Annotated in this window: 44 protein-coding genes and 2 pseudogenes (2 of these 46 only partly in view); 17 read left to right on the forward strand and 29 right to left on the reverse strand. The window is 66.1% G+C overall.

Going from position 1 to position 57671, the window contains the following annotated elements:
- The 11 genes from SDENCHOL_RS00535 to SDENCHOL_RS00585 all read right to left on the reverse strand — a co-directional run.
- A protein-coding gene (locus tag SDENCHOL_RS00535) for a TonB-dependent receptor plug domain-containing protein (RefSeq protein ID WP_154715683.1) crosses the window boundary here: on the reverse strand, positions 1–926 show its 5' end (the start). Its footprint begins 1213 nt before the window's first position; the window shows 926 of its 2139 coding nt (coding positions 1–926); it begins with the start codon at positions 924–926; its stop codon lies off the left edge, out of view.
- 9 nt (positions 927–935) lie between these two features.
- Positions 936–1553, reverse strand: coding sequence for a 30S ribosomal protein S4 (gene rpsD / locus SDENCHOL_RS00540; RefSeq protein WP_154715684.1), 618 nt, complete (start codon positions 1551–1553; stop codon positions 936–938).
- A 373-nt stretch (positions 1554–1926) separates the two neighbouring features.
- Positions 1927–5973 (reverse strand): cobaltochelatase subunit CobN, encoded by a 4047-nt coding sequence (gene cobN, locus SDENCHOL_RS00545; RefSeq protein WP_197706797.1) that lies wholly within the window; start codon positions 5971–5973, stop codon positions 1927–1929.
- A 2-nt stretch (positions 5974–5975) separates the two neighbouring features.
- Positions 5976–8411 (reverse strand): TonB-dependent hemoglobin/transferrin/lactoferrin family receptor, encoded by a 2436-nt coding sequence (locus SDENCHOL_RS00550; protein WP_172954954.1) that lies wholly within the window; start codon positions 8409–8411, stop codon positions 5976–5978.
- A 396-nt stretch (positions 8412–8807) separates the two neighbouring features.
- Entirely contained in the window at positions 8808–10184 is a 1377-nt protein-coding gene (locus tag SDENCHOL_RS00555; protein WP_154715686.1) for a DUF2325 domain-containing protein, read from the reverse strand.
- Positions 10181–10690: a hemin uptake protein HemP gene (locus tag SDENCHOL_RS14260; RefSeq protein WP_197706798.1), complete on the reverse strand. Its 510-nt coding sequence runs from the start codon at positions 10688–10690 to the stop codon at positions 10181–10183. Before SDENCHOL_RS14260 ends, SDENCHOL_RS00555 begins: the two co-directional genes overlap by 4 nt.
- Before the next feature lie 415 nt (positions 10691–11105).
- Positions 11106–12278 (reverse strand): heme biosynthesis HemY N-terminal domain-containing protein, encoded by a 1173-nt coding sequence (locus SDENCHOL_RS00565; protein WP_154715687.1) that lies wholly within the window; start codon positions 12276–12278, stop codon positions 11106–11108.
- Positions 12279–12283: 5 nt separating this feature from the next.
- Entirely contained in the window at positions 12284–13405 is a 1122-nt protein-coding gene (locus SDENCHOL_RS00570; protein ID WP_172954955.1) for a uroporphyrinogen-III C-methyltransferase, read from the reverse strand.
- Positions 13406–13425: 20 nt separating this feature from the next.
- Positions 13426–14289 (reverse strand): uroporphyrinogen-III synthase, encoded by an 864-nt coding sequence (locus SDENCHOL_RS00575; protein WP_331844117.1) that lies wholly within the window; start codon positions 14287–14289, stop codon positions 13426–13428.
- Between the two features lie 21 nt (positions 14290–14310).
- Positions 14311–15273 (reverse strand): hydroxymethylbilane synthase, encoded by a 963-nt coding sequence (gene hemC / locus SDENCHOL_RS00580; protein ID WP_231912998.1) that lies wholly within the window; start codon positions 15271–15273, stop codon positions 14311–14313.
- A gap of 146 nt (positions 15274–15419) precedes the next feature.
- Positions 15420–15914 carry a MarR family winged helix-turn-helix transcriptional regulator gene (locus SDENCHOL_RS00585; RefSeq protein WP_172954956.1) on the reverse strand — a complete coding sequence of 165 codons (495 nt, stop codon included), beginning with the start codon at positions 15912–15914 and terminating at the stop codon, positions 15420–15422.
- A gap of 242 nt (positions 15915–16156) precedes the next feature.
- Between SDENCHOL_RS00585 and SDENCHOL_RS00590 the strand changes: the two genes are divergently transcribed.
- Genes SDENCHOL_RS00590 through SDENCHOL_RS00600 form a run of 3 tightly spaced genes read left to right on the forward strand, consistent with a single transcriptional unit; the run spans position 16157 to position 22007 of the window.
- Positions 16157–17731, forward strand: a complete 1575-nt coding sequence (locus tag SDENCHOL_RS00590) for an efflux transporter outer membrane subunit (RefSeq protein ID WP_154715690.1) — start codon at positions 16157–16159, stop codon at positions 17729–17731.
- Positions 17728–18921, forward strand: a complete 1194-nt coding sequence (locus SDENCHOL_RS00595; protein WP_197706799.1) for an efflux RND transporter periplasmic adaptor subunit — start codon at positions 17728–17730, stop codon at positions 18919–18921. The genes SDENCHOL_RS00590 and SDENCHOL_RS00595 overlap by 4 nt, the downstream gene beginning before the upstream one ends.
- Positions 18918–22007, forward strand: coding sequence for an efflux RND transporter permease subunit (locus SDENCHOL_RS00600; protein ID WP_331844118.1), 3090 nt, complete (start codon positions 18918–18920; stop codon positions 22005–22007). Before SDENCHOL_RS00595 ends, SDENCHOL_RS00600 begins: the two co-directional genes overlap by 4 nt.
- A gap of 876 nt (positions 22008–22883) precedes the next feature.
- Here the strand turns inward: SDENCHOL_RS00600 and SDENCHOL_RS00610 are convergent.
- Complete coding sequence (locus tag SDENCHOL_RS00610) at positions 22884–23816, reverse strand: hypothetical protein (protein WP_154715692.1); 933 nt, start codon at positions 23814–23816, stop codon at positions 22884–22886.
- Between the two features lie 31 nt (positions 23817–23847).
- Here SDENCHOL_RS00610 and SDENCHOL_RS00615 point away from each other — a divergent pair, with 31 nt between their 5' ends.
- Positions 23848–24975, forward strand: coding sequence for a glycosyltransferase family 9 protein (locus SDENCHOL_RS00615; RefSeq protein ID WP_154715693.1), 1128 nt, complete (start codon positions 23848–23850; stop codon positions 24973–24975).
- A 1-nt stretch (position 24976) separates the two neighbouring features.
- Here SDENCHOL_RS00615 and SDENCHOL_RS00620 read toward each other — a convergent pair whose 3' ends face one another.
- The 3 genes from SDENCHOL_RS00620 to SDENCHOL_RS00630 are packed head-to-tail and all read right to left on the reverse strand — an operon-like array spanning position 24977 to position 27461.
- On the reverse strand, positions 24977–26152 hold the full coding sequence (locus tag SDENCHOL_RS00620; protein WP_154715694.1) for a THUMP domain-containing class I SAM-dependent RNA methyltransferase: 1176 nt from the start codon (positions 26150–26152) through the stop codon (positions 24977–24979).
- Positions 26149–26568 carry a CopD family protein gene (locus tag SDENCHOL_RS00625; RefSeq protein ID WP_154715695.1) on the reverse strand — a complete coding sequence of 140 codons (420 nt, stop codon included), beginning with the start codon at positions 26566–26568 and terminating at the stop codon, positions 26149–26151. The genes SDENCHOL_RS00620 and SDENCHOL_RS00625 overlap by 4 nt, the downstream gene beginning before the upstream one ends.
- Positions 26556–27461 (reverse strand): NAD(P)H-binding protein, encoded by a 906-nt coding sequence (locus SDENCHOL_RS00630; protein ID WP_154715696.1) that lies wholly within the window; start codon positions 27459–27461, stop codon positions 26556–26558. The genes SDENCHOL_RS00625 and SDENCHOL_RS00630 overlap by 13 nt, the downstream gene beginning before the upstream one ends.
- Before the next feature lie 14 nt (positions 27462–27475).
- Here SDENCHOL_RS00630 and SDENCHOL_RS00635 point away from each other — a divergent pair, with 14 nt between their 5' ends.
- Both SDENCHOL_RS00635 and SDENCHOL_RS00640 read left to right on the forward strand, forming a co-directional pair.
- Positions 27476–28540 carry a CDP-6-deoxy-delta-3,4-glucoseen reductase gene (locus SDENCHOL_RS00635; RefSeq protein WP_154715697.1) on the forward strand — a complete coding sequence of 355 codons (1065 nt, stop codon included), beginning with the start codon at positions 27476–27478 and terminating at the stop codon, positions 28538–28540.
- A 4-nt stretch (positions 28541–28544) separates the two neighbouring features.
- Positions 28545–29186, forward strand: coding sequence for a nuclear transport factor 2 family protein (locus SDENCHOL_RS00640; RefSeq protein ID WP_154715698.1), 642 nt, complete (start codon positions 28545–28547; stop codon positions 29184–29186).
- An 18-nt stretch (positions 29187–29204) separates the two neighbouring features.
- Here SDENCHOL_RS00640 and SDENCHOL_RS00645 read toward each other — a convergent pair whose 3' ends face one another.
- The 6 genes and pseudogenes from SDENCHOL_RS00645 to SDENCHOL_RS14690 form a co-directional block, all read right to left on the reverse strand.
- Positions 29205–30269, reverse strand: coding sequence for an alkene reductase (locus SDENCHOL_RS00645; protein WP_154715699.1), 1065 nt, complete (start codon positions 30267–30269; stop codon positions 29205–29207).
- A 233-nt stretch (positions 30270–30502) separates the two neighbouring features.
- Positions 30503–31318, reverse strand: coding sequence for a crotonase/enoyl-CoA hydratase family protein (locus SDENCHOL_RS00650; protein ID WP_154715700.1), 816 nt, complete (start codon positions 31316–31318; stop codon positions 30503–30505).
- Between the two features lie 90 nt (positions 31319–31408).
- Positions 31409–32113, reverse strand: coding sequence for an MOSC domain-containing protein (locus tag SDENCHOL_RS00655; protein ID WP_067171346.1), 705 nt, complete (start codon positions 32111–32113; stop codon positions 31409–31411).
- 14 nt (positions 32114–32127) lie between these two features.
- Positions 32128–33216 carry an iron-sulfur cluster carrier protein ApbC gene (apbC, locus tag SDENCHOL_RS00660; protein ID WP_067171343.1) on the reverse strand — a complete coding sequence of 363 codons (1089 nt, stop codon included), beginning with the start codon at positions 33214–33216 and terminating at the stop codon, positions 32128–32130.
- Between the two features lie 182 nt (positions 33217–33398).
- A pseudogene (locus SDENCHOL_RS14685) lies at positions 33399–33797 on the reverse strand (methyl-accepting chemotaxis protein); the annotation flags it as partial.
- 204 nt (positions 33798–34001) lie between these two features.
- Positions 34002–34862, reverse strand: a pseudogene (locus tag SDENCHOL_RS14690) (PAS domain-containing protein); the annotation flags it as partial.
- A 106-nt stretch (positions 34863–34968) separates the two neighbouring features.
- On the opposite strand from SDENCHOL_RS14690, the gene metG reads away from it, so the two are divergent.
- From metG to SDENCHOL_RS00685, 4 genes are all read left to right on the forward strand, one after another.
- Complete coding sequence (metG, locus tag SDENCHOL_RS00670; RefSeq protein WP_067171340.1) at positions 34969–37119, forward strand: methionine--tRNA ligase; 2151 nt, start codon at positions 34969–34971, stop codon at positions 37117–37119.
- 78 nt (positions 37120–37197) lie between these two features.
- Positions 37198–37623, forward strand: coding sequence for a ribonucleotide reductase subunit alpha (locus SDENCHOL_RS00675; protein WP_154715701.1), 426 nt, complete (start codon positions 37198–37200; stop codon positions 37621–37623).
- Between the two features lie 10 nt (positions 37624–37633).
- On the forward strand, positions 37634–37951 hold the full coding sequence (locus SDENCHOL_RS00680) for an acylphosphatase (RefSeq protein WP_067171334.1): 318 nt from the start codon (positions 37634–37636) through the stop codon (positions 37949–37951).
- The gene (locus SDENCHOL_RS00685) at positions 37944–40775 is read left to right on the forward strand and encodes a CHASE domain-containing protein (protein WP_067171331.1); all 2832 of its coding nucleotides are present in this window, start codon (positions 37944–37946) and stop codon (positions 40773–40775) included. The genes SDENCHOL_RS00680 and SDENCHOL_RS00685 overlap by 8 nt, the downstream gene beginning before the upstream one ends.
- 97 nt (positions 40776–40872) lie before the next feature.
- Here the strand turns inward: SDENCHOL_RS00685 and SDENCHOL_RS00690 are convergent, their stop codons facing one another.
- Genes SDENCHOL_RS00690 through SDENCHOL_RS00700 form a run of 3 tightly spaced genes read right to left on the reverse strand, consistent with a single transcriptional unit; the run spans position 40873 to position 44943 of the window.
- Positions 40873–41946 (reverse strand): NAD-dependent epimerase/dehydratase family protein, encoded by a 1074-nt coding sequence (locus tag SDENCHOL_RS00690; protein WP_067171327.1) that lies wholly within the window; start codon positions 41944–41946, stop codon positions 40873–40875.
- Positions 41947–41986: 40 nt separating this feature from the next.
- Complete coding sequence (locus SDENCHOL_RS00695; RefSeq protein ID WP_067171324.1) at positions 41987–43480, reverse strand: amidohydrolase family protein; 1494 nt, start codon at positions 43478–43480, stop codon at positions 41987–41989.
- Entirely contained in the window at positions 43474–44943 is a 1470-nt protein-coding gene (locus SDENCHOL_RS00700) for a CoA transferase (RefSeq protein ID WP_067171321.1), read from the reverse strand. Before SDENCHOL_RS00700 ends, SDENCHOL_RS00695 begins: the two co-directional genes overlap by 7 nt.
- Positions 44944–45180: 237 nt before the next feature.
- Between SDENCHOL_RS00700 and SDENCHOL_RS00705 the strand changes: the two genes are divergently transcribed.
- From SDENCHOL_RS00705 to SDENCHOL_RS00715, 3 genes are all read left to right on the forward strand, one after another.
- Positions 45181–45489 (forward strand): hypothetical protein, encoded by a 309-nt coding sequence (locus tag SDENCHOL_RS00705; RefSeq protein WP_197706800.1) that lies wholly within the window; start codon positions 45181–45183, stop codon positions 45487–45489.
- Between the two features lie 97 nt (positions 45490–45586).
- A complete protein-coding gene (locus SDENCHOL_RS00710) occupies positions 45587–47083 on the forward strand; it encodes a class I adenylate-forming enzyme family protein (protein ID WP_067171317.1) in 1497 nt (498 codons plus the stop codon).
- 125 nt (positions 47084–47208) lie between these two features.
- Entirely contained in the window at positions 47209–48429 is a 1221-nt protein-coding gene (locus SDENCHOL_RS00715; protein ID WP_067171314.1) for a DUF1214 domain-containing protein, read from the forward strand.
- Here SDENCHOL_RS00715 and SDENCHOL_RS00720 read toward each other — a convergent pair.
- Positions 48404–49633: a CaiB/BaiF CoA transferase family protein gene (locus SDENCHOL_RS00720; RefSeq protein ID WP_154715702.1), complete on the reverse strand. Its 1230-nt coding sequence runs from the start codon at positions 49631–49633 to the stop codon at positions 48404–48406. The two genes, SDENCHOL_RS00715 and SDENCHOL_RS00720, sit on opposite strands and share 26 nt — an antisense overlap.
- A 262-nt stretch (positions 49634–49895) precedes the next feature.
- Between SDENCHOL_RS00720 and SDENCHOL_RS00725 the strand changes: the two genes are divergently transcribed.
- Both SDENCHOL_RS00725 and SDENCHOL_RS00730 read left to right on the forward strand, forming a co-directional pair.
- Positions 49896–50468, forward strand: a complete 573-nt coding sequence (locus tag SDENCHOL_RS00725; protein WP_067171309.1) for a LemA family protein — start codon at positions 49896–49898, stop codon at positions 50466–50468.
- A gap of 18 nt (positions 50469–50486) precedes the next feature.
- Entirely contained in the window at positions 50487–51389 is a 903-nt protein-coding gene (locus SDENCHOL_RS00730; protein WP_067171306.1) for a hypothetical protein, read from the forward strand.
- Positions 51390–51422: 33 nt separating this feature from the next.
- Here the strand turns inward: SDENCHOL_RS00730 and SDENCHOL_RS00735 are convergent, their stop codons facing one another.
- Entirely contained in the window at positions 51423–52187 is a 765-nt protein-coding gene (locus tag SDENCHOL_RS00735) for an SDR family oxidoreductase (RefSeq protein WP_067171303.1), read from the reverse strand.
- A gap of 196 nt (positions 52188–52383) precedes the next feature.
- Here SDENCHOL_RS00735 and SDENCHOL_RS00740 point away from each other — a divergent pair, with 196 nt between their 5' ends.
- The gene (locus SDENCHOL_RS00740; RefSeq protein ID WP_067171299.1) at positions 52384–52629 is read left to right on the forward strand and encodes a hypothetical protein; all 246 of its coding nucleotides are present in this window, start codon (positions 52384–52386) and stop codon (positions 52627–52629) included.
- Between the two features lie 37 nt (positions 52630–52666).
- The gene (locus SDENCHOL_RS00745; RefSeq protein WP_067171296.1) at positions 52667–53371 is read left to right on the forward strand and encodes a PaaI family thioesterase; all 705 of its coding nucleotides are present in this window, start codon (positions 52667–52669) and stop codon (positions 53369–53371) included.
- A gap of 54 nt (positions 53372–53425) precedes the next feature.
- On the opposite strand, the gene SDENCHOL_RS00750 is transcribed toward SDENCHOL_RS00745, so the two are convergent.
- From SDENCHOL_RS00750 to SDENCHOL_RS00760, 3 genes are all read right to left on the reverse strand, one after another.
- Positions 53426–54583, reverse strand: a complete 1158-nt coding sequence (locus SDENCHOL_RS00750) for a methyl-accepting chemotaxis protein (protein ID WP_067171292.1) — start codon at positions 54581–54583, stop codon at positions 53426–53428.
- Between the two features lie 78 nt (positions 54584–54661).
- Positions 54662–55984 carry a M18 family aminopeptidase gene (locus tag SDENCHOL_RS00755; protein WP_067171288.1) on the reverse strand — a complete coding sequence of 441 codons (1323 nt, stop codon included), beginning with the start codon at positions 55982–55984 and terminating at the stop codon, positions 54662–54664.
- A 115-nt stretch (positions 55985–56099) separates the two neighbouring features.
- Positions 56100–57671, reverse strand: partial view of a heavy metal translocating P-type ATPase gene (locus SDENCHOL_RS00760; protein WP_067171285.1) — the 3' portion only. It continues 636 nt past the right edge of the window; 1572 of the gene's 2208 nt are visible here — the last part of the coding sequence; the start codon falls outside the window, past its right edge — the gene reads right to left on this strand; it ends in the stop codon at positions 56100–56102.

Here is a 57671-nt window from a genome sequence, read left to right on the forward strand (position 1 = left end):
CGCTGCTCGCTTTCGGCACGCAGGCGGCTGATGCGCATGGCGCTGCTTTCGCTGTCGCGCCGTTGCCCGGTGGCATCGTTGTCGATCAACGTGGCGCGCTTGCCATCGTTGCGATAGACGCTGGGCCAGAGTGTGAAGTTGTTCGCGCCGTCCTTCCAGGACAAACGCGGCGAGACGATGAGTTCGTCGATCCGGTAATCGCCGCGTTCCGTCTCGCGCTGCGCCGACGGTGACGTGTCAGTGCGCACGAGCGTCTGTTCCACCGGCATGCCATGGTGGTTGATGGTCAGCGGCAACAGCCAGGTAAAACCATCCGCGCCGCCACTGCGGCTGAAGGTGAACTGGCCGTTGGGCTGGTCGCCGCGCTGGCCGATGGCGGCCTTCAAGGAGCTGGCGGCGTTCGCCAGCGGACGGCGCATCACCAGATTGACCGTGACCGGCGCCGCGCCGCCGAATTCTGCGGAAGCACCGCGCAGGATTTCGATGCGCTCCAGTTCCTCCGTCGGCATGCGACCGATCTGCGTCAGCGCGAAGCGGGCGTTCGCCGTCGGGCGTTCGCCATTGACCAGAAACTGCACCGAGTCGCGCACCATGCCGCGCGAGCGCGCGCTCATGCCGCCATCGCCGCTGTGCTCGCCGGCATCGACGCCGGGCAGCTTGCGGATCACCTCGCCGACCGTCAGGCCGCCGAGGCTTTCGATCTCGGCGCGGTCGAGCACGGTCTTCTGCGAGGCGGCCGCGCGCTGCTCGGCCAGCGCATCGCCCTTCGCCGTGATGGTGACTTCCGGCATCGCCGTCGGCGGCGCCGCCATTGCCGGCAGCGGCGCAACGGCGCCGGCCAGGCAGCCCAGGCAGGCGGTGGCCAGCGCCGGAGCCAAAGGACGCCGCCGCCGGGTGCCGCCAGGCGGTCGAGGGAAACACGTCATGACGAATCCTTACATTCGGGTTGCGTAGTACTCGACGATGCGCTGCAGGTCGAGCGGGAAAGGCGCGGCATCGCCGCCGGGCAGGTGGTTCACCCGCGCCGTCAGGGTGGCGGCATCGAAACCGATCCACTCCGGCCGTTCGAGCGACGGCGCTTCCAGCGTGGCACGGATCATGTCGAGCTTGGCGGCGGCCGTACCCGGCGCGAAGCTGTCGCCGACGCGCAGGCGTATCGAAGGAATCGTCACGCGCCGACCGTTGAGCTGGAAATGTCCATGGGCCACCAGTTGCCGGGCAGCCGGAATGGTCGGCGCGAAGCCGGCGCGGAACACCATGTTGTCGAGACGGCGTTCGAGCAATTGCACCATGTTCTCACCGGTCGCGCCGCGCGCCTTCTTGGCGTCGGCGACGACGCGGCGCAACTGTTTCTCCGTCAGGCCATAGTTGTAGCGCAGCTTCTGCTTTTCCAGCAGCTGCAGACCGAACTCGGACTTCTTCGAGGCAACCTTGCGCGCGCCATGCTGGCCCGGCGGCTGGTTGCGATCCTGCATCGTCTTGCGCGACAAGCCGGGCAGGTCGAGGCCAAGTGCGCGCAGAACCTTGACGCGCGGGCCGGTGTAACGGGACATGGTGTTCTCCTTGTAGCGGTGAGAAATTGATCGAAGAAGCGTGGAAAGCGACAGTCAATGCACGGAACGGCCGGCATCGAGCATCGCGCAGGCCGGCGCGCTGATCGGAAGCGGGGTGGCATTCGACGGTCGTCCAGATCGCCAGCGACTGCTCCAGTGCATTGCGCAGCGGCATCGACAGGCCCGGCTGGCGCGCCGCCTTGCGCAGATGGGAGCGCACCGCGGCGAGCTTGGCGCTGGTCGGGCCGTGGATGCTCGATACCGTCAGCAGCATGACGAGGGCGGCCAGATGGTTTTCGAGCGGCATGTCCTCGATTTCGCAGCGATCGTCCATGGGGTTTTCCTGTCGTCCTGTCATTGTGTGGTCGAAGCCTCAAGAAACCTGCCGGCGGCCCTGCGCATGCTGACGCCAGCCGCCGAAACCGAAGATCAGGCCGAGGCCGAGCAGCACGGCCGCGCCCAGCGGCGGCGGCTGAGGCGTGCTGGTCTGTTTTTCCAGGCGCAGGCCCTGAATGGGCGGTGGCGGCGGCGGAACCGGCGGCGGCTCGGCAGGCGGCGTAGCGGCATTCGCCGCCTGCGCCGGCGCCGCGGCTGCAGCGGGGTTGGCCAGCCCGTAGCCGACATATCGCTCGAAGCGGGCGTTGTCGCTCTTCACGTCATGGCGCGCGGCCAGCTCGCGGTAGCGCTGCTTCAGTTCGGCGACGGTCCTGGCATCCGCCTGCCAGTAACCCTGGCGGGCGGCTTCCAGCATGCGCTCGATGGTCTGCGCCAGGGCGTGGGGGTTGTGGCGCTCGAACCATTGCCGCACGCCGAGGTTGTGCTTGTCGCGCACATAGACGTCGGCGAATTCCTGCCACTGGTCGTCGCGCACGATTTCGCGCGCCACCGCCGTCCAGCCCCAGAAGTTGTTCACGCCGTCGAGCACCTGCAGGGTGCCGGCGTAGCCCTCCTTCATCAGGCCCTTGATGTAGCCGGGATGGAAGTTGCGGGTAGACAGTTCCTTGGCGAGAAACTGCGCCGCACCCTCGGCGCGCGGATTCTGTCCGCGCAGGTTGGAGATGTAGAGTTCCGGCGCCTTGCCGTCGAGCTGCCGCACCGCCAGGGCGATGCCGCCGAGATACTGGAAGGGATCGTCGGTGGTCAGCATGCCGTAGGTGTTCGAGGTGCGCGACAGCACCGCGCCCTCGGTGCCCTTGAGATGTTCGGCATAGAGGTTGTACGCCGGGTTGTACGCCGCGCCGCCCTTGCCGCCGGACAGTGCCCCGCCGGTCTTGCCCCAGTCCGCCTCGTCCGGGCCGTAGGCGAATTGCATGCGGTCGAGGTAAAGCTGGGCGAGCTTGCGGTCGCCCTCGGCCTTGCCTTGCCAGGTGTCGGTGGCGAGCGCGGCATCGTCGAGGCCGGTGCTGTAACGCCCGCTTTCCGACGAGAAGATGCGCGTCTGGCCGGCCTTCTTCGCAACCTCGGGCGCCACACCCTGCTTGATCAGGCGCGCGGCGATGCTGCGCGCGTTGGACGCCAGCGGGTTGTCCGGCTCCTCCGCTTCGCTCACCTCGGCGGCCAGTTGCACGGCGCGGGCGAGCTGCTTCATGGCGTTGGGAAAGTGGTCGCGATACAGGCCGGTGGCCGACAGCACCACGTCGACGCGCGGCCGGCCGAGTTCTGCACGCGGCACCAGTTTCACATTGACCACCCGGCCGCCGCTGTCCCAGACCGGCTCGATGCCCATCAGCCACAGCGCCTGCGCTTCGAGCAGGCCCTGATGGCGCATGGTTTCGACCGACCACAGCGAGAAGGCGAGTTTTTTCGGCAGCGTTCCCTTGAGCCGGCGGTGCTCGGCCAGCAGTTTCTCGGCGGCGTCCTTGCCGGCGGCCCAGGCCTGCGGCGTCGGCACGCGCGATGGATCGAAGCCGTAGAGATTGCGCCCCGTCGGATAAGCGTCGGGATTCTTGATCGGATCGCCGCCGTAGGAGGTCGGCAGATACTTGCCGTCGAGCACCGTCAACAGTCCCGGAATCTCGTTGCCGGCGCCGATGTCGGCATACCATCGGCGCGCCTGTTCGAGCTGCTGCTGCAGGGCCGGCGACAGGCCGTCCAGCGGCTGTTGATCGATGACGTGGCGGCGCAGCAGATGGTAAGGCGCGGAATCGGTGAGTTTGTCGTAATCCGCGATCAGCGCTTCATCCCTGTCCTCGGACTTGACGCCGGCCTGTTCGGCGGCGGCTTCCCAGAACGTCCGGCCGAGCATCAGCATGACCGTGGCGAGGCGATGCTTTTCGTCGGGCGCGCGGCCGAAGGTGTGCAGGCCGAGCGGCTGCGCCGTTTCGGCAAGCTCGTGCAGATGGTTGTGCAGCAGATCGATGAAGGCGGGAAATTCGGCGGCGGCGCGTTCGGCGCTCCAGCCCATGTCGCGCTCGATGCGTTCCTTTTTCACGACGGCCAGCAGATCGGCCTTGAGTTTGTCCTTCACCGCGCCCTCGTCCTGGCCCAGCCAGGCGTGCAGCAGGTCGTGGATGTTCGTCAGCGTCTGGTGCAGGCCGGCGGGGCGGAACGGCGGCGGCTGGTGGCTGACGATGGTCGCGCGGCCGCGCCGTTTGGCCTGCAGCGCCTCGCCGATGTTGTCGGCGATGTAGGGATAGGCCACCGGCAGATCGCCCAGGGCGAGCAGCGGGTAGTCGTACACCGACAGCCCGCGCTCCTTGCCCGGCAGCCATTCCTGCGTGCCGTGGGTGCCGTAATGCACGATGGCGTCGGCGCGGTGCTGCTCGCGCGCCCAGAGATAGACGGCGTAGTAGAAGTGCGAAGGCGGCGCCTTGGTCGAGTGGTAGAGCGTCTTTTCCTTGTCCTCCCACTTCTCGCCGCGCGGCGGCTGCGGCAGGATCGCCAGGTTGCCGATGCGGTAGCGGGGGATGACGAAATAATCCTCGCCGCCGCGGCGGATCGCCATCGCCGATTTCTCGGGCGGGCCGAACTTGGCGGTCATTTCCGCGCCGACGGACGCGGGCAGTCCGGCCAGCCACTGGCGATAGGTCTTCATCGGCAGCAGTTCGGCATTGCCGGTGCGCAGCAGTTCGTCGAGCGCATCGTCGCGGTAGAACGGCCGCAACAGTTGCTGCAGGTTGCCGATCAGCTCCGGCTCGGAAGGCGTCTCGGTAGCGTAGCCGGCGGCCTTCATCGCCGACAGCGTGTTTTCGAGGCTGCGCGGCAGATTCATGAACGAGGCGGAAAGGTTCTTTTCGCCCGACGGGTAGTTCCAGTAAAGAATCGCGATGCGCTTGTCGGCATTCGTCTTGCGCTGCAGGCGCGCGAGGTTCAGCGCCTTGCCCGCCACTGCCGCCGACTGCGCGGCGATGGGCAACTGGGCGTCGTCACTCCGGCGCACCGCCGCCGCCACCTGGATGTCGGTGATGCCGGCATACTCCGACTGCGCCATGAAGAACGGCACATCCATCAGCGGCACGCCCTGCGGGTCGGCGGCCCAGGCCGCCTCGTCGCCCTGGCGATAGACCATCGCCTGGATCACCGGCATGCCGAGCGTCTCGAATTCCTTGCGTCGCCCGTCCGGGTTCAGCATGATCTGCGTGTTGATGATGACATCGGCAAGACGCGCGCCACTGGGGGCGAGTACCTTCGACATGTCGTCGGCGTCCATCAGCGAACCGTAGAAGGCCAGTGCGCGCGCGCCGCCGGCCTCGATGCGCGCGATCAGATCGTCGATGAAGGCCGTCTGCTCATTGGCAATGGCGGCCTGGTACATGGTGATGGCGATCACCGGCGCGTCCTTGCCGCTGCCCTGGCCGCGACGCTCCTGCCACGTCAGATAGGCCCGCGCATCGGCGAACACCAGTTCAGGCGCCTCGGGGTGATACACGGCCGACTTGGGAAAGACGATGGGCTCGGCGATGCCCGTCGGCGGCCGGCCGGCAAAGTGCGCCGCCAGCGTGGCGAAGAAACCTTCGAAATTGCGCCGGCTGCCGTTCAGGTAATAGCTGTGCAACCGCTGGGCCAGCGCGTCGGGCAGACCGCGCCAGCTCGGTTGCGTGTCGTGTATCCATAACGATGGCACGCGCAGGCCGGGCAGCACCGCCGCCAGACGTCCGCGCACCATGTCGCGCAGATGGTCGCGCGGCGCATCGAACACCACCAACTGGTAGCCGGCAAACAACTGCGCATCGCTCTCGCGCGGCAGTTTTTCGACGTAGCGAACTTCGACACCGATGCCCTGCGGCTGGGCGATCTCGGCCAGCAAGCGGAACTTCGCCGGGGCAACCGGCGAAGTGGTGATGAACAGCACCGAAGCATCCTTCGCCAGCGCGGCGCTGCTGAACAGCAGGCCGGCCAGCAGGTTGAACAGGATCAGCGCCGGGACGAAAACCGCCCGCGCCCGTGCCCACGCTTCGGCTCCGCTTGCTTGCAACATCATCGTCAGAAGTCCGCCTGGAAAGCGAGACGGACGTTACGCCCGGGCTGCGAGTAGAAGTCGACACCGGGCGTGCTGGTATGCACGTCCATGTGGCGGATGTCGCTCCATATCCAGTACTTCTTGTCGAAGGCGTTGTTCAGCGCAAGGGTCACGCGCGTATCGCGGCTCGGCTTGACCCAGACGGCCAGATCGATCACGCCGTAGCCGGGTGTGCGGTAGTAGTACTGGCGCTTGCCGGCTTGGGGACCGCTGCGGGGAGTGCTCAGGCCGCTGTCGTCGATACGGGTTTTGTTCACAGCGGCACGCAGGCGGCCTTCCGCACCCCAACCGTTTTCAGCGTAGCCGAGGCCAAAGCTGGCGCGCAGCGGATCGACGCTGTTCAGCGGCTTGCTGCGATCCGTATCGGTGCCGTGCGAGTAGGCGATGGCGCCGTCCGCTTGCCATCCCGGTGCGAAATTCCAGCTGCCGCGGACTTCCGCGCCGTAGATGCGAACCTTGCTGAGGTTCCGGTACTGCAGGGTGCCGCTGGCGAGGCCGGGGATGCAGGCCGGGTCGGTCGGGCAGCTGAGATAACCGGATTCGATGAAGTCCTTGTAGCGGTTGTCGAACACCGAGAACTGGCCGCGCACGGCTTCGCCGCTGGCGCGCAGGCCGAGTTCGACGCCGACGCTGGTTTCCGGCTTCAGATTCGGATTCGGGGTGATGCCGTAGCCGTAGGTGGTATTGCGGAAGGAGCCATTGACTTCGTTGTAGTTCGGCGCGCGGAAGCCGCTGGCGATCTGGCCGTACGTCGACACTGCCGGGGTGAATTTCCACTGCCAGCCGAGCTTCGGCGAAGCACGGCTGTATTTCTGCGTGCTGACCGAGACGTTGAGGGAATTGAGCATGACGGCGGCCAGCGCGTCCACCTCCGGCTTGAGCCGGGTCCAGTCGTAGCGGATGCCCGGGGTCAGCGTCAGGCGATCATTGAAGAGAGCGATTTCATCCTGCACGAAGAGACCGATGGTATCCGTCGTGCCGTTCGGGAAATCGCGCAGCGGATAGACTTCCCCGGCGGAGTTCTTGATGACCGTGCCGGCGGCCGGCGGAACCGCCGGGTTGATGCCAGGAATCGTTGTCGGAGGAATCAGGGGGCCGAGAATGGGGGTCGGACTGTTGGTGAGGGTGATCGTCCCGTCGCGCAACGTTTCCACTTCCTGGCGCCTCAGGTCGGCACCGTAGGTGAGCAGGTGCGAAACGCTGGCGAGATCGAAGGCCGACTCGAATTGCAGATTGAACGCGGTCTGCGTCTGCTCCATCTGGAAGCTCTGCTGCATGTCGCAGTTGGCATTGAGCCAGCCGCGAAGGTCGGTCGGCATGATTGGAAGATATACGGCCTGTGCGTTGCTCTCCGCCGAACAGCCGGAGCCGTTGAACAGGTAGCGGGCCGGGCCGCGCTGCTGGAAGTTCTTGTTTTCGGTTTCCGAGCGTTGGTGCGACAGGCGTGCCGTCATCCGGTCGTAGAAGGCGCTCGCCGGTTTGTGTTCGTATTCGAGGCTGGCGCGCAGACGCGAGGTTTCGTCGTCGCCCAGCATTTTCGTGACCGTGTTGTACTCCCAAGCGTGGCGGCGGATGTCCGAATCGGTCTCCTGGATGCGGCCATCCACGGTCGCCGTCAGGCGGTGGCCGACGGCCGGCTTGAGGATCAGCTTGGCGATGCCGCCGCGGTCGTCGGTGTCAAGCTTGTTGGCTTCGGTGCGATTGGGGCCGAAGCTGCTATCCGTACCCTTGGTTTCGAGTTCCTTGCTGCGGATTTGCGACCAGCCGAGCAGCAGTTCGGTGGTTTCGCCGCGCCAGGCGCCGATCACCGTACCGGTCAGGCCGTCGTTGGCGCCCGTCCAGGTGCCCTTGACTCGCACGCCGGTCTTCTTGTCGCCAGGCGCGATGTCTTCGGGATTCAGCGTCAGGTAGCCGACCACGCCGCCCAGCGCATCCGAGCCGTAGAGGCTGGAGGCCGGGCCGCGCACGATTTCGACCTGGCGCAGGAAGTCCGGCATGACGCCGAGCGGGTTATTGGTGACGTAGTTGGTCGGGCCGCTCTTGTCGTAGTAGTCGTCCATGCGCACGCCGTCGACGGTCTGCACGACGCGGGTGTCTTCGATGCCGCGGATGTTCACCCGCGTCGCGCCGTGCCGGCGCAGGTCGCGGGCCATGACGATGTCCGGGTCGTCGCGGAACAGGTCGACCTCGTCGAGCACCGGACGGCGATCCATGTCCTCGCGCGTGACGGTGGTGACGGTGACAGGCAGGTCGTCGATGGCCGCCTCGCTGCGCGTGGCGGTGACCACCGTCTCCTTGAGTGTGGTGTCGGCGAGCGCGGTCATGGACAGCGGCGCCAGGCTCAGCAGGACGGCGGTATGCATCAGCTTGCGCCGGGATCGGGGTGAAGCGAACTTCATGAGGCAGTCTCCTTGAATAGGTAGCTTGAGTGCTCGTATTCGCTGGCTGGCTGCCTCGGCCCGTGGGCCCGGTTGCTGGCGGTGCGTGGTACGTAGTCTGGTGCCGTGTTTAGAAAAACACGGTTGATTCATTCCCGCGCAAGCGGGGTTCCAGGAGACGGTTAAAACTGCGGATTCTCGCATCCTGGTGAAGCGCCGGGCAAGTCATTCAGGCGCCAGCGGCTTTCGTTGGCGCCTGAATGACGGAATCCGGAATTACTCAGGCTTTTCCCGGCAAGAAGTTGACAAGAAAAGCCTGCGGGGTCGGGGTGATTTCTGGTTTCTGGTTTCTGATTTCTGGTTTCGCGGAGATGAGGGGATTTGCGCTTCGATTGCGCTCGAATGGCCGGTTCCGTTTCAATTGGCGAGCCGCGAAACCAGGCTGGTCCGCTTCGGCGATCCGGCTCCGCCATCGTCGGCAAGCGCGGCGAGGCCGCGGGCGAAGCTGCCGACGCCGGGGGATTTGACGAACACGCAGGGCTTGTCGAGTTTCTTGCAGGCTTCCTTGAGCCGCCAGTAGGCGGCATGCGAGACGCAGCCGGATTGGCAGATCACGGCATCGGCGGTGGCGACGGCGGCGTCGATGCGATGCAGGCTTTCTTCCAGGCCGCCGTCGTGGTGCAGGAAGCGTCCGCCCTGCGCTTCGACCAGGCGGCGGTAACCGTCGACCAGGTTGGCACGGCCGCCGATGCACAGCACGCAGCGGTTGGTGAGGCGCACTTCCGCCGGACAGGCACGCCCGCAGCCGCTGCTGCCCGAGACGCCGGCGCAGCCCCCTGGCCCTTCTTCCTCCATCCCCAGCACCAGTTCGAGCGCGGTTTCGGCGGCGGCGAGGCTGTCGCGCGTCTCGTTGAGTTCCTGCGCCAGGCGCTCGGCGCGGCGGGCGTTGGTGGCGTTGCGTTCCTCGATGGTTTCGACGCGCTGGGCGAGCATCTGCGCGCGATCGTATACCGTCGCGTATTCACGCGCCGCCTGGCGCGCATCGGCCAGTTCGAGTTCGCGCACGCCGAGCAGCGCGGCGCGGCATTCGGCATTCGACAGCTTGCGCCGGGTTTCTTCCAGCAGACGATCCTTTTCGCGCCGGGATTGCGCCGCATCGTTGCGCAGGGCGATGAGTTCGCCGCGCAGGCGGGTGTTTTCCTGCCGCAACGCATCGAGCTGGCGCAGATTCGCGCGGATGCCCGCACCGGCCTGATGCGAGAGCATGTGGATGTCGCCGGAAATTCTTGCGCCGGCCTCCTCACTCGTCGCGCCATGGCTCCAGGCGGCCCACAGCGCGCCGGCCGTTTCGCCCGCGTCGTAGGCGGCGCGCCAGAGCGCGAGGATGGCCTCGTCATCGTGCGCCTTGGCGAAACGCTGGATGTCGGCCGCGTAGCGTTCGTCGAACAGGCGCTGCGCCCGCTCGGAAAGCGCGTTGCGTTCGGCGCAATTGCTGACGACGATGGTGTGCAGTTCGTATTCCGTCATGCCCGCGCTGTCGATACCGGCCTGGCGCGCCAGACGGCGCATGTCGCGCGGCAGAAGACAGGTGCCGATCAGCGGGCAATGCCAGCGTACCGGCAGTTCCCACAGCTTCAGGCGGCGACGCGCGGCGGCGAGGCGCGGGGCCGGAACCTGGGCCGGTGTGGGCAGAGCGACGGGCGCCGACATGGGTGCGGACGCAGGCGCCTGGCCAGTACCCAGCGCGGCGCCGAGTAGACGGCCCAATGTGCGGTTGATGGGCGGGGACTTCATTTGGTCAGGATCAGCTTGTTCTCACGCGTGACACGCAAGGTGTAGCGCTGGCCGGCATGGTCGATGTAAATCAGCTTGCCACAGCCAAACAGGATCTGGCTGTCGATGATGCTGGCTTTTGCGGCAGCGTCATCGCGCGTCGTCGCGGATTGCGGCGAGGTCACGCAGGGCGTCCGGGCCGGACGTATCTTGGAAGTATCCATTTTCGCCACCATCATGCGTCCGCCTCGCAGGCAGGCATGATTCGGGCGGTATCGCGCGATGAAGCCGTGAACCGGCTCCCGGCAACCAGCAATTTGGCAAGCATGATGTCCCCTTGAACTTACGCTGAACATGGATGGCCGACTGGCTGGCTGAATCTCGAAAACCGGGATCTGGCTGGCGTAGCATCTATTTTTGGTTAATTTTGCGGCAGCGTCATCGCGCGTCGTCGCGGATTGCGGCGAGGTCACGCAGGGCGTCCGGGCCGGACGTATCTTGGAAGTATCCATTTTCGCCACCATCATGCGTCCGCCTCGCAGGCAGGCATGATTCGGGCGGTATCGCGCGATGAAGCCGTGAACCGGCTCCCGGCAACCAGCAATTTGGCAAGCATGATGTCCCCTTGAACTTACGCTGAACATGGATGGCCGACTGGCTGGCTGAATCTCGAAAACCGGGATCTGGCTGGCGTAGCATCTATTTTTGGTTAATACTTTAGTTAGTACTTTGGTTAATGCGAATCATTATCATTTAATAGCCGACTGGCTGTCAATACCCAACAGCACCTGATCGGCAAAATGATTTCCGGTTGCAATTTCCGGCTGCAGTCACGCCGCCGCTGCGCGGCAAACCAGGCAGCATCCTGGCTTATCCAACGACCCGTCGATACGGAAGGAAAGCGGCTGCGGCCACCCGCCGCCGGCCATGCAAGGCGCCCGATCAGCCGGCGTTGTTTGCCGCCATGCGGTAATGCTTGTCCGCTGCCTCGTTACGTTCGAGCGCATCGAACAATTGCGCCAGTTCGACGTGCGCGGCGCGGGTCGGCTGCTGCGACAGGGATGCCTCCAGATAACTCTGCGCCTTGCCCCATAGCTGCTGCTGGCGACACAGGCGCCCCAGCACCAGCAGCAGTTGCGCATCGCGCGGATGGCGCTTGAGCCAGTCCTCGGCCTGGGCGATGCGGCCCAGCACATCGCCGCCCTTGCATTCGCCGTATATCACCAGCAGGCTGGAATCCCATTCCTCGTCCAGGGCATCCTCGATGATGCGCTGGGCATGCAGGCAATCGCCGGCCGCGGACAGCAGCTTGGCCGTCTCTCCAGCCAGCCGCGTCGAACGGCGATCCGGAGAGGGCAGACTGCGCCAGTAGTTGAGCAACGCCCCGGCATCCAGCGCCAGGGCGCGCAGCACTTCGAGATGCGCGCGCAGCCGGATCGGCGCCGCCTGCTCGCTGCTGAGCGCGCGGTGGCGCTCGAGCTGGCGCGCCAGACGCACCACGTCGCGCCAGTTGCCCAGCGCCTGATGAGCGCGCAAGGACAGACGCAAAGCGGCGATATGGCGCTGGCCACTGGCTTCGAGCACATCGATCACCCCTTGCGCATCGGCGAAGCGGTGGCTGTTGAGGTGCAGCTCGGCCTCGGTCATCAGGCGGGCATTGCGCGTTTCGTGGTCGAAATCGCCGGCGCGCAGCAGCCATTCCGCTTCGCGGTCCTCATCGCGCATGGCGTGGGCCGCGCGGGCGGCAATCAAGGCCGAAACTCCCGGCGCATGACCGGCCTGGTGGGCGCTCACGGCACTTTTCAGGGCATGGCTGTAGCGGCCCTCGAAGCTGTAGCGCATGGCATCGCCCAGCGCGCGTTCGGCCTGTTCGCGCCGCCGCCGCGCCCGGTATTCGCGCACGCGGCTGGGCAGACGCAAGGTATGCGCCACCAGCCGCGTCAGCATGTAAAGCAAGGCGAAGCCGCCCAACTGCAGCAGGATCATCAGGTTCAGCGACAGCTCCATGCGCCAGGGCGGCAGCACCAGCAGCACATAACCATTGTTGTAACGGGCCGCCAGGGCCAGGCCGACCGCCAGCGTGGCAAGCGTCAACAACCAGAGCAGAGCGCGCATGGCGATTATTTCCCTTTGTCCCGGGCCAGCTTGAGACTGCGCATGCTGCCGAGAGTTTCATTGAGCGTCGGCAGCTCCAGGCTCAGGTCTGCGGCGGACAGGCCCTTGAGCAGGCTGATGACGCTGCTCACCGATTTCTCGCGCGTGTCGAAATAACGCTCCAGCCACAGCCGGGTCTGGCGCAGATCCTCGCGATAACTGGTGCCATCGCGCTGCAGCAGGGCAAGGCGGGCGGTAATCAGGCGCAGCTTGAGATTTTCGCGCAGGAAGAAAACCTGGCTGGGCGACAGCAGCGCCGTCTCGGCATCCGCCGACTGCTCGACGCGCTCGACGCGGATCAACTGCTTCAGCTCGGTCCATAGATCTTGACCGAGCACCTCCCACCAGGCCGGCGGTTCGACGCCCAGGCGCTGCTTGACGACGGGCTCGGCGCGCGCGCGCTGCTCGAAGGCCAGCGGCAGACCGTCCACGATGCCGATCACCCCTTCCAACTTCATCGAGATACCCTGGATGTCGGCCAGCGGCAGGGCCTTGAGACGCTCGACGTCACGGCTGATCAGCTTGCGCAACGGCAGCATCTGCGGCAGGGCGGAGCGCGCCAGGCGGGCATCGGCGGCTTCCAGGGCGATCAGCGCGGCCTCGACGTTGCCGGCGATCTGCAATTGTTGCGCGGCAATCGAGACGGCCTGTTCGACTTCGGCCAGCAGACGCTCGTCACGGCTGCTCGAAAGCTCCTGATACATGCTGTCGAGCGCCAGTTGCTGGGTCTGCATCTCGGCCAGCCGGGCTTCCAGCGCGCCGGTCTTGGCCATGAGGGTCTGCACCAGCTCATGGTTCTGCTTGGTCAGGGCGCGGTTCTCGTTGGTCGTCGCATCGCTGCTGGTCAGACGCCGCGCCAGTTCCTCCTGCAGCTCACCGATCCGGCTGCGCGTATCCAGCCACTGCCAGCCCAGCAGCGCCAGCAGGACAACGAGCAGCAACGACCACCGCCACGCGGCGGCGGAAACGGCAGGCGGTTTCCGCTGCGACGCAGCGGCGGTCGGGTCGGAACGAGGCTGGGCGGACTCTGACTGCGCGGCCTGTTCAGCTTCCGAAGTGTGTGCGGGTGAAGTTTCGACGGTTTCCATGGTTCCCATGCTCGGCAGGTTCAGCAGGATGAGGATGCAACATCAGAAAAATACCTGTTCAGTTCCTGCAGCAGGCCGGCATCGCCTGCCGCCGTGGCGATCACGCGCGACAGCCCGAGGCGCCGCGCCGCCTCGGCGATGCGCTGATGCGGCGCGAACAGCGGCGTCGTCTCCAGCAGCGCCCGCCCCGCTTCGCCAAGCAGCGCGTACAGATGGCGCAGGCCCTCGCTGCTGGTCATGGTGATGGCATCCAGTCGCCCATCCTGCCACAGCCGCAGCAGTTCCGCCGCATCGCCGGACGGCGCGCTGCGCCGGTAGCAGGTGATGTACTCCACCGTGGCGCCGCGCTCGCGCAGGGTGCTGGCCGTCAGTTCACGCCCGCCGTCGCCACGAAAAATGATGACGCGCTTGCCCCGCACGTCCTGCATTTCCGGCAGCGCCAGCAGACCTTCGGAATCGAAGCGGGTCTGCGGCGCTATCACCTGGGCTTGGCCCCGCCCGACGCCCCGTTCTGCCAGGGCGCGTTCGCTGCCCTTGCCGACCACGGCCACCTGCAGATCGGCCGGCCAATGCAGGCCGCGCCGTTCGAGGGCGGCAAAGCTGTGGGCAATGGCATTCGGGCTGACGAAGATGGCCAGTTCGAATTCGCCCGCGCAGACGCGTTCGAGCATGCGTCCGAGCAAAGCCTCCTGCGCCGCGTCGAGCGGATGGATTTCCAATACCGGAAAAGCCACGGCGATCCCACCGGCCGCCGCGATGGCCGCGCGCAGCGGCCCGGCCTGCTGCGCCGGCCGGGTCACCACGATGTGCCGACCGGCGAGCGGAAGCGCCCGGCTTCCGGCTCCCGTGCCGGCTGCGGCTGCGGTCTCCGCGATGGCGTTCACGCAATCACTCCTTCCGCGCCTTCAACCCAGCGCCGCGAGAATTCCGGCGGCACCCTGGGCACGCAGCTCGGCGGCCAGGCGCTCGCCCAACGCCTCCGGCGCATCGGCGCTGCCATGCAGCTCGGCGCGCGCGAAGCGGCTGCCGTCGGGACTGGCGACGAAGCCGCGCAGCCAGAGACCGTCGTTCCGCATCTCGGCGTAGGCACCCAGCGGCACTTCGCAGCTGCCGGCCAAGGCCCGCGACACGGCGCGCTCGGCGCGCACGCAGGCGGCGGTCGGCGCATGATCGAGCGGCGTCAGCCAGGCCGCCAGATCGGCGCGGCCGGCCAGCGCCTCGATGCCGATCGCGCCCTGACCAGCCGCCGGCAGCGATTCCTCGGCCGGCAGCAGGGCGCGGATGCGCCCGCCCAGACCGAGGCGCTTCAGACCGGCGGCGGCCAGGATGATGGCATCGTATTCGCCGGCGTCCAGCTTGCGCAGGCGCGTATCGAGATTGCCGCGCAGGCTGGTCACCGCAAGATGGGGAAAGTTCGCGTGAATCTGCGCTTCGCGGCGCAGGCTGGACGTGCCGACCACCGCGCCCGGCGGCATCCCGGCCAGGCTGGCGTACTTGCCGGAGACGAAGGCATCGAAAGGCGCTTCGCGCTCGCCGATGGCCAGCAGTTCGAATTCCGCCTCCATCTGCATCGGCACATCCTTCATCGAATGCACGGCAATGTCGGCGCTGCCGTCCAGCAGCGCGGTTTCCAGCTCCTTGATGAACAGGCCCTTGCCGCCCACCTTGGCCAGCGGCCGGTCGAGGATCTGGTCGCCGCGCGTGGTCATGCCCAGCAGTTCGACCCGGCAGGCCGGGTAGAGTCGCCGCAGACGATCCCGCACATGTTCCGCCTGCCACAGGGCCAGCCGCGACTCGCGTGTGGCAATGACGATGCGTTCCGGCGGGGCGAGGGAAGAAATGGCGCTCACGAAGATGTACTCGGCAATGCTCTGCAAGGAGCGTTCATGGGAGCAGGCGGCGGGCAATCGCCAAACCTGTCGATGGCCGGAAATTCTAGCAGTACGGCGCGGAATTGGAATTCGGGTGATCGGAGGCGGCAGGACAACAGGGCCGCAGGCGCGCCGTTCGCGACTCAGGCTTTCGCGCGGCCGGCGAGTTTTTCGAGCAGCTCGACGAGCTGGTCGATCTCCTTGTTGCTCAGATGGGCGCGGATCGCCGTGCTGGACGCTTCGAGCAGTTCGACCATCGCCGGCTCGATCAGCCTGACGCCCTTGGCCGTCAGGCTGACCGGCTTGACGCGGCGATCGTTCTCGGCCGTCGAGCGGGTCACCAGTTCGCGCGCCTCCAGTTGCTGGATCACCTTGCTCAAGCCACCCGAGGTGATCACCATCGACTGTTGCAACTCGCTGGGCGTCAGCTCTCGCGTATCCGCGCGCCGCAAGGTCGCCAGCACGTCGAACTCGGCCAGGCTCAGGCGATGCCGCGCCATCACCCAGTCGTAATTCACCGACTCGGCAACATGCACGTGCTGCATTGCCAGCAGCAGCGACATGATGCGCGGCTCGAAGACTTCCGGCCAATTCTGGCGGTAGCGTTCGAGGATGGGATCCAGTTTGGTAGCAGACATGGGCAATAGTGACGATGCGACGATGTTTGGTCCGGCCATGGATTGCGAAATCACACGAAATCGCAACCTCACGATACGGTCTTAATTATCTTGCGAGAAAGATATTTGTACAATATTATCTTTCTCGCAAGATAACAAGCCACCACTGCCTGCCGCTTGCACCAGTGGCGCAAAATACACGCCGCCTCGCCATGCGCCGCCTTCCATCCGGACGCCCGGCCAGGTGAGCAGAGGAGAAACAGATGTCCGGACCATGCGAAAGCATCCACCAGCGCCTGCGCCTGGCCGTGCTGGGGGTTTGTTGTGCTCTGGGTCTGGCGGGTTGTGCGACACAACTCGCCGTCGGCCCCGATTACGAAGCGCCGGATGCGGCCGCCGTCCTGTCCGCCGATCGCTGGCAGGCCGCGCTGCCGCACGACGGCACCAGCCGCGCCTTGCTCGACTGGTGGCAAAGTTTCAACGATCCGGTGCTCGACGAACTGCTGCGGCAGGCCGAAGCCGACAGCCCGACACTGGCCGAAGCCGTGGCGCGCATCGATGAAGCGCGCAGCGCGCTGACCGCCAGCGGCGCATCCCATTGGCCGCAGCTCGGCATCGAAGGCCATGCCATGCGCAACAACGGCAGCGCCGATTTTCCGCTGCCGAGCCCGACCACCACCCGTGGCGTCACGGTCGATGCCCAGTGGGAAATCGACCTGTTCGGCCGCGTCCGGCGCAGCACCGAAGCCGCCAGGGCGCGCCTGGCCAGCAGCGAGCACGGCTGGCACGCGGCGCGGATTTCCCTGGCCGCCGAGGTGGCCGGCAAGTACGTCGGCTATCGCGCCTGCCAACTGACGCTGCGCACCATCGCCGCCGATCTCGGATCGCGCGAGGAAACCGCGCGCATCGTCGATCTGGCCGCCAAAGGCGGCATCAGCGCCCCGGCGGACGCCCAATTGGCCAAGGCGGGCGCGGCCGATACCGCCGGTTTCCACGCCGCCCAGCAGGCGGCCTGTCTGCTCACGCGCAAATCATTGGTGACGCTGACTGGCCTGCCCGAAGAACGCCTGGCGCAATTGCTGGATGCGCGGGACGGCACCGGCACGCAGGCCCAGGCCGCGCCGCCCGGCCTGCCCGTCCCGGCAGCCTTCCGCGTCGACAGCCTGCCGGTGGCCCTGCTCGCCCAGCGCCCCGATCTGGCCGCCGCCGAACGCCAACTGGCCGCCGCCAGCGCCGATGTCGGCGTGGCAACGGCCAACCGCTATCCGCGCCTGGCGCTGGTAGGCAACCTGACCCGCGACAGGGCCAACATCGCAGGGACGGACGTTCTGAGCAAGCCCTGGTTCTTCGGCCCCTCGCTGACGCTGCCGCTGTTTGCCGGCGGCGCGCTCGCAGCCCAGCAGGACGCGGCTCAGGCGCGTCATGCGCAAGCCTATGCGCGCTATCGCCAGGCCGTGCGCGGCGCGATCGAGGAAGTCGAAGGCACGCTGGTCAATCTGGAAGCGGCGCGGCAGCGCAGCCAGCACGCCCGGATTGCCAGCCAGGGCTTCCGCGGCTATTTCAAGGCGGCCGAACAGAACTGGCGGGCCGGCGGCATCAGCCTGCTGGCGCTCGAAGATGCGCGGCGCCTGGCAACGGCTGCCGAACGCAATGAAATCGCCCTGCAGCGCGACCACATTCTCGGCTGGATCGCGCTTTACAAGGCGCTCGGCGGCGGCTGGCAGGCCGTACCCTCCGCACCTGCCACACCTCCCGCCGCAGATACGGCAGACGCACCGGACACCCGTGCGGACGGCAACGAACCGCCCGCTGCCCAAGACGCAGGAGTCACGCCATGACCTCATTCCATCCCATGCTGCGCAAGTTTTCTCCCTGGTCCAGGCGGCGCACCTACACTGCCTGCGCCATCGCCGCCACGGCCGCGCTGGCATTGTCCGGCGCGGCCGCCCTGGCGCTGATTCCCGAATCTTCGGCCGCCGATCAGCCGGCGCCGGTCAAACCCGCGCTCTCGGTGACCATCGCCACGCCGCAGATACAGCAGTGGGACAGCAGCCTGACCGCCAATGGCGCTCTCCATGCCTGGCAGGAAGCCATCGTTGCCAGCGAGCTGGGCGGCATCGCCATCAGCCAGATGAATGTCGATGTCGGCAGCCGCGTCAAGCGCGGCCAGGTGCTCGCCCAGTTGGCGCCGGAAACGGTCCGCGCCAGCCTGGCGGCGCAGCAGGCCAACGTCGCCCGCGCCAAGGCGGCGCTGGCCGAAGCCAGGGCAAATGCCGAGCGCGCCCGCAACCTGAAGGACTCCGGCGCATTGTCCGAACAGCAGATCCAGCAACTGCTGCTGGCCGAAGACGCCGCGCGCGCCGCGCTGGCCGCCGCCGTGGCCATGCGGCGCATCGATGAAGTGCGCATGGCGCAGACCAGCATCCGCGCCATCGACGACGGCGTCATTTCCGCGCGCAGCGCCACGCTCGGCGCCGTGGTCCAGCCCGGCGCCGAACTGTTCCGCCTGGTGCGCCAGGGACGTATCGAGTGGCGCGCCGAACTGACCGCCGAACAACTGGCGCAGGTCAGGCCCGGACTCAAGGCGCGCATCCGCCTGAGCGACGGCAAGAGCGCCGAAGGCACGCTGCGCATGCTCGCGCCCACCCTCGACAGCGGCACCCGCAAGGCGATCGCCTATGTCGACCTGGCGGCCGACAGCGGCGCCCGCGCCGGCATGTTCGGCCAGGGAGAAATCTTCCTCGGCAGCAGCAAGGCGCTCACCATTCCCAATTCCGCCATTCTGATGCGCGATGGCAATACCTATGTCTTCGAGGTAGGCGCCCGCAGCCAAGTCGAACAGCGCAAGGTGCAGATCGGACGGCGCGTCGGGGATACCGTCGAAATCCTCTCCGGCATCGGCGCCGATGCCAAGGTGGTCACGCGCGGCGCGGCCTTCCTGAATTCGGGCGATACCGTCCAGATCGTCGGCGACGGCAAGCCGGCCCAGACCCAGCCCAGGACCAAGGATGGGGCGGCCGCCAAATGATGAACTTCTCCAGCCTGTCGATCCGCAATCCGGTTCCGGCCATCCTGCTGTTTGCCTGGCTGACCATCCTCGGCCTGTTCGCCTTCCGCGGCCTGGGCATCCAGGCCTATCCCACCGTCGATCTGCCGATCATCATGATCAGCGCCACCCAGGAAGGCATGGCGCCGGCCCAGCTCGAACAGGAGGTCGCGCGCAAGATCGAGAATGCCGTCGCGCCGCTGTCGCTGCTGCGTCACATGCGCACGGTGGTCGTCGATGGCGCGGTGAGCCTGATCGTCGAGTTCATGATCGACAAGGATGTCGAAGTCGCCCTCTCCGAAGTGCGCAATGCCGTCGACAGCATCCGTCCCGAGCTGCCGCCGGACATGACGTCGCCGCCGGTGGTTTCCAAGCTGACCACCGCCGGCCAGCCCCTGCTCGGCTATACCGTCGAAGCCGCGAACATGGACGTGGCCGATCTCTCCTGGTTCGTCGACAACGAACTGGCGCGCGCCATGCTGGCCGTGCCCGGCGTCGGCAAGTTCCAGCGCGTCGGCGGCATCGATCGGGAAGTGCGCATCGATCTCGATCCCGTGCGCATGACCGCGCTGGGCGTCAGCGCCAGTGAAATTTCCATGCAGTTGAAGCGCGTGCAACTGAACTCCTCCGGCGGACGCGCCGAAGTGGGCGACAGCGTGCAGAGTTTTCGCACCCTCAGCACGGCACGCTCGGTCGCCGAAATCGCCGACCTGACCTTGCCGCTGGCCGACGGCCGAACGGTGCGCCTGTCCGATATCGCCCGGGTACATGACGGCTACGCCGACCGCTCCTCGATTGCGCTGTTCGACGGCCAGCCGAGCGTGGCCTTCGAACTCACGCGCAGCAAGGGCAGCATGGAAGTCACCGTCGCCGAAGCCGTGGCCAAGGCGCTGGACAAGTTCCGCGCCGAACATCCGGAAGTCAGCATCACCGAGATCTACAACACCTGGGAACCCACCTACAACAACTATCGCGGCTCGATGGATCTGCTGCTGGAAGGCGCGTTCATCGCGGTGATCGTGGTCTGGTGGTTCCTGCGCGACTGGCGCGCCACCTTCGTCGCCACCACCGCGCTGCCGCTGTCGATCATTCCCACCTTCTTCGGCATGCAGTTGCTGGGCTATTCGCTGGACACCATGACCATGCTGGCGATTTCGCTGATCGTCGGCGTGTTGGTCGATGATGCCATCGTCGAAATCGAGAACATCACCCGCCACCTGCGCATGGGCAAGTCGCCCTACCACGCGGCGATGGAAGCGGCCGAGGAAATCGGCCTGGCGGTGATCGCCACCTCCTTCACCATCGCCGCGGTGTTCCTGCCGGCCGCCTTCATCGGCGGCATTCCCGGCAAGTACTTCGCGCCCTTCGGCATCACCGCCACCATCGCCGTACTGGTTTCGCTGCTGGTCGCGCGCCTGCTCACGCCGATGATGGCCGCCTACATCCTGCGCCCGCCGCGTCATGAGCACCGGGAACCGCCGCTGATGGATCGCTACCTCGAACTGGCGCGCTGGTGCCTGAACCATCGCAAGATCACCGTCGCCGTCGCCTTCATCTTCCTCATCGTTTCGCTGGGCCTGACCACCCTGCTGCCGACCGGCTTCCTGCCGACCGAAGACCGCGCACTGATCACCCTGGTGATCGAACTGCCGCCGGGCAGCACCCTGAAGGACACCGAGGACACGGCGCGCGAAGCCAGCCGCCGGCTGCGCAAGATTCCCGAGATCACCGGCGTCTTCGCCAACGTCGGCGCGGCCACCGATCCCTACCCGGAAACGCCGACCGGAGCGGCCAACATCGACAACCGCAAGGGCACCCTGATCATCCGCCTCAAGCCGCGCACCGAACGCGACGCGCGCCAGGGCGAAGTCGAGAATCAGGTGCGGGCCGTATTGCGCGACATGCCGGCGGTGCGTTTCCAGATTCTGTCCGGCGCGCCCGGCACGGTGCTGCGCGTGGTGCTGGGCAGCGACGATCCGGAAGCCCTGACCATGGCGGCGCGCAACGTCGAGAACGAGCTGCGCGGCCTGCAGGGCATCGGCTACATTTCATCGACGGCCAGCCTGCAGAAGCCGGAAATCCACATCACCCCGGATTTCGCCCGCGCCGCCGACCTGGGCGTGTCCACCGACGCCCTGGCCCATGCCGTGCGCATCGCCACGGCAGGCGACTACAAGGTGCAACTGGCCAAGCTCGATCTGCCGCAACGCCAGGTGCCGATCCGCGTCCAGATCGATCCGGCCGTGCGCCACAACCTCGACCAGATCCGCCAGATTCCGGTAGCCGCCAAGGGCGGCACGCTGCCGCTGGAAGCCGTCGCCAAAATCGAAATGGGCAGCGGCCCGGCGAAAATCGACCGCCTCGACCGCATCCGCAACCTGTCGATCGAGACCGAACTGGGCGACCGCGTGCTGGGTGACCTGCTCGCCGAAGCCAACGCGCTGCCATCGCTGCAGCAACTGCCGCCCGGCGTGGTGCGCATCAGCGATGGCGACGTGGAATACATGGAAGAACTGTTCGAGCGCGTCGGCGTCGGCATGCTGGTGGGGCTGATCAGCGTGTACATCGTGCTGGTGCTGCTGTTCCGCGACTTCCTCCAGCCGGTGACCATCCTCACCGCCCTGCCGCTGTCGCTGGGCGGCGCCTTCGTCGCCCTGCTGCTGACCAACAATGCGCTGTCCATGCCTTCGATCTACGGCATCCTGATGCTGATGGGCATCGTCACCAAGAACTCCATCCTGCTTGTCGACTACGTGATCATCGCCCGCCAGGATCAGGAAATGTCGCGCCTCGACGCCCTGCTCGACGCCTGCCACAAGCGGGCGCGGCCGATCGTCATGACCACCATCGCCATGGGCGGCGGCATGATGCCGGTAGCCCTGGGCTTCGGCGCGGCCGACCCGGGGTTCCGGTCGCCGATGGCCATCGTCGTGATCGGCGGTCTGCTCACCTCGACATTGTTGTCCCTGTTGGTGGTGCCGGTGGTATTCACCTATATCGACGACCTGATGGTCTGGCTGCGCCGTCTGGCGGGACGCGCCATTGCCGAGGCAACTTCAGCGAAGTAGGCGGCGGGTTCAAGGGTTATTTGGTGCAACGTGCCGGCGAATGGCGTTTTCAAAGGTCAGGTTTTGCTTGGGTGAGTGATTTGGCATTGTCGGGTTGTTTTCTGACAGTGCGCTGAAGCCGGGACTCGCCCCGGCGGGCGACCTCCTTTCTTGTCGCGACAAGAAAGGAGGCAAAGAAACGCCCCCAGTGTCTCGGCCCTTCGGGCTTCCCGAGTTTCGCCGCCGCCGAGCGGCCGGTTTCTAAACTCGCTGCGCTCAGACACACGAAACCGGAAAGCCCCGCTCGACGGCGGCGAAACTCGGCGAGACACAGGGGAATGGGGTGCTGCTCAACGCGTGGTGGTTGAAAAGCCAAACACCAAATCGGCTGGAACATATCGGCTTCGTCATTCCCACGCGGGTGAGAATCCAGCGGCATGGCCTACCCGACGAAGCGCGCATCGTCGTCATTCCCGCGAAAGCGGGAATCCAGTACGTCCCTGGGTCCCCGCTTTCGCGGGGACGACGAATGTATGTATCAAGCGTGCAACCCTGCATCAGCTTACCCGGCGCAACGCGCCGCGCTCTATCCGTCGGACTGTGACGCCTTTCATTCCCCTCTGCGCCGCCGAACGGAGCTGGCCTCGGACGGGGATATCCTGCTTTGCTGTTCGAGCGCAGCGAGTTTGCAAAGCAGGCCGGCCGAGGACTGCGTAGTGAGGGCAGCCCGGCTTCGCCGGGCCGGCAAGGCGGAGCGCGTTTTTTAGTTACTTTTTGCCGCGTGGCAAAAAGTAACTCGCCCGCCGGGGCGAGTCCCGGCTTCAGCGCGCCGTCAGAAAACAACCCGCCAACCCCAAATCATCCACTGCCTGCAACAAACACAAATCACCCACCACACTACAACCAATCGGTATCGGCCGACCGACTGAAGTCAACCTCGCCCAACACCGCATCCAACGGCCGGGTATCCGTGCCCTCCCGCCCCGCCGCGCGCCAGCGCGTCATCCGCTGGCCATACAGGCGCACCAGCCCGGCGCGTGGTTCGTCGCGCGTAGCACCGGGCAGCGGCACGATGGCAGCGGAAGGCGCGCCGAGCGCATTCGCCGCCCAGTGCGAGTAACCCGAAATCGGCGTCGCCAGAATGACCGGGCAGCAGGCCAGCGCGAACAGGTCGGCGACCGGATTGACCGTCGAGTGGTGGTCGTCACCCTTGTAGTGATAGTGCGAATTCACGTCGAGCGTGAACACATCGAAACTTTCATGAATCTCGCGGAACGCCGCCGGATCGCCGGTACAGGAAAGAAAGAAGCAGACATCCGGCTGGCGCGCGCGGATGCGCTCCATCTGCCTGGCATACCACCACACCGGTACGGCCGGCCACTCCTTGCCGGCGATTTCGTAGCGTTCATTACTGACCAGTTCGTAATCGCCCTGGCGGATATGCACGCCGACCACCGGACGGCCCTGCCGCCGGGCAAAGCTCTCGCGGATCGAGGCGGCGAGATGCGGCGCCAGATGCAGCTTGCGCGCCGTTTCGAGATAGACAGGCTGCAGCCTGTCGTCCGGCCCTTCGAGCGCGCGCAGGATGACTTTCCTGCCATGCAGCGTATCGAACAGGCGCTCGGCATCGTCGTCGCGCACCCGCACCGCGCCCAGCCGCGCCAGCAGTCCCACCTTGCCGCGCGTCGTCTCATCGACGGAGAAGGAATCCAGTTCCCGCCAATCCAGCACGATGTCGTGGCCATACGCCTGGCGGATGGCGAAGGCATAGGGCAGCGCCTCCAACCGGTTGGATATCCCGACGAACTCGTCGATATAGAGTTTGGGCATAATGGCCGGTCTGCAAATCGAAGCATTATAGATGACGGGGTTGACGCAATCGGGAACAGGGCGTCCTGAAGCGGCGCTGGGCAGGCCACGCCGCATCCTGCTCGTCTGTACCCAGCGCATCGGCGACGTGCTGCTGACCACACCATTGGCGCGCTCGCTGAAATCCGCCTGGCCCGAGGCGCGGCTCGACGCGCTGGTGCTGCCCGGCACGCAAGGCGCGCTGGAAGGCAATCCGGATTTCGCCGAAATCATCACCCTGCCGCAGCGCGTCGGCCTGCGGGAAAAATTCGGCCAGTTGCGCAGCCTGTGGCGACGTTACGATCTGGCGCTCTCGCCGTTGCCGACCGATCGCGCGCGCCTGTTCTGCTGGGTGGCCGGCCGGCACCGCGTCGGCGTGCTGCAGGCGGACAAGGCGCGGGAGCGCGGCAAGGCGCTGCTGCTCGATCAGTGGACGGCGTTCGACGATCTCGACACGCATACCGTCGCCATGGGTCTGCGCCTGGCTGAGTTGCTGGGCATTCCGCCCATCACGACGGTCGTACCCCCCAGCGCCTCACGCGCGCGGCTGGATTCATTGCTCGCCGCCTTGCCGTCCGCGCAGCCTTGCGCCGTGCTGCATCCCTATCCGAAATTCGCCTACAAGATGTGGACGCCGGCCGGCTGGATCGAACTGGCGCGCTGGCTGCAGGAACGGGGCCATGCCGTCGTGCTGTCCGGCGGGCCCGAAGCCGCCGAGCGCGATTATGCGCAACGGATCGCGGCACGACTGAGCGGCCCCGTGCTGAACCTGGCCGGCGAACTGAGCCTGGGTGAAACCACCGAACTGATCCGGACTGCCGCGCTGTTCGTCGGCCCCGATACGGTGGCCAGCCACATCGCCGCCGCCACCGGCACGCCGACCCTGGCGCTGTTCGGCCCGTCGAACCCCGTCAAGTGGGGACCGTGGCCGCACGACTGGAAGCCGTTGGCCAGCCCCTGGCAGCGCCGGGGCAGCGCGCGCCAGGGCAATGTTTACCTGCTGCAGGGCGAGGATCCCCGCGGCTGCGTGCCCTGCATGCTGGAGGGCTGCCGGCGCCATGTCGACAGCGACAGCGATTGCCTGCTGAATCTGCCGGCCAGCCGGGTGATCGCGGCGGCCAGCGAATTGCTGGCGAAATGAGTCACTTCGCCTTCCGATTGCCGCCGGCCACCATGGGATAGTGATACAGGCGGCATTCCAGCGGGCCGTTGTAGAGCGGAATCTTGCGCTTGACCGCCAGGCCGATGCGCTTGGGCAGGGCGCTGTCGGCGGAGAAGAACCAGCAATTCCAGCCGGCGTAATGCTGCTTCAGCGCATCGCCCAGTTGCGGATAGAAAGCCGCCAGCGATTCGATCTCACCGAGGCGTTCACCATACGGCGGATTGGCGATCAATATGCCTGGCGTGCCGGCAGGCGGCGGCAGTTGCAGGATGTCGCCCTGGCGCACGTCGACCAGTTCGCCGATGCCGGCATAGTCCAGATTCTGCCGCGCGCGCGCCACGGCATCGCGCGAAATGTCGGCGCCGTGGATGGCCAGGCTGGCCGGCGCCAGGTCGCGCCGCGCAGCCGCCGTCTGGCGCAGCTCGCGCCAGACGGCGGCCTTGAAGTTCTTCAGCTTCTCGAAACCGAACTCGCCCGCATCGCGCGACAGGCCGGGCGCATCGTTCAGGCTCATCTGCGCGGCTTCCAGCAAGAAAGTGCCGCTGCCGCACATCGGGTCGTACAGCGGAATGCCGGGTTGCCAACCGATCAGCCGCAGGATGCCGGCGGCGAGGTTTTCCTTCACCGGCGCTTCAATCTTGGCGATCTTGTGGCCGCGCTGCCACAGCGGCTCGCCGGACGTGTCGACATACAGCGTCGCCCTGTCGGCGGTGAGAAACAGATGGATGCGCACGTCGGGCCGCGCCGTGTTCACGCTCGGCCGCTCGCCGCAAGCCGCGCGGAAGCGATCGCAGACCGCATCCTTGACGCGCAGGGTGATGAACTCCAGGCTCTTCAGCGGCGAGCGGATGGCGGTGACATAGACCCGCAACGTCTGCTCGACCTTGAACAGCGCCGGCCAGTCCACATTCATGGCGAGGCGATAGACATCCTCTTCCTTCTGGTACGCGCCTTCCGCGACGCGCCACAGCACGCGGCTGGCGATGCGCGATTCGAGATTGAGCGCATAGCAGGCGCGCCAGTCGCAGGCGAACTGCACGCCGCCGGGAACGATCTTCACCGAAGCACCGAGCGCGCCGGCAGCGCGCACGTCATCGGCCAGAAGCGCCTCCAGGCCACGCGGGCAAGGGGCGAAGAAATTTTCGAGCTTGTTCAAAATGGTTTCAGAACGACCAGAAGGATGACCGCCAGCAGCACCAGCACCGGCAGTTCGTTGAAGACGCGGAGCCAGACATGGCTTTTGCCGTTGCGCCCGCTGGCAAAGGCTTTCAGCAAGCGGCCGCAGTAGCCGTGATAGCCGATCAGCAACGCCACCAGCGCCGTCTTGGCATGCAGCCAGCCGCCGGTAAAACCGAAGCCGCCGAACCACAGCCACAATCCCAGCAGCACCGCCAGCACGCCCAGCGGCGTCATGAAGCGGTAGAGCTTGCCAGCCATCAGCAGCAGGCGCTCGCGTTCGGCATCGCTGCCCGGCGGCACCATCGCCAGATTGACGAAAATGCGCGGCAGATAGAACAGTCCGGCGAACCAGGCGATGACGAAGAAGAGGTGAAAGATTTTTAGCCAGAGCATGAGGGGGTTCCTTGTGTTGAAATGACTGCCAGCGCGGCACGCGCATCCGGCCAGGCCAGACGCACGCCAAGCTCGCGTTTCAAGCGCGTGTTGTCGAGGCGCCGCGATTCGTTCATGAAGGACAGGGTCAGCGCCGGCAATCGCTGCGCGGCCTCGGCGCGGCTCACGCGCGGCGGACGCGGCAGGACGAACGCATCGGCCACCGCATCGAACCAATCGGCCATGCGCAGGCCGCTGCTGTCGTCGCTGGCGTGATAGACGCGCTGGGCGCGGCCCCGGCGCAAGGCGGCGACGGCACAGGCGGCGAGATCGTCGGCATGGATGTGATTGGTAACGACGTCATCCTCGGCGCGCAGCACCGGATCGCCGCGCTGGATGCGCTCCAGCGGCAGGCGTCCGGCGGCGTAGATGCCGGGCGCGCGCAGGATGCTCACCGTCGGCCCGCCCGGCACGCGGCCCCAGCGCCGCAATTCGGCTTCGGCATCGACGCGCCGCCGCGCCCGCGCCGTGGCCGGCTGCACGCGGCGCGTCTCACGCACCTCGGCCCCGGCGCAATCGCCATACACGCCGCTGGTACTGATATAGACCAGGCGGCGTGGTAGACTCGCCCCCCGACGCAAGGCGGCAATCAGACGACGGGTGCGGCCATCGCGCAAACCCTGATTGGCCGGCGGCGCGCAATGCAGCACCGCATCGGCCAGGCCGGCAAGACGGCGCAGCGAAGCCGGACGGTCGAGATCGCCAGCCAGTGGCGTCACGCCCAACAGCCTCAGATCTTCCCGCAGTTGCGCATCGGCGGTACGCAGCAGCGCATACACCCGATAGCGGCGCGCCAGGAGCGGCAGGGCGCGCAAGGCCACGTCCCCGCAACCGATCACCAATAACTTTTGCATCCCGGAATTATCTCATGTCCCACCACATCAGCATCCAGCCCAGCGGTCACGAATACGACGTCGACGAGAACGCCACCATCCTGCAGGCCGCCATCGACGCCGGCATCAAGCTGCCCTACGGCTGCCAGAACGGCGCCTGCGGCGCCTGCAAGGGCACCGTCGTCAGCGGCGAGATCGACCATGGCAGCGCACCCATCGGCACGCTGCCGCAGGACCAGCGCGATGCCGGCATGGCGCTGTTCTGCTGCGCCCGGCCGCTGTCCGACCTGGTCATCGCCGCCAAGGTGATCACCGCCGGCAAGGATATCCAGGTCAAGACCATGCCCTGCCGCGTGCAGCGGCTCGAACGGCTGGCGCCCGACGTGATCGCCCTGCAGCTCAAGCTACCGACCAACGAGCGTCTGCAGTTCCTCGCCGGGCAGTACATCGAGATCCTGCTCAAGAACGGCCAGCGCCGCGCCTTCTCGCTGGCCAATGCGCCGTATGACGACGAGCTGCTGCAACTGCACATCCGCCTGGTGCCGGGCGGCCAGTTCACGGAACACGTCTTCAATGCGATGAAGGAACGCGAGATGCTGCGTTTCGAAGGCCCGCACGGCAGCTTCTTCCTGCGCGAGGACACCAGCAAGCCGATCATCCTGCTCGCCGGCGGCACCGGCTTCGCGCCGATCAAGAGCCTGGTCGAATACGCCATCCACAGCAAGATCAAGCGGCCGATGCAACTTTACTGGGGCGCCAGGGATCGCGCCGGCCTTTACCTGCCCGACTTGCCGCTGCAATGGGCGGCCGAGCACGCGCACATCGGCTATGTGCCGGTGCTCTCCGAACCGGCGGCGGACGACGCCTGGAGCGGCCGCACGGGCCTCGTCCATCAGGCGGTGCTGGCCGACCATGCCGATCTTTCCGGCTATCAGGTGTACGCCTGCGGCGCGCCGGCGATGATCGATGCCGCCCGCCGCGACTTCACCGCGCGCGGCCTGCCGGAAGACGAGTTCTACGCCGACGCCTTCACCTTTGCAGCCGATACGGCCGACACGGCCGATACCGCCAATACCGCCACGGCAGCCAGTCGAGGATGACGCCATGAGCAACGACAGCGCCGTCGGCAAGGATCTGCTCGCCCGCCTCGACCGCCTCGAAGCCATCGAGGAAATCCGCATGCTGCCGGCGAAATACGCACTGTCGCTGGACATGCGCGACCTCGATGCGCACGTCAATCTGTTCGCCCCGGACATCCGCATCAGCAAGGAGCAAAGCGGCCGCGCGGCGATGAAGCGCTGGCTCGACGACACCCTGCGCCTGCAATTCACCGGCACCGCGCATCACATCGGCGGCCACATCATCGAGTTCCGCGATGCCGATCACGCCATCGGCGTGGTGTATTCGAAGAACGAGCACGAGACCGGCGACGAGTGGGTGATCATGCAGATGCTCTATTGGGACGAATACGAACGCATCGACGGCCGCTGGTATTTCCGCCGCCGCCTGCCCTGCTACTGGTATGCCACCGATCTCAACAAGCCGCCGATCGGCGAGCGAAAAATGCGCTGGCCGGATCGCGAAACCTATGACGGCGCCTGGCACGAACTGTGGCCGTCATGGCAGGCATTCTGGGCCCATCCACCCGGCGACGAAGCGCCGCAAGTGGCGCCACCCGCGCCCTTGGGCAAGTTTCTCGAAACCATGCGCCGCGGCGCGCCGACGCCCAAAATCCGGGTGCGCTGAACCTGAACGCCTGAGGCTTCAGGTTTTCGCCAGCGCCGGATAGTCGATGTAGCCGCGCGGCCCGTCCGCGTAGAGCGTGGCCGCATCGAAGTCGGCAAGTTCCGCGCCTCGGCGGAAGCGCTCGACCAGATCGGGATTGGATACATAGTAGCGGCCGAAGGAAGCAGCGGCCGCGGTGCCCTCGGCAATGTACCGGCTCGCCTTGTCCAGCGTCAGGCTGTCGTTGATGATCAGATTGCCGCGATAGTTTTCCTGCACCAGCTTCAGGCCATCCACGCTCAAGGCCGGCAGATGGACCAGATGCAGATAGGCAAGCCGCATGGGCGTGATGGCCTGCAGCAAAGCTGAGAAAGTTTCCGCCGGATCGTCATCCTGCAGATCGTTGAAGGGATTGCCCGGACAGATGCGGATGCCGACACGCCCGGCGCCGGCGGCGGCGATCATCGCCTGCAGGGTTTCGACGACGAAGCGGATGCGATTTTCCACGCTGCCGCCATAGGCATCGCTGCGCCGGTTGGCGCCGGTGGACAGGAACTGCGCCGGCAGATAACCACTGGTGGCATGCAGCTCGACGCCGTCGAAACCGGCAGCCAAGGCATTACTCGTCGCCTGGCGGTATTCGTCGATGAGCGCCGGAATTTCCTCCGTGCGCAAGGCGCGCGGCATGGCGAATTCCTGCATGCCGGATTCGGTATACATCCTGCCCGCCGCGCGTATCGCCGAAGGCGCGACGGTTTCGGCATCCGCCGCCTTGTTCAGCGAATGGGCAATTCGCCCGACATGCATGACCTGCATCACCATCAGTCCGCCTGCCGCATGCACGGCGTCGGTGACGGCACGCCAGGCGGCTATCTGCTGCGCGCTGTGGATGCCCGGCGTGCGGCAATAACCCTTGCCGTTCGGACTGGGCTGCGTGCCCTCGCTGACGATCAGCCCGGCGCTGGCGCGCTGGCGGTAGTACTCGACGTGCAAATCCGTCGGCACGTCACCCGCCGCCGCGCGGCTGCGCGTCATCGGCGCCATTACGATGCGGTTGCGCAGTGACAGTTCGCCAAGCTGAACGGGATCGAATAGCGTGGTCATGATCGCTGCCTTTCAAGTCAACAAATTCTCGGAGGGCTGGATGCCGCTGCGTGCCGCATCAAGTGCCCTTCGCCGCTACGCGGCATAACTGGCACTAGACGCGTCCCCTGGGCCGCATCAAGTCCCCTCCGCCGTCCCGGCATAACGGGGACTAAATGCGGCCCTTTGGACCGCATCAAGTCCCCTCCGCCGTCCCGGCATAACGGGGACTAAATGCGGCCCTTTGGACCGCATCAAGTCCCCGTAAACACCGGTTTGCGTTTTTCCTTGAAAGCGCGCATGCCTTCCTTGGCGTCGTTCGAGGAGAACACGCCCCAGCCGATGACTTCCTCGTTGGCCAGCGCTTCCTTCTCGCTCAGCCAGTGGCCGTTCTCGCGCAACGACTTGGTGATGGCCTTGACCGACAGGGGGCCGTTTTCACAAAGCTGCGCGGCCATCTTCATGGCTTCGGCGAGCGCCTGGCCGTGCGGCACGACCTTGTTGATGAGACCGAAGCGCAGCGCTTCCTGCGCCGTGACGTGGCGGCCGAGCAGCAGCATTTCGGCGGCCAGACAGTAGGGAATCTGGCGGCGCAGGCGGATCGTCGAGCCGCCCAGCGGAAACAGGCCGCGCTGGACTTCGGTGATGCCCAGCGTGGCATCCTCGGCGGCGACGCGCAGGTCGGTACCCTGCAGAATTTCGGTGCCGCCGGCCAGCGCATAGCCTTCGACGGCGAGGATGACCGGCTTCATCGGCTGATTGTGGCGCAGCAATGCCTGCCAGTGCAGGTCGGGAACTTCCTGCATCAGTTGCTGGATTTCCTCGGCGTTTTCGCCGCCTTCCGGCCCGGCCTTGAGGTCCATGCCGGCGCAGAAGGTATCGCCCTTGCCGGTCAGCACGGCGCAGATCAGCTCGTCGTCGCTGTCGAGCAGACGCCAGGCCTTGTACATGCCGATCAGCATCGCCGGCGTCAGCGCATTCTTCGCCTCGACGCGGGCCAGGGTGACCACCAGCACCTTGCCTTGCTTTTCGACGATGCAGTTCTTGGTGCTGATATCGAGTTCAGCCATCATTCTTCTCCTGGATTGTCGTTCTATCGCAGCCGACCGGGGATTCCGGCAAGCACCGAGCCGCAGATTGTAGCAGCGAGCGATGCGTGATCAGCGCGGCGGCCCGTTCAGGCGCTTGTCCCAATCCTCGACGCATCCGCTGGCCAGACGGCGCTCGATCAGCGTGCGCCAGCCGGGCACCAGCGGCAGCGCCAGCACGGCGGCGAGCGTCGTCGCATCGAGGCAGGGCCGGTAGAGCACGTCCATCATGCGGGCGATCGGCCAGTCCGGATACGGCCGCGCCAGCAGCGCGATTTCATCGCCGGCGCCGATCTCGCCGTCCGTCAGCACGCGGCAGTACCAGCCGGTGCGCAGCGTGTCCTGCAGGCGACGGGCCATGTCCGCCGCCTCGAAGCGGTCGTTGAGTTTCCAGCAAGGCTGGCGACCCTGGCTGATTTCCAGCACGCAGGAGCCCACGCGCCATCGATCGCCGATGCAGACGTTCCGTTCGGTCACGCCCTCGACCGCCAGGTTCTCGCCGAAGGCGCCCGGCGCGGCGAGCACCGGCAACCCGCCGAGTTCATCGCGCCAGGCGGCGTAATGCGCGCTGCTGTAGAGATGCACGGCCTTGTCCGCCCCGCCGTGGAATTGCGTATCGCCCTGCTCGTCGTTTTCCAGGCCGAGCGGGCCGACCCGCACCCGGCCGGCGACCGGCTGCTTGGCAATGGCGCTGATCACGCCCGGCCGCGTATAGGGCACGGCGCGGCCGACGAGCACGGCTGCGATGCGACCGATGCGGTCGATGCCCCCGCTCATCACCCGCTCCCCGTTCAGGTGTTCTGGATGACGATGTTCGGAAATTTAGAACTCAGGTTCTTCGCCTGCTGCGCCACCTTCACCGCCACGCGGCGAGCGATGGTTTTGTAGATCGCGGCGATGCGGCCCTCCGGATCGGCGGCGACGGTCGGCGTGCCGCCGTCGGTGCTCTCGCGGATGCCGATGTCGAGCGGCAGCTCGCCCAGCACGTCGATGGCGTAATCCTGCGCCATGCGCGCCGCGCCGCCGGCACCGAAGATGTGCTCTTCATGACCGCAGTTCGAGCAGACGTGCGTGCTCATGTTCTCGACGATGCCGAGGATGGGAATGCCGACCTTCTCGAACATCCTGAGCCCCTTGCGCGCGTCGAGCAGGGCGATGTCCTGCGGCGTGGTGACGATGACCGCGCCGGTCACCGGCACCTTCTGCGCCAGCGTCAACTGCGTATCGCCCGTACCCGGCGGCAGGTCGATCACCAGGTAGTCGAGATCGTCCCAGCGCGTGTCGTTGAGCAGTTGCTGCAACGCCTGGGTGACCATCGGGCCGCGCCAGACCATCGGCGTTTCCTGGTCGATGAGAAAGCCGATCGACATCACCTGCAGGCCGTGCGCCTGCATCGGCAGCATGCTCTTGCCATCGGGCGAATCGGGCTTGCCCTGGACGCCGAGCATGGTCGGCTGCGACGGGCCGTAGATGTCGGCATCGAGCAGGCCGACCTTCGCACCCTCGGCGGCCAGCGCCAGCGCCAGATTCGCCGCCGTGGTGGACTTGCCGACGCCGCCCTTGCCCGAAGCCACGGCAATGATGTTCTTCACCCCTTCGATCAGCTTGATGCCCTTCTGCACGCTGTGCGCGACGATCTTGCTGCGCACCTGCACGTCGACCCGGCCGATGCCGGGCAAGCTCTGCAGTTTGTCGCCGACCTGACGGCGGATCGTCTCCAACTGGCTGTTGGCCGGATAGCCCAGTTCGATGTCGAGCGCCACGTTCGCGCCGTCGATCCTGAGGTTGCGTACGCTGCGGCCGCTGACGAAGTCCTTGCCGGTGTTGGGATCGATGAGTTCCTTGAGGGCGGCTTGTATCTGGGCTTCGTTGATGCTCATGATTGTTCTCCAGTCCGGACGGAAGCGTGACCTGGCTTGGCGCCAGACCGGTCACGCAATGAATCGTGATTTTTTGGATTCGTGAATTCCTGAACCCACGAATAGCCGAGTATTTTAATCTGGTTTCCGCCGGCAGGCTTGCCTTGCCGCCCGCATGGCGCGGCCTCGGCGCGAGGCTCACATCATGACGCCATGCGATTGGCATCAGAGGTTTGCGGCAGCGCCACGCCCTGTCCGTCCGACGGGACTGTCGCCAAATGGGTGAAGCGCCCGATCGCCGCAACGACGGCACTCGCGCTGTCCATGATTTGCTGCATGGTCGCGCCGGTGTCTTCCACCAGCCCGACGCTGTTGTGCGCCTGTTTCCCGATTTCCTGCATGCGCGCAACCGCCTGGCGCGTTTGCACCTGGATGTCGGCGACGGTCTTGCCAACCTCGCGGGTCGAGTTCGCGGTTCTCTCGGCCAGCTTGCGCACCTCGTCCGCGACCACCGCGAAGCCGCGTCCGGACTCGCCGGCGCGTGCCGCCTCGATCGCCGCATTGAGCGCCAGCAGATTGGTCTGGTCGGCGATTTCCCTGATGGTATTGACGACCGAGGTAATCTCTTCGGCGTGGCTGCCGAGGTGGGTCACATCCTCGGCGGCGTGGCCGATGCTTTCGGACATGACATTGATTTCGGCGGCGGTCCGGCGCACGTTCTCGACGCCGGTCGCGCACCATTGCTCGGTTTGCTGCGAAGTGGCATGGGCGAATTGCGCGCTTTCGCGCTCCCTTGCCTGCAGCTCCACGCTGGCCGTGATGTCGGTCGCGAACTTGACGATGCCCGTGACAGTGCCCGCATCGTCGAGCAGCGGGTTATAGCTGGCTTCCAGCCAGCGATGCGTGCCGTCACTCGCCACCCGCCGGATGCGGTCGGCAACGGGCTTGCCGGCGCGCAAACGGCTCCACAACTGCTGGTATGCCGGGCTCTGGACAAACTCATGATCGCACAGCATGCGGTGATGCCTGCCGAGCAGGGCATCGCTCCGATAGCCGAAGGCTGCAAGAAAATTGTCGTTGGCGGCGACGATCGTGCCGTCCGGAGCAAACTCGATGACGGCCATGACGCGGTGCAGGGCATCGATGAAGCTGCGGTTGCGCGCCACATTCTCGACCTGACCAGTGATGTCCGTCGCCAGCTTGATGACCCCCGTTACCTTACCGTGCTCGTCAAGTACCGGCACATAGCTCGCCTCCAGCCAGACGGCCCGACCATCCGCCGCCACGCGCTCGACCCGGCCGCTGAAAGCTTCGCCGCGGCGCAGGCGATCCCAGAAATCCTGATAGTCCCTGCCCCGGGCATATTCGGGACGGCAGAACGATTGGTGGGACTGTCCAACCAGTTTTTCCGGGTCAGGGTATCCGAGGGCGCTGGCAAAGTTTCCGTTCGCCTTGATCACGCGGGCGTCGAGGCTGAAGAGGATCATCGCCATCGCGCGATCGATCGCGCGATGTTCGGCCTCCAGCGCGTGGAGCCGGACATTTGCCGCGCTCGATTCGCCCTTGTCGACAGCGCGTTTCCAGAACATGTTCTCTCCTTGATGGACTTGCGATGATGCGCATCGGGAGCCGGGAGTATGCGCATCGGCATGCCGGCATGCAACCATGAAGGAATTGCGGATATGCGCGGCCGCATCCCTCCTGCATCCCGGCCCTATCGCGCACGCCCCTTGCTAAAATGCGCTCCCGCATCCTGCCCTGCCGTCCACATCCATGACCCACACCCCGCGCCAGATCCTCGTCACCAGCGCCCTGCCCTATGCCAATGGCGCGATCCACCTCGGCCATCTGGTCGAGTACATCCAGACCGACATCTGGGTGCGCTTCCAGAAGATGTGCGGCCACGAATGCTGGTACGTCTGCGCCGACGACACCCACGGCACGCCGATCATGCTGCGCGCCGAGAAGGAAGGCATCACCCCGGAAGCCCTGGTGGCGCGCGTGCATGACGAGCACAGCCGCGACTTCGCCGGCTTCCACGTCGCCTTCGACAACTACTACACCACGCATTCCGGGGAAACCCGTCATTATGCCGAGGACATTTACCGCAAGCTGAAGGCCGCCGGACTGATCGACATCCGCAGCATCGAGCAGTACTACGATCCGCTGCGGGAAATGTTCCTGCCCGACCGCTTCATCAAGGGCGAGTGTCCGAAGTGCGGCGCGGCGGATCAATACGGCGATGCCTGCGAAGCCTGCGGCGCGGCCTACGCGCCGACCGATCTGAAGAATCCGTATTCCGCGGTCTCGGGCGCAACGCCGGTGCTGAAAGCCTCAGAGCATTATTTCTTCCGCCTCTCCGATCCGCGCTGCCAGGATTTTCTGCGCCGCTACACGCAAAGCGGCCGGCTGCAGACCGAGGCCGCCAACAAGATGCAGGAATGGCTGGGCGCCCCCGGCGAGAACAAGCTGACCGACTGGGACATCTCGCGCGATGCGCCCTACTTCGGCTTCGAGATTCCCGGCGACGACGGCAAGCCCACAGGCAAATTCTTCTACGTCTGGCTCGATGCGCCGATCGGCTACATGGGCTCGTTCAAGAATTTGTGCACGCAGCGCGGTCTCGATTTCGATGCCTGGTGGGGCAAGGACGCCACCACCGAGCTGTACCACTTCATCGGCAAGGACATCCTCTACTTCCACGCGCTGTTCTGGCCGGCCGAGCTGGAACACGCCGGCTACCGCACGCCCAGCGGCATCTTCGCCCACGGTTTTCTGACCGTCGACGGCCAGAAGATGTCGAAGTCGCGCGGCACCTTCATCACCGCCGAAAGCTATCTCGAACAGGGACTGAATCCCGAGTGGCTGCGCTACTACTACGCCGCCAAGCTGAACGGCACGCTGGAGGACATCGATCTGAACCTCAGCGATTTCGTCGCCCGGGTCAACAGCGACCTGATCGGCAAATACATCAACATCGCCAGCCGTTGCGCCGGTTTCATCACCAAGCGTTTCGACGGCCGGCTCGGCAATGTCGACATGACGGCGATGAACGAATTCGAGGCCGCCCGGCAGAGCCGGATCGTCCGCGACAGCCTCGAAGCCCGCGACTACGCCCGGGCGCTGCGCGAAATCATGCGCCTGGCCGACGTCGCCAACCTGTACGTGAACGACCACAAGCCCTGGGAGCTGGCCAAGGATCCGTCTGCCGAAGCGGAAGCGCGCCTGCACGCGGTCTGCACCACCGCGCTCAACCAGTTCCGCAATCTGACGATTTATCTCAAGCCGGTGCTGCCGGAACTGGCCGCGCAGGTCGAAACCTTCCTGAATCTGCCGCCGTTTGCCTGGGCCGATCTGGCGCGTCCGCTCGCGGCCGGACACCGGATCAATCCCTACCAGCATCTGATGCAGCGCATCGACCCGAAACAGATCGACGCCCTGGTCGAGGCCAACCGCGAATCATTGACGCCGGCGCCGGCCGCTGCCGCAACCACCGACGCCGCCAGGGACGCGGTGCATTCCCAGCAGCGCCACGCGCAACATCAGCAAGGCGACGTCGCCGCCGCCAGGACGTGTTTCGCGCCGGAAATCGGCGTGGACGATTTCGGCAAGGTCGATCTGCGCATCGCCCGCATCGCCAATGCCGAACACGTCGAAGGCGCGGCCAAGCTGCTCAGGCTCACCCTGGAACTGGGCGACGACGTACCGCCGCGCACGGTCTTCGCCGGCATCAAGTCGGCCTACGATCCGGCGACGCTGATCGGCCGGCTGACGGTGATGGTCGCCAATCTCGCGCCGCGCAAGATGAAGTTCGGCATGTCGGAAGGCATGGTACTGGCCGCTTCCGACGAAAGCGGGCAAACTGCGGGACTGTTCCTGCTCTCGCCCGACAGCGGCGCCACGCCCGGCATGCGAGTGAAGTAACACCGGACGCCGGACACCGTTCGCACCCCCTTCCCGCGCCATCCGCCGGCCTTCAAGGATATCGAGGATACTTAGCCCATGTACATCCAGACCTTTGACGATCTCCTCAGCTCGGCCCGGCAGCAGCCCGACGCCCAGCGCCTGTTGTTCATCTTCACCATTTCCGAACTGCCCGAAGATGCCACGCTCGAACAGCGCATGCGTTTTCGCGATGGCCTGGGCGGCGCACTGACGCCGTTGATGGAAGTCGACAAGCTGCCCGATGAACTCCAGGACTTCGATCATCTGGTGAGCGAATCCATGGAGTTCGCCAAGGGCACGCGCGCCGCGGACTGGTCCATCGTCTTTTGCGCCGCGCTGGGTGGACACGGCCGCACGCCGCCGGCCCGCGAGGAAGCGGACATCCCCCTGCGCCGCATGACCGATGCCATCCGCATGGGCGAAATCGGCCCCTACATCGCCTTCGACCGCATGGGCCACCAGGTGCGGCTGGTGCAAAACTGAATCCTCCGCCATGAACTCCGCCCCCGACCTTGCCGAAGCCCGCCATCTCGTCATCAGCGGCCGGGTGCAGGGGGTCGGCTTCCGCTTTGCCATGGCGCACGAGGCGATGCGCCTGAGGCTGGCCGGCTGGGTACGCAATTGCCGCAACGGTACGGTTGAAGCACTGATCGCCGGCCCGGCCGAGGCGATTGCCGGCATGCTGGTCTGGGCGCGTCACGGCCCGCCGCCGGCGCGGGTCGAACAGGTCGCCGTCGCACTGGCGCCTGCCGGCGAAGTTGCCGCGCTGCCTGCCGACGGCGGCTTCGTCCAGCGGGGTGATCATGGATGACGCGCTTACCGACGACCCGGACGAGCATCCGGACGAACCACCGGCATTGATGCGGCGCAAGCTCGCGCAGCAGGTATTTCGCTGGATTCCCTGGCTGGTGCTGCTCCTCTCCCTGTCCTTCACCGGGCTGGCCTGGCGCAATGCGCTCGTGGCGCAGGAGCGATACGAACAGACGCAATTCGATTTTCAGGTGCGCGCCGTGCTCACGCGCATCGAACAGCGCATGCAGGCCTACCAGCAGACCCTGCTGTCGGTGCGCGGCCTGTTCGAGGCATCGAAGGACGTCGATCGCCAGAAATTCAGGCGCTTCGTGGATTCGCTGCATCTGACGGAAATATACCCCGGCATCCAGGGGCTGGGCTTTTCCCGGCTCATCGCGCCCGCCGAGCTGGAACGGCATATCGACGCCGTCCGCCGGGAAGGTTTTGCCGGCTACACGGTCCAGCCCGCCGGTCCGCGCGACGTCTACAGCGCCATCGTCTTTCTCGAACCTTTCTCCGGCCGCAATCTGCGCGCCTTTGGCTACGACATGTATTCCGAACCCGTGCGCCAGGCAGCCATGGTGCGGGCGCGCGACAGCGGTGAAGCCGCCCTGTCCGGCAAGGTGCGTCTGATGCAGGAAGCCGGCCGCGAAGAGCAGGCCGGCCTGCTGATGTACGTGCCGGTGTATCGCAACGATGCGCCCCAGTCCACGCCAGTCGAGCGCCAGGCCGCATTGCTGGGCTGGGCCTATGCGCCGTTTCGCATGCGCGACCTGATGAACGGCATCCAGGGCGGCCGCATGGGCGAACTCGATATCGAGATCTACGATGGCGAGCACCCGCTGCCCGAGGCCCTGCTGTACGACTCCTACCGGGAAAACCTGACCAGCTATGCGGAAATGCACGTCAGCCGCGAGCATCGGCTCGGCGCCAGCCATACCCTGACCATCGCCGGCCATCCCTGGACGGTGATCAGCCGTCCGGCGCCGGGTTTTCTGCAGCACGTGAAGGATCGCCAGCAACCGGTGCATACCGCCCTGCTCGGCCTGGCAATCAGCGGCATGCTGTTCTGGCTGTCCTGGGTGCTGATCAACGGCCGTCGCCAGGCGTTGCAGGCCGCGCATGGAATGACCCGGGAACTGCGGGAAAGCGAGGCGCGCTTCCGCCTGCTGGCGGATTCGGTACCGGCGCTGATCTGGCTCGCCGACACCGATCGGCGCTTCTACTGGTTCAACCGGCCCTGGCTGGAATTCACCGGCCGGTCGCTGGACAAGGAACAGGGCTACGGCTGGACGGACGGCATCCATCCCGAAGACATCAAGCGCTATCTGGATACCTATTACGCCAGCTTCGATCAGCGCCAGCCCTACACCATCGAACTCCGTCTGCGCCATCACGACGGCGACTGGCGCTGGATCGCCGATCACGGCATCCCCCGCTTCAAGAACAATGACAGCAATGACGAATTCATCGGCTACATCGGCTCCTGCACCGACATCAACGAACGCAAGCTGATGGAAAAGGCCTTGCAGCGCAGCGAGGAAAACTTCCGGCGGCAAAGCCGGACCATGGCCGAAATCCTCTGGGGCGCCGACGTCGGCACCTGGGAATGGAACGTACAGACCGGCGAAACCAGCTTCAACCAGCGCTGGGCGGAAATCGTCGGCTATCGCCTGGAGGAGTTGGCGCCCATCAACATCACCACCTGGCATCACCTCACCCATCCCGACGATCTCAAGCGCTCCAACCTGATGCTGCAACGCTGTTTCCGCCGCGAACTCGACGCTTACGAATGCGAAGTCCGCATGCAGCACAGCGACGGCCACTGGGTCTGGGTACTGGATCGCGGCCGGGTGGTCGAGTGGGCCGAAGACGGCCAGCCGCTGCGCATGTCGGGCACGCACCTGGACATCACGGCGCGCAAGCAGTCGGAGATCCGCTTGCAGCTCGCCGCCAATGTCTTCACCCATGCCCGCGAAGCCATCGTGATCGCCGACACGGACGGGACGATCATCGACGTCAATGAAGCCTTCATCCGGATCACCGGCTATACGCGCGAGGAAGCGCTGGGCAACAACCCGCGCATGCTGCAGTCCGGGCTCCAGGATGCGGATTTCTACGATGAATTCTGGGAAACCCTGCTGTCCAAGGGCCACTGGTCGGGCGAAATCTGGAACCGGCGCAAGGATGGCGAGGTGTATCCCACATTGATGACCATCAGCGCGGTACGCGATGCAAACGGCCGGCCGCAGAACTACGTTGCGCTGTCAACCGACATCACCGCGATCAAGAACTACCAGAGCAAGCTGGAGCACATCGCCCATTACGACGTGCTGACCGGCCTGCCGAACCGCGCCCTGCTCGCCGACCGCATGCGCCATGCGCTGTCCCAGTGCCTGCGTCGCGACGATGCGCTGGCCGTGGTCTATCTCGATCTCGATGGTTTCAAGGCCGTGAATGATCGCCATGGCCATGAGATCGGCGACGAATTGCTGGTGCATGTCGCCCGGCGCATGCAGGAAGCCCTGCGTGAAGGCGATACGCTGGCGCGCATCGGCGGCGACGAATTCATCGCCGTGCTGGTCGACCTGGACGAGCCCTCGCACTGCGAACCGATCCTGGAACGCCTGCTGCAGGCCGCCGCCGATCCCGTGAATCTCCGGGGATACGCCCTGAATGTCTCGGTAAGCATCGGCATCACGCTATTCCCCGTCGATCGCACGGATGCCGATCAACTGATACGTCACGCCGATCACGCCATGTACCAGGCCAAGCAGGCAGGCCGCAATTGCTATCGGTTTTTTGCGCCGACGCCGAATGCGGAAGAACCGCCGGAGGAATAGAGAATAGCCGCGCAAGCGCCGGCGGCAAGGCAAGCCCCGCGCCTGCTCGACCGGGCAGCCGCGCCAGCCCCTAACGATGGACTGAATGCAACGAGCCTTACTTGCCCGCTGCCAGCTTCATCCTGTTGTACATCTCGACGTAATAGGGCAGCGACGCCTTGATCCCCTGCTCGGTGTTGTAGAGCGGCTCATAGCCCAGATCGCGGCGCGCCTTGTCGATGCTGAAGAAATTGTCGATGGCGATGCGCTCGATGGCCAGCGGCGGCACCGGCGGCTCCTGGATGCCGAGCTTGAAGTGCAGCGCCTGCCAGATGGCCATGACGCTCTTGACCAGCGCCGCCGGCACGCGCATCTTCGGGAACGGATAGCCGACCGCCTCGACGACGGGACGCGAGAAGTCGAACATGTTGATCGGCTCGCCGTCGTTGATGAAATACGCCTGGCCGGGCGAGGTGCCGCCCTCGACGAGATGCTGCGCGGCGAGGACATGGCCGTGGATCAGGTTGTGCACGTAGCTGTTGTCCAGCCGCGCCTTGCCCGAGCCAACCAGCGCCCGCAGCAGGCCGGCGATCATCTGGTTGAACATGTGGCGGAACATCGTCTGGTCGCCTTCGCCCCAGATGCCGCTCGGACGGATCGAGCAAGTCAGGATGCCCTGGCCGTTCTGTTCGAGCACCCATTTCTCGGCCACCACCTTGGTCTCGGTGTAGAGGTCGTTGAAGCGTTCGGTATAGGGCAGGGTCTCGTCGCCATTGACGATGGGCTGGCCGCCGATCACCACGCTGTTGCTGGCGGTATACACGAAACGCTGGGCGCCGGCGGCACGGCCGGCCTGCAGCAGATTCTTGGTGGCTTCGACGTTGATCGCATAGGAGCGGTCGCGGTATTCCTGGGTGACCGCGCTGCCGCCCTTCAACTCGATGATGGCTGCCGTGTGGAAGATGGTGTCGATGTCCTGGACGGAGCGCCTGACCAGTTCCCGATCGCAGATGTTGCCCTGGATGATTTCAAGATTCTCCTGGGCCGGCAGCGGCGAAGGCGCGAGGTCGAAACTGCGCACCTTGTAGCCCTTGGCCAGCAGCGTCTTGACGAAATTGCAGCCGACGAAACCGGAACCGCCGGTAACCAGCACACGGCCAAGATCAGTGGTCTTGTTGAAATCACCTGCCATGACAGCCCTGCCTCCGTAAGTAATTCATTGAAATTGCAGCTTAAGACTGCGGATTATCGCATGGGCGCAAATACGCCTCTGTGCGATTTTCCGCAGCGGCGTGAATCAACCTGCCCAACTTGAGCGTCGCCGCCACGCGTACGGCTGCCAGGTTGCCGCGTGCCGCGGCCCAGGGACGGTCGAGCAGACACAGATCGGCCGTCGCGCCGACTTCGATCCGACGCGGCGCGGCCCCCGGCGCCGCCAGCGGCGCGAGAAACAGGGCCAGCGCGGCTTCCGGCGCCAGCGCCTCGACCGCGCCGAGAACCGCGCCGTGGCGACTGCGCCGCTCGACCGCGGCCTGCATCGCCGCCCAGGGATCGACCTGACCGAAGGGCGCATCCACGCCGCCGGCCAGCGGTATGCCGGCATCCAGCAAACCGCGCAGACGATACAGCCAAGGCCGGTCGGCGGCGGGCACCTCGCGCAGATAGGTGTCGCCGCGCTCGAAAATGAAATTGGGCTGGCTCACCACGGTCACGCCGCGCGCCCGCAACAGCGGCAGCACTTCCGGCGGCGCGATGGCCGCATGCTCGATGCGATCGCCCGGATGCGCGCCGGCCGCTTCCAGCACGCCGAGGGCGAACACCAGCTCGGCCAGCGTCACGCAGTGCGCGGCCACGGCCCGCCCGGCCGCATGGCTGCGGGCAATGGCGGCAACCGTGACATCGAAATCCGGCAGCGCGTGCTCGTGCAGATGCAGCTTCAGCGGCCCGCGCCGCACGCCGATGCCAGTCTCCATCGTCGTGTCCGCCGCGTTTGCCGTATCCGTCAAGGCATCCAGACTGGCATCGCCCATGACCAGGACGTCCTGCGCCAGCTCGCCCGCCGCACGGGCCGCGACGAAATGGCGATACTGCGCCAGGTCATTGTGCGCCGTGGTCTCCGTCACGCCGGTAATGCCATGCGCCGCCAGCAGCCGGCCGACGCGCGCCAGCGATGGAAAGCCGCGCGACGATGGGCTGCGGCCGCGCAACCAGTCGTCGGCGTCGAGGATGCGGCCGGCGCGATACGCCAGTCCCGGCGGCGGCGCGGCATCGGCCAGCAGCAATGCCAGCGCCGCCGAATTGACGATCCACAGACGCCCGCTGCGCTGCTGGATACGCACGGGATGCCGTGGCACGACGCGATCCAGCCAGATACGATCGATCTCGCCGGCCACCGATTCGTGATAGCCGATGCCGCGTATCCACTCATGCTCGGCCGTCGTCGCGGCACGGGCCTGCAAGGCCTCGGCCAGCGCCGCCGCCGTCGTCACCTGCGGCGGGCCGCAGGGCAGCGAATCCAGCGCGACGGCAAGCGCGGCCAGATGCAGATGATGATCGTGCAAACCGGGCAGCAGCGCCGCGCCGCCGGCATCGAGCACGGCTTCGTCCACCCGTGGCGGCAAGCTGCCGGCAGCGGCGAGTTCGGCAATGCGGCCGCCCGCGATGCGCACATCGACCCGCCGCGCGGCCGCGTGGATGAAATCGATTTCGGCATTGCGGATCAGCATGAAATACCCAGTTCCTGCAGGATGGCTGCCGTGTCGGCGCCGAGTGGCCGGGCGGCCGCCGGCGCGCGGCGCGGCAGCGGCAGGCAGGCCGCATCGATGCCCGCCGCAGCGATCTCGGCTTGCCAGTCCCGCCAGCGCGCATGCAGCGCGGCACGCTCGCCCGGCAGGCGGAACTGCGCGCAATGGCGCGCCACATCCGTCAGCGCCAGCGCAACCAGTTGCCCGCCGCCGCCCAGGTACGCCGCCAGCGCGGCCAGGGCCGCATGCCAGCCGGTCAGCGGATCGGCAATGGCGTCGCCGCAAAACATGGGCTCGCCGGTCAAGTCCAGCATGACGCCGGACAGGCCGGCAGCCACGCCGGCATCGTCGCCGTAGGCGATCCACTCGCCTTGCGGCGCATCGCGGCCATGACCGCTGATCGCCAGCCAGCTCAGGCGCGGATTGGCGGCGATCAGATCCTCGGCGCAAATCCCCAGTTGGCGCAAGGCGCGCGGGCGCGAGGCTTCGATGACGATGTCGGCGCGCGCGAGCAGCGCGCGCAGTTGCGCAATGCCTTGCGAGCTGGCGAAATCCAGCGCGACGCTGGCCTTGCCGTGATTCATCAGATCGTAAAAATCCGCCGCGCCGCGCCGCGCGCCATCCGGCCGCTGCCGGCTCTCGACCTTGATGACGCGCGCGCCGGCAAGCTGCAGCAGATGACTGCACAGCGGCCCGGCCCACAGCGAGGACAGGTCGACGACCAAGGGCGGCCGGTAGCCAGGCTCGCACCGGCGCTGGCGTGCCTGCGTGGCGATCCGCCGCGCCTCGAACCAGGCCGCCGGCCGCTGTTCGATATCCGCGACATCCGCGACGGCAGCCAGCGCCAGCCCCAGCAAGCGTCCCCGCTCGATCAGCGCAGCCAGTGGGCGCTCGCGCAGCAGTCCGGCCAGCGCTTGCCAGGCCGCATCCCCATCCCCGGCACCGGCGGCAAACCCGCTTTCCGATTCCAGCCAGGCCGCGAGCAAATCCCAGTCGTCGGCACGCGGCAGGCTGACCGCCAGCCAGCCATCGGCAGCGCGCAGCAGCCGGCAGGCGCCGCCGGCGGAAATCGGCCCCTGGCGCACCAGCCCGCCGAGGGCTGCGCGTTCGCCCAGCGTCTCCACACCGGGCAGCGCGGCCTGCCAACGGCCACCCGTCGCGGCCAGCAGCGCAGTCAGCGCCCGGGCAACGCCATCGACGCAGGAAGCCAGCGGCAACGGACACATCTGCGGCGGCCCGTCGGCACGCCCGGTCAAGACCATGGCGCCGCTTTGCGCCCAGGCGATGGCCGGATGCCGCCCTGCCGGCCTTGCGCCGCGCCGCACCTGCGCGCCCAGCGTGCTCAGCAGGCGGGCGGCATAATCGTCCGCCCAGTCAGCCGCCCCATCATCCGCATCGAGCGCGCAGACGAAGCCGGACAAGGGCGAAAAATCGACAGCGTGCATGGATGGAAAACTCGGCATGACAGCCTGGCGGATGGCGGCTCGCCATTTTAAGCCGCCGCATCGAGTGCGCATGCGGATGCGGATACGAATACCGATGCGACAGCTGTTAGTCCGTGTGGACGATGAGTCAAAGCCCCCCGGTACGGATACTTCCGGCCTTGATTGTTAATGGAAAATTGCCGGTTTCCACGCAGGTATCGGCGCAACTGACAGCAACGATAGACGGGAGAAAAAACGATGAAGGCATTGAAATCCGGCGTGCGCCTGAAAAGCGCCGTGTGCGACACCGAAGTGATGGTCACCAAGGCGGCGGCCGATGAAATCCAGCTCACCTGTGGCGGCGCCGAAATGCTCGAAATGTCCGGCGCCAAGAGCGGCGGCACGCCCGATGCCGCCCATGCCGCCGGCACCCTGGTCGGCAAGCGCTACGTCGACGAAGGCGACCGCTACGAATTCCTCTGCACCAAGGGCGGCAAGGGCAACCTGGCGATCAATGGCGTGGCCCTGCAGGTCAAGCAGGCCAAGGCCCTGCCGTCTTCGGACTGACGGGACGACCGGCCAGCCCCGGCTCTCGAAACAGCAAAACCCGTCATCCCCGCCTGCGCGGGGATGACTTCATCAGAGCATCCCTAAGGAAACACACATGAATCTGGCCATGGCCCTGGAGATGTCGGCGGAATGCTTCCCCGACCGCGTCGCCGTCACTTCCGACGGCAAGAACATGACCTATGGCGAACTGCTCGCCGCCGCCAGGCGCGCCGCCGCCGAGATCCAGGCCAGCGGGGCGAAGTACGTCGGCCTGCTCGACATCAGCAGCCTGGCCGTGCCGGTGGCGGTGTTCGCCTCGGCCTACGCCGGCGTGCCCTACGTGCCGCTCAACTATCGGCTGACCAAGCCGGAGCTGGAAGAATTGCTCGAACGCATCGCCCCGGCCTACCTCATCACCGACACCCCCGCGATCAGCCCGCTGACCGTGCCCACCGGCGTACAGGTGGTCTTGCGCGAGGACTTCCTCGAACTGGCTCGCTCGACCGGCCCGCAGGTCGAGGCCGCGCCGGGCGAGCCGTCGGACGTGGCGATCCAGCTGTTCACCAGCGGCACCACCGGCAAGCCCAAGGCCGCCGTGCTGCGCCATGAGAATCTGATGTCCTACATCCTCGGCACCGTCGATTTCGGCAATGCCGAGGAGACCGATGCCGTGCTGGTGGCCGTGCCGCCGTATCACATCGCCGGCATCTCGGCCGTGCTGAGTTCCACCTACGCCTGCCGGCGCATGGTGCAACTGCCGAACTTCGACGCCAAGGGCTGGCTGGAGCTGTGCCGCAACGAAAGGATCACCAATGCCTTCGTCGTGCCGACGATGTTCTCGCGCGTCATCGATTACCTGAATGAAACCGGCGAAGCCGCCAACCTGCCCGCGCTGCGCGCCATCGCCTACGGCGGCGGCAAGATGCCGCTGTCGGTGATCGAACGCGCCATGGAACTGCTGCCCGACGTCGATTACACCAATGCCTACGGCCTGACCGAAACCAGCTCGACGATCTGCCTCTTGACGCCGGACGATCACCGCAGCGGCGCGGCCAGCGACGATCCGGAAGTCAGGAAGCGCCTGACTTCGGTCGGCAAGCCGATCGGCTCCATCGAACTGGTCATCCGCGATGACGACGGCAAGCCGCTGGAGCCGAACCAGGCCGGCGACATTTTCGTCCGCGGCGGCCAGGTGGCCGGCGAATACCTCGGCCTGGGCAGCATGCTCGACAAGGACGGCTGGTTCCCGACGCGCGACCGCGGCTATGTCGATAGTTACGGCTATGTCTATCTCGAAGGTCGGGCGGACGACGTCATCGTGCGCGGCGGCGAGAACATCTCGCCGGGCGAGATCGAGGACGTGCTGCTCGAACATCCGGCCGTCTCCGACATCGCCGTGGTGGCGATTCCCGACGAGCAATGGGGCGAGAACGTCGGCGCGGCCATCGTCCTCAAGGACAAGGCCGCAGCCAGCGTCGAGGAACTGCAGGAATGGGTCAAGGCCCGCCTGCGCTCCTCGCGCGTGCCGGCGAAGATCATCTTCAAGGATCAACTGCCCTACAACGAAATGGGCAAGGTGCTGCGCCGCCTGGTGAAGCAGGACTTCGCGTAGCAGCCTTGAGGCTTCCTGCGCAAACGGCAGGAATGGAGGAATAGGAAGCGCGTCATTTCCGCGTGCAAGAAAGCGGGAATGACGACCGATGGCGTTCCGCGGCAAGTCGTCCAGCGAGGTCTGAAATGAACGATCCGGCACTCGATTCCGTTCTCAGCGGCGCCACCTGGGAAGCCTTCTGCGACACCCTCAAGCGCGCCGGCCAGCAGATCCTGCGCCCCGAAGCACCGGACGACGCCTTCAACCGCGCCGAAGGCTGGCGCTATCTTTCCCGCCTCATCCGCATCGCACTGGAAATGCACGTCGAATACGCCGATCCGCGCTGGCCCGGCTTCATCCAGCCTTCGCACGAGACGGTCAAGATCGGCGGCGACAATCCCGACAACCTCTATCTCTCGGCGCGCATCGACGGCCGCTACGACTATCGCGTATGGGGCACGCGCGGCAGCGTCTCCGCGCTCGGCTTTTCCACCAAGAGCGGCGGCTATGCCGCCAACCGCGACGGCCGCATGGAGTGCAACGGCTTCATCGACGCCGCGCAGATGAACCTCGATGAGGACGGCAACTTCGAGCTGATCCTCAGCCAGCAGCCGCCATCCGGCCGGCCCGGCAAACCCGGCAACTGGCTGCCGATGCGCGCCGACACCAATCAACTGCTGGTGCGCCAGACTTTCCTCGACCGCGCAACCGAGCAACCGGCGCGGATCCATATCGAACGCCTGGGAGGCGATGCGGCCACCGCTGCACCCGCTACGCCCGCCGCGCTCGACCCCGCCACCCTGCACGAAAACCTGCAGCGCGCCGCCCGCTTCGTCGAAAATACCGCCCGCCTCTTTGCCGACTGGGCGCAGCTATTTCAGACCCAGGAGGCGAACACCCTGCCGCCGCGCGACCAGGCCATGTTCCAGGCCGCAGGCGGCGATCCGAACATTTTCTACTACCACGGCTACTGGCGGCTGGCACCCGACGAGGCGCTGGTCATCGAACTCGAACGCAGTCCCGACTGCGACTTCTGGAACTTCCAGGTGGACAACTACTGGATGGAGTCGCTCGACTATCGCTACCATCGCGTCCACCACAACGCGCACACGGCCCGGCCCAATCCCGACGGCAGCCTCACGCTGATCGTCGCCCACCGCCCATGTTCCGGTTCCGGCCTCGGCGCCGCTCATCCCAACTGGCTGGAAACCGCCGGCCACGATCTGGGCACCATGTGCTTCCGCCTGATCGGCGCCCGGGAACCCATGCAGCGCCACCATCCGCAAACGCGGGTGGTGAAGCTTGCCGAGCTTTCTGCGCGCTACGCCCCCGCCGACGCGCTCAACCCAGCAGCTTGTTCGCCTTGATCGCCGCGATCTTCGCCGCATCGTAGCCGAGCACGTCGCGCAGCACTTCGTCGCTGTGCTGGCCGACGGTCGGCGCCTTGGCCGGCTCGGGCATCCGCTCGCCGACGAACTGTACCGGGAAGCCGAGCATGTCGGCGCCGTGTTCTTCGTGCGGCCAGACCTTGAAGCGATCCTGGAACTGCGGATCATCGACGATGTTCCGCGGCGTATTCACCGGCGCCAGCGGCGTGTTGGCCTGGATGCCGAACGCCAGCCATTCCCTGGTGGTCCTGGTCTTGAAGATGTCGCGCAACTCGGCCTGCAGTTCGCGGTTGCCGCGCGCATGGTCGGCAAATTTGGAACCCGGCCATTTCTCGAACAGGTCGGCGCGCCCCAGCCCCTCGCAGAAATTCTTCCAGAAGGCCTGCTCCGAGGCCATGAACAGCACGTGGCCGTCCTTCGATTCGTACATCTGGTAGCGCACGCCTTCCTTCATGCCGGCAGTGGCCACCGGACGGCGCTTGTAGCCGTCGGACTTGTTGCCGGTGACCACATCCTCCGGCCGCGCGTAGGCCATGTAGGACTCGCTGCGATACCAGTCGAAGGCGGCGGCGGCGTCGGATTGCGCCAGCTCCATGAAGCAGCCTTCGCCCGTCGCGCGGGCGCGGATCACCCCGGCCAGCACGCCCAGGCCGCCAAACAGCGGCGCGGCATTGATGCCGATGCTGACGTGCTCGGGGATGTAGCAGTAACCTTCCTCGTCATACGCCGGCATGACCACACCCGCCCAGGTGTCGTAGGCGATGCCGTGCGAGGGCATGTCGCGGTAGGGGCCGGTCATGCCGTAGCCGGAGACGGTGATGAAGACGATCTTCGGATTGATCTTCTTCAGGTCTTCATAGCCCAGGCCGTATTTCGCCAGCGCGCCCGGCTTGGAGGCTTCGATCACCACGTCGGCATCCTTCACCAGATCGCGGTAAATCTGGCGCGCCTCTTCCTGCTTGAGATCCAGGGTGATGCTCTTCTTGCCGCGATTCAGGTGGTAGTGCATCAGGGATACGCCCTCGATGATCGGCCAGGTCATTTCGCGGATGTAATCGCCGGAGGGGGACTCGACCTTGATGACCTCGGCCCCCAGATCGACGAGCGCGGTGGTGATGGCGGCCGGGCCGAGAATGGAGCTTTCGATGATGCGCAGGCCGGCGAGCGGAAACTGTTGGTTCATGGTGACTACCTCGGGGCGGAAAAAGAAAATGGGCGGCAGCGGAAGGAAAAAGCTTACCAGTCCAGACTGGCCAAGGTTGGAAAATAAACAAGCCGCTCTGCGCCGGGCTCGCGGCCAAATTTCTGATCGGGCCGTTTTCATGTCATTTCAGGCCAGGCGGGACAGACGAAGCCGGCAGCGGCTCGTTTAGAATGGCCGCGGCATTGAACGACCAGGCCAGACAACCATCCACTATCCACGGCCACGCGCCAGAGGAGGCAGCATGAGCATCGTCACAATGATCGTCCTGGGACTCATCGTCGTCGTGCTGATCTACGGCGTCATGCTCTACAACGGGCTGGTGCAGGTCAAGCATGCCGTGGCCAAGGCCTGGGCGAATATCGACGTGCTGCTCAAGCAGCGGCATGACGAATTGCCCAAGCTGGTCGAAACCTGCAAGCAGTACAAGCAATTCGAGCAGGACACCCTGCAGCGCGTCATCGAGGCGCGCAGCCAGGTGCACGCGGCGCGCGAAGCGCAGGACATTCCGGCGCTGGGCCAGGCCGAAGGCGCGCTGCGCATGGGCCTGGGCCGGCTGTTCGCCATCGCCGAGGCCTATCCCGAACTCAAGGCCAACGAGAGCTTCCTGCTGCTGCAAAGCCGCATCAGCGCGCTCGAAAACGGCATCGCCGACCGCCGCGAACTGTACAACGACGCGGTCAACATCAACAACGTGCGCATCGAGCAGTTCCCCGACGCCATCCTCGCCCGGATGTTCAACTTCCCGGCCAGGCCGCTGCTCGAATTCAGCCAGGAAGAAAAGACCGATGTCGACATGAAGACGCTGTTCGGCTGAACCAGCAAACGTCCCGCCATGTCGTTTTCCCTGCGGCGCGAATATGGCCGGCTGATCACTTCCGGCAGCCAGCTGCTCCTGCTGGTCATCGGCTTTCAGGTCGACTCCCCGCTGGGCATGTTCATCTGTCTGGCCTTGATGGCGCCCATCAGCCTGCTGGCCTGGAGCTCGGCCTACCGACGCGCCCGCGCCATCGACGATACGCCGACCTCGAAGATCGCCTCGGCCGCCCAGGGCTATGTCGAATTGATCGGCAACGGCCAGCCGCTGGCCGGCCTGCCCGTCCTCAGCCCGCTGAACCATCTGCCCTGCCTGTGGTATCGCTACACCATCGAGCGACGCGACCACCGCAACAACAAATGGGTGACGGAAAGCCAGGGCGAGAGCACGGCATCCTTCAGCCTCGATGACGGCAGCGGCGAGTGCCTAGTCGATCCGGCGGGCGCCGAGATGCTGATCACAAAAAAGGAAAGCTGGACCAAGGACAACCGGCGCTATACGCAGTGGCTGCTCATCGTCCGCCAGGAAATCTACGTGCTCGGCAACTTCGTCACCCACAGCGGCCTCGACGTCGATCTCAATGTGGATGAAGAGGTCAAGCAACTGCTGGCCGAATGGAAAAGCCGGCCGGCGGAACTGCTGCGGCGTTTCGATCTCGACAGGAACGGCGAAATCGATCTGCGCGAGTGGGAGCTGGCGCGCGAGCAGGCGATCCGCGAAGTGCGCGAGCGGCGCCGGGACGTGCTGGCCGCGCCGGATCTGCACGTCATGCAGCAACCGGACAACGGGCGCCTCTATCTCATCTCCGACCTCAATCCGTCGCGCCTGTCCCGCCGCTATCGTCTCTGGACGTGGTTCCACATCGCGGTCTTCTTCGCCGCCCTGATCGCCCTGCCGGTGACCTGGGCGCGCATCGGCTGAGGCCTTGCCGGCGTGCGTGATTTTTGCGCCGGCTCAGACGATGATCGTGCCGCCGTCGACGTGGATGTTCTGTCCGGTGATCCAGCGCCCGTCGTTCGACACCAGCGCGGCCACGGCATCGGCAATGTCCCCGGGCTGACCGAGGCGCTTCATGGCGGCGAGGCTGGCGCCGACCTTGCGCAGCATCTGGGCATCGCCGCCTTCCAGCATCGGCGTATCGGTCATCCCCGGCGAAACGATATTGACCGTGATGCCGCGCGGCGCCAGTTCGCGCGCCAGCACCTTGGCGAAGGCCTCCAGCGCCGCCTTGCTGCCGGCGTACAGCGCCATGCCTTCGCTGTTGGCGACGGTGATGCCGCTGGAAATATTCACGATGCGTCCGCCATCGCCGATGCAGCGCGCCGCCTCGCGGCACATCATGAACGTACCGCGCGCATTGACGGCAAAGAGGCGGTCGTAATCCGCCATGTCGATATTCCTGAAGGACTTCATGTGGCCGATGCCGGCATTGTTGATGACCACGTCGATGCGACCGTAACGCTCGCGAGCCGCCGCGAACAGCGCCTGCACCTCGGCCTCGACGCGGATGTCCGCCTGCAGCGCGCAAGCCGTGCCGCCGGCGGCAACGATGCCTTCCAGCGTTTGCTGCGCGCCGGCAGCGGAACGCGCATGGGCAACCACGACGCGCAGGCCGTCGCGCGCCAGGCGCTGGCAGATGGCGCGGCCGATGCCGCTGCCGCCGCCGGAAACGATGGCGACGCGCCGTTCATCGGCCTGCGCAGGATCCTTGTCGTTCATTGCCTCACTCCCGATAACGAAGATGAATGCCGCGGGTCTGCTGGAGTAATATGCCGGTCTTGAGTGGTAGCGAAAACAGCAACCAGCCGCCAGCAACCACACCCACCACTCACATCCCCGCCCCGCCACGGCTTCCCGCTTCCCGCATCCTGCATTGCACATCACTCGACGAAGGAAGAAATACAGGGAGTGAATTATGACCGCAAACACCAATTTGCAGACCCGCGCCAAGGTGTCCATCCTCACCGGCAGCTATCAGATCAAAGGTTATGTCGAGCTGATCAACGGTGCCCGGATCACCGACCTGATGAACGGCTCCAAGGAATTCATCGCCGTCACCGAAGCCGAGGTCTATGAAGTCGGCGGCAACCTGCGGCATGTGTTGAGCACGCCTTTCCTCAACGTCTGCCGCAACCACATCCAGATCATCGCGCCGCTCTGAGCAGGCGCCGCCCCGCACCCTCACCGGAACCATCGTCATGAATACCCAGAATCCCCCTGAACCCGGCGCATCCACAGCGACAGTCAGCTTTCCCGAACCCATCGAAGACAACGACATCCTGCGCGAAAAGCGCCGCGCCGGCGCCGCCTTGCGCCGCATCATCGACGGCATCATCACGAAGCATCCCGAAGTCGACACCATGGCCGCGCTGGCCGATCGCCTCGAAGTCCTGGCCGACAGCTTCAACAGCATGCCCGACAAGGCCGTGCGCACCAGCTTCGGCCATCGCATCAGCGCCGAGGACGTGCGCGACTTCATCGAATTCAGCCCGCTCACCGGCAGTGCAAACCCGGTCGCCGCGCCGCTCAGGCTATGGACCGACAATGGCCGGGCCGTGGGCAGCGTGACGTTCGGCCGCAGCTTCGAAGGCGCGCCCGGCGTGGTGCATGGCGGTTTCGTCGCCGCCATCTTCGACGAGATACTTGGCTTCGCGCAGGGTTTTTCCGGCCGGCCGGGCATGACCGGCACGCTCACCATCACCTATCGCGCGCCCACGCCCCTGCTCACCGAACTGCGCATCGAAGGCAGCTATGACGGTACGGAAGGCCGCAAGATCCACACCAGCGGCAAGCTCTACGCCGGCGACACCCTGCTCGCCGAGGCACGCGGCCTGTTCATCAGCTTGACGGACGAGCAATACGCCTCGGTGGCGGCAATGCAAAATTCCTCTACGGACGACTGAGCGCCGAATGCCGGCGCGATGATGAGGGCGGGGATCCGGAGTCTCCGCTCTCCCTCAGGTCGTGAAGCCGTTCGCCAGGCTGTTCGAGCGATCCGTCAGACTGCGCAGTTCGCGCACCGTCTCGCCGACTTCACCCGCGCTGCGGGTATTGATGGCCGCCAGGCTCTCGAGCTGGGCCATCTGACGGGCGACGCTGTCGGCATCGCTGCGGATCGCCGCCGAAGCTGCGGCGGTATGCTGACCGAATTCGACCGAGCGGCCGATCAACTCCTGACTCCGGTTCATGATCTGGCCGATCCGGCCCGAAGTGTCGGCCAGCGCGTTCAGGGCATCGGCCTGACCGTGCATCTGCGCGCTGGCCTCGGAAATTCCGTCGATGATGGCGATCACGGTCCGGTTGATGTTGTCCAGGCTGGTCTGGGTACGTTCGGCCAGTTTGCGCACCTCGTCGGCCACGACCGCGAAGCCGCGTCCCTGCTCGCCGGCGCGGGCAGCCTCGATCGCCGCATTGAGGGCCAGCAAGTTGGTCTGGTCGGCAATCTCCACCACCGAACCGAGAATCTGACGGACTTCCTCGGCGCCGGCCGAGAGCTGGCCGAATCGCTGGGCCAGTTCCTTGCCGTGCTTGACGCTGCTGTCGACGCCGGAAAGCATGCCGATGATCTCGGTACGGCTGGTATCCAGGCTCTCCTTGGTGAGCGTCAGCTCGTCGCAGGCCTGCGCGGCCTCATGCGCCAGGCTTTCGATGCGCTCGCAAATGTCCACGCTGTTGGTCGTGGTCTGGCTGATGATGCGGGTCGTTTTGTCGATGCTGTCCACGATCTCGCTGGTGTATCCGTCGAGGCGCGTGGCGATGCCGACCTGCTCCCGGGCAGCCGCCTTGATTTCATCGATCGAGCGACGGACGTTGTCGCGAAAACCTTCGATGACCTCGATGACACTGCGGATTTCGGCATTCAGCGTGGCATTCACGTTGCAGGATTGCGACAGGTCGCGCTGGCCGAAGTGGCGCAGATAGGCCGACAGCTCGGCCAGCGCCTGCACTCCCCAGCGCTTCTCGTCGGCGTCGTGGACCACGATGACTAGGGCAACCACGGCCTGAACGATCTGGCCGATCAGGTTATCGGTGAAAAAGAGCGCATTGCCGATCAGTAAGGTGATGCCCAGCCAATGCACCAGACGCATGCGGAAAAACAGGGATTGGAATGACATGGCGGCTCCCCGGGCGGAATGGGTGCAGCTATCTTACCCAGCCGCAAGCGCCTTGAGCAACATGAAGCAGGCATGCAACTAGTCGGCAAACACCGCCCGCAGCGCCGCGATCATGTATTCCTGATCCGCCACGCCGGCGCTTTCGCGGGCGCTGTGCATCGCCCACAGCGGCGAGCCGACATCGACGGCGGCAACCCCGAGGCGCGCCGCCAGCAGCGGCCCGATGGTGCTGCCGCAGCCCAGGTCGGCGCGATGCGCATACTGCTGGAACGGCACGCCGGCCTGCTCGCAGCAGCGCATGAAGCGCGCTGCGGTTTCGGCATTGGTGGCATAGCGCTGGTTGACGTTGGTCTTGATCACCGGCCCGCCATTGATCATGATCCGGTGAGCCGGCTCGAAGGCCGCCGGAAAATTCGGCTGATAGGCATGCGCCATGTCGGCGCTGACGAAAAAACTTCGCGCCAGCGCCCGCCGCCGGTCCTCGGCATCGCAGCCCGTCTGCGCGGCAATCCGTTCGAGCACGTCGACGCAGAAACTGCCGGCCGCTCCGGTGGCGCTCTCGCTGCCGACTTCCTCGTGATCGAACAAGCCCGCCACGCACGTTGCCGCGGGCTGCCGCGTCGCCAACAGCGCGCTCAGTGCGGCATGGGAGGAAGCCAGGTTGTCGAGCTGGCGGCTGGCGATGAATTCCTCGCTGGCGCCCCACAGGCTGCCCGGCTGCAGGTCGTGCGCCAGCATCTCCCAGCTCAGCAGATCGCAGGCCTCGGCCTGCGCGGCGCCGGCCAGCAGGCCGCGCAGGCGCGCATCGACCGACGTTTCGTCACTGGCGCCGAACAGGCCGAGCTGGCCGAGCAGCAGCGGCAGCTCGGTCTGCCGGTTGAACTTGAGACCTTGCTCATTGACCTCGCGGTTCATGTGTATCGGCAGATTGGCCAGACGCAGCAAGGGCCGCGTGAAGCGCACCAGGCGCGTCTCCTGTCCCGTCTTCGTGCGCACCACCACGCGCCCGGCCAGCGTCAGGTCGCGGTCGGCAAACGTGGCCAGGATCGGGCCGCCATAGACTTCGACGGCCAGCCGCGCGAGGCCATCGCCCGCCAGCGCCGGCTGCGGCTTCAGGCGCAGCCCCGGCGAATCCACATGGGCGCCGACGATGCGCAAACCCGTGTCAACCAGAGGCCGGCTGCCGACGACGAAAGCCAGCAGCGAAGCGCCGCCGCGCACCGTGTAATAACGCCCGCCGGGCTCGAGCTGCCAGCGCTCGCTCTCCTCGAGTGGCGTAAACCCCGCCGCCGCCAGCCGCGCTACCGCCGTCGCCACGGCATGCCAGGGAGTCGGGCTGGCGTCGATGAAATCGATCAGATCAAGTGCGGTACTGCGGGCGGAAGCGGATGGCTGGGGCATGCTGCGGACTCGGTTGCGATGAGGTTGGTCAATGAAACGACAGGCATGGAAGCATACAAGAGAAGCTCGGCAAGTATCCCGGGAAAGCCTCCGGGAAAGACATCGAACGTGCCGCTCAGCGCGCGCCGCGCGAAAAATGCCGCAGCAGGCGCAGGCCGTTGGCGACCACCAGCAGGCTGGCGCCCATGTCGGCGAACACCGCCATCCACATCGTCGCCATGTCGAACAGCGCCAGCAGCAGAAACGCCAGCTTGATCGCCAGCGCCAGGACGATGTTCTGCCAAAGCACGGCGTGCGTGCGTTGCGACAGGCGCAGCAGATCCGGGATGCGGTGCAGGTCGTCGTTCATGATCACGATGTCGGCCGCCTCCATCGCCACATCCGTGCCGATGCCGCCCATGGCGATGCCGATATCGGCCCGCGCCAGCGCCGGCGCATCGTTGATGCCATCGCCGACCATTGCCGTCCGGCCGGCGCCATATTCGCGCTGCAGCGCCTCGATCGCCGCCAGCTTCTCCGCCGGCAGCAGGTTGCCGCGCGCGGCCTCGATGCCGGCCGCCTCGGCGACGACGCTGACCGTCAGGGCATTGTCGCCACTCAGCATCAAGCTGTGCACGCCCAGTTGCCGCAGCTCGGCCAGCGCCGCCTGCGCGCCCGGCTTGAGCGTGTCGGCCACGGCAAAAATCGCCAGCACCCGGCTGGCCGAAGCCAGCAGCGTCACCGTGCGCCCCTGCGCCTCGTGCCGGGCCAGGCGGGCTTCGATATCCGCGCTGCACAAACCGCGCTCCTCGATCAGCGCATGATTGCCGAGCAGCAACAACGCACCGTTGCTACGCGCTTCGACGCCGCGCCCCGGCAGCGCCTGAAAGCCGCTCAGGGCATGGCCCACGGCGGCGGCTGGTTTCGGCAAGCCCGCCGCGATCGCCTGCGACACCGGATGATCCGAATGCGCCGCCAGGCTCGCCGCCCAGGCCAGCACGGTTGCAGCGTCGTGTTCCGCAGGCAACAGCTCCTGCGCCACCAGTTGCGGCCAGCCCAGGGTGATCGTGCCGGTCTTGTCGAAGGCGATGGCCCGCAAGCCACGCGCCTCTTCCAGATGCGCCCCGCCCTTGATCAGAATGCCGTGACGCGCCGCCGCCGCCAGCGCGCTGACCACCGTCACCGGCGTAGCGATCACCAGCGCGCAGGGACAGGCAATCACCAGCAGCACCAGCGCCTTGTAGATCGCCTGCGTCAACGGCCAATCCAGCAGCCAGGGCCCGGCGGCGGCCACAGCCAGCGCGATGAGAAACACCGCCGGCGTATATACCGCCGCAAAACGGTCGACGAAACGCTGCGTCGGCGCCCGGCTCGCCTGCGCCTCCTCGACCGCATGAATGATGCGCGCCAGCAAGGTGTCCGCGGCGCGCGCCGTGACGCGGATTTCCAGCATGCCCGTGGCGTTGATCGTGCCGGCATACACCGCATCGCCCGGCTGCTTGTCCACCGGCAGGCTCTCGCCGGTCACCGGCGCCTGATTCACCGTGCTGGTACCGTCCACCACCTGCCCATCGACGGCGATGCGCGCGCCGGGCCGCACTCGCACCAGCGCGCCCGGCGCAAGCGTTGCCACCGGCGATTCGTGCCAATGGCCGTCCGCCTGCCGCACCTCGACGCTGGCCGGCGTCAATGCCAGCAGACGCGCGAT

Source organism: Sterolibacterium denitrificans (assembly GCF_900174485.1).
Lineage (GTDB): Bacteria > Pseudomonadota > Gammaproteobacteria > Burkholderiales > Rhodocyclaceae > Sterolibacterium > Sterolibacterium denitrificans.

What these genes read in the sequence shown, in the direction of transcription:
- SDENCHOL_RS00625 (WP_154715695.1), bottom strand. Translation starts at nt 26,568, where the DNA reads ATGCTCTGGCTAAAAATCTTTCACCTCTTCTTCGTCATCGCCTGGTTC.
- SDENCHOL_RS00750 (WP_067171292.1), bottom strand. Translation starts at nt 54,583, where the DNA reads ATGTCATTCCAATCCCTGTTTTTCCGCATGCGTCTGGTGCATTGGCTG.
- apbC (WP_067171343.1), bottom strand. Translation starts at nt 33,216, where the DNA reads ATGAGCATCAACGAAGCCCAGATACAAGCCGCCCTCAAGGAACTCATC.
- SDENCHOL_RS00590 (WP_154715690.1), top strand. Translation starts at nt 16,157, where the DNA reads ATGTCCGGACCATGCGAAAGCATCCACCAGCGCCTGCGCCTGGCCGTG.
- SDENCHOL_RS00705 (WP_197706800.1), top strand. Translation starts at nt 45,181, where the DNA reads ATGAAGGCATTGAAATCCGGCGTGCGCCTGAAAAGCGCCGTGTGCGAC.
- SDENCHOL_RS00595 (WP_197706799.1), top strand. Translation starts at nt 17,728, where the DNA reads ATGACCTCATTCCATCCCATGCTGCGCAAGTTTTCTCCCTGGTCCAGG.
- SDENCHOL_RS00735 (WP_067171303.1), bottom strand. Translation starts at nt 52,187, where the DNA reads ATGAACGACAAGGATCCTGCGCAGGCCGATGAACGGCGCGTCGCCATC.
- SDENCHOL_RS00695 (WP_067171324.1), bottom strand. Translation starts at nt 43,480, where the DNA reads ATGCTGATCCGCAATGCCGAAATCGATTTCATCCACGCGGCCGCGCGG.
- SDENCHOL_RS00555 (WP_154715686.1), bottom strand. Translation starts at nt 10,184, where the DNA reads ATGAAGTCCCCGCCCATCAACCGCACATTGGGCCGTCTACTCGGCGCC.
- SDENCHOL_RS00720 (WP_154715702.1), bottom strand. Translation starts at nt 49,633, where the DNA reads ATGAACCAACAGTTTCCGCTCGCCGGCCTGCGCATCATCGAAAGCTCC.
- SDENCHOL_RS14260 (WP_197706798.1), bottom strand. Translation starts at nt 10,690, where the DNA reads ATGATGGTGGCGAAAATGGATACTTCCAAGATACGTCCGGCCCGGACG.
- SDENCHOL_RS00685 (WP_067171331.1), top strand. Translation starts at nt 37,944, where the DNA reads ATGGATGACGCGCTTACCGACGACCCGGACGAGCATCCGGACGAACCA.
- SDENCHOL_RS00700 (WP_067171321.1), bottom strand. Translation starts at nt 44,943, where the DNA reads ATGCACGCTGTCGATTTTTCGCCCTTGTCCGGCTTCGTCTGCGCGCTC.
- SDENCHOL_RS00600 (WP_331844118.1), top strand. Translation starts at nt 18,918, where the DNA reads ATGATGAACTTCTCCAGCCTGTCGATCCGCAATCCGGTTCCGGCCATC.
- SDENCHOL_RS00565 (WP_154715687.1), bottom strand. Translation starts at nt 12,278, where the DNA reads ATGCGCGCTCTGCTCTGGTTGTTGACGCTTGCCACGCTGGCGGTCGGC.
- SDENCHOL_RS00610 (WP_154715692.1), bottom strand. Translation starts at nt 23,816, where the DNA reads ATGCCCAAACTCTATATCGACGAGTTCGTCGGGATATCCAACCGGTTG.
- cobN (WP_197706797.1), bottom strand. Translation starts at nt 5,973, where the DNA reads ATGATGTTGCAAGCAAGCGGAGCCGAAGCGTGGGCACGGGCGCGGGCG.
- SDENCHOL_RS00755 (WP_067171288.1), bottom strand. Translation starts at nt 55,984, where the DNA reads ATGCCCCAGCCATCCGCTTCCGCCCGCAGTACCGCACTTGATCTGATC.
- metG (WP_067171340.1), top strand. Translation starts at nt 34,969, where the DNA reads ATGACCCACACCCCGCGCCAGATCCTCGTCACCAGCGCCCTGCCCTAT.
- SDENCHOL_RS00635 (WP_154715697.1), top strand. Translation starts at nt 27,476, where the DNA reads ATGTCCCACCACATCAGCATCCAGCCCAGCGGTCACGAATACGACGTC.
- SDENCHOL_RS00680 (WP_067171334.1), top strand. Translation starts at nt 37,634, where the DNA reads ATGAACTCCGCCCCCGACCTTGCCGAAGCCCGCCATCTCGTCATCAGC.
- SDENCHOL_RS00585 (WP_172954956.1), bottom strand. Translation starts at nt 15,914, where the DNA reads ATGTCTGCTACCAAACTGGATCCCATCCTCGAACGCTACCGCCAGAAT.
- SDENCHOL_RS00740 (WP_067171299.1), top strand. Translation starts at nt 52,384, where the DNA reads ATGACCGCAAACACCAATTTGCAGACCCGCGCCAAGGTGTCCATCCTC.
- SDENCHOL_RS00655 (WP_067171346.1), bottom strand. Translation starts at nt 32,113, where the DNA reads ATGAGCGGGGGCATCGACCGCATCGGTCGCATCGCAGCCGTGCTCGTC.
- rpsD (WP_154715684.1), bottom strand. Translation starts at nt 1,553, where the DNA reads ATGTCCCGTTACACCGGCCCGCGCGTCAAGGTTCTGCGCGCACTTGGC.
- SDENCHOL_RS00650 (WP_154715700.1), bottom strand. Translation starts at nt 31,318, where the DNA reads ATGGCTGAACTCGATATCAGCACCAAGAACTGCATCGTCGAAAAGCAA.
- SDENCHOL_RS00730 (WP_067171306.1), top strand. Translation starts at nt 50,487, where the DNA reads ATGTCGTTTTCCCTGCGGCGCGAATATGGCCGGCTGATCACTTCCGGC.
- SDENCHOL_RS00745 (WP_067171296.1), top strand. Translation starts at nt 52,667, where the DNA reads ATGAATACCCAGAATCCCCCTGAACCCGGCGCATCCACAGCGACAGTC.
- SDENCHOL_RS00640 (WP_154715698.1), top strand. Translation starts at nt 28,545, where the DNA reads ATGAGCAACGACAGCGCCGTCGGCAAGGATCTGCTCGCCCGCCTCGAC.
- SDENCHOL_RS00675 (WP_154715701.1), top strand. Translation starts at nt 37,198, where the DNA reads ATGTACATCCAGACCTTTGACGATCTCCTCAGCTCGGCCCGGCAGCAG.
- SDENCHOL_RS00615 (WP_154715693.1), top strand. Translation starts at nt 23,848, where the DNA reads ATGACGGGGTTGACGCAATCGGGAACAGGGCGTCCTGAAGCGGCGCTG.
- SDENCHOL_RS00710 (WP_067171317.1), top strand. Translation starts at nt 45,587, where the DNA reads ATGAATCTGGCCATGGCCCTGGAGATGTCGGCGGAATGCTTCCCCGAC.
- SDENCHOL_RS00645 (WP_154715699.1), bottom strand. Translation starts at nt 30,269, where the DNA reads ATGACCACGCTATTCGATCCCGTTCAGCTTGGCGAACTGTCACTGCGC.
- SDENCHOL_RS00570 (WP_172954955.1), bottom strand. Translation starts at nt 13,405, where the DNA reads ATGGAAACCGTCGAAACTTCACCCGCACACACTTCGGAAGCTGAACAG.
- SDENCHOL_RS00715 (WP_067171314.1), top strand. Translation starts at nt 47,209, where the DNA reads ATGAACGATCCGGCACTCGATTCCGTTCTCAGCGGCGCCACCTGGGAA.
- SDENCHOL_RS00725 (WP_067171309.1), top strand. Translation starts at nt 49,896, where the DNA reads ATGAGCATCGTCACAATGATCGTCCTGGGACTCATCGTCGTCGTGCTG.
- SDENCHOL_RS00550 (WP_172954954.1), bottom strand. Translation starts at nt 8,411, where the DNA reads ATGAAGTTCGCTTCACCCCGATCCCGGCGCAAGCTGATGCATACCGCC.
- SDENCHOL_RS00690 (WP_067171327.1), bottom strand. Translation starts at nt 41,946, where the DNA reads ATGGCAGGTGATTTCAACAAGACCACTGATCTTGGCCGTGTGCTGGTT.
- SDENCHOL_RS00630 (WP_154715696.1), bottom strand. Translation starts at nt 27,461, where the DNA reads ATGCAAAAGTTATTGGTGATCGGTTGCGGGGACGTGGCCTTGCGCGCC.